Origin of the sequence: Burkholderia pseudomultivorans, assembly GCF_902499075.1 — a bacterium.
GTDB classification, from domain to species: Bacteria; Pseudomonadota; Gammaproteobacteria; order Burkholderiales; family Burkholderiaceae; genus Burkholderia; species Burkholderia pseudomultivorans.
On the sequence record NZ_CABVPP010000016.1, the window covers coordinates 1 to 55,121 of the forward strand.

Consider the following 55,121-nt stretch of genomic DNA (forward strand, 5'->3'; position numbering starts at 1 on the left):
TCGGAGAGCGATTTACGCAGGCGCGTGGATAACGCGTTGTTCAACCGCCTCGCCCACAAAAATGCGGACAGGTTCTGACAACCCCGAATGCGCGGCGGAAAGCGGCGACGGAATCCGTGAGGTATCGTTTCCCGCACACCGACCCCGCGAATACCCGACGCATTCGATGCACGACACCTCTGCCGAACGGCCAACGTTGCTACAAACGCACATAACGGCAACCAAAGGCCCGCGTCATGCCGCTAAAGTGGTAACGCGTTTGCACGCGAATGCAGGACATCGCAATGTTCGACCGTGACGATGCCTCGCTCGACATTCGCCGCGTAAACGGCGCGACCCGCAGGTGCACCACCACCTGCGGGTCGCTGACCACCACCAACTCAACACAGGAGTTCGTCATGGCTGACGCGCATCATAACGTACCGACGCTGTTCCCCGATCGCTTCGTAACCATTCAGGAGTCTTTTCGATATCGCCGACACATCCCTCGCGTCAGGTTCCAGGACAGGAAGCCGCCCGTCAAGTATCCGTGGATGAAACTGTCCGGCCGATGGATCGAGGACGCGGGTTTCGAACCCGCCCAACGTGTGCGGATCGAGGTGACAATCGGACGGCTGGTCATCACGCCGATCGACGAAAGAGACTGTGACCATTTCGGACGTGACGGCTTTCCTGTCGTCGATGCCGCGACGGGCTTGACGCGCCGTCGACGGCCGGCGACGAAGGCAGCGGATCGCACCCGTTCCTGCTGATCACATGCCCCGACGGCGCGCAGTCGTGTTGTCGGGGTTCGATGTATCGGGTCAGCGAGTACCCGATCTCCCCGTCAGACTGCGCGCTGACATATCCCGAGCGACAGCAACAATCACGACGCACACAACCCATACCCGAACGGATATAATCGATGGAGCAAAAACGGAAATTGCTGTACTGGGAAGGCTCCTCGAAAAAGGATTTCAAGGCGTTTCCAATCGACGTACAGAAGGATATAGGTGTGGCGCTGTTCATCGTCCAGTTGGGCCGGACGCCGGACTCGGCCAAGCCATGGAAAGGATTGGTTTCCGGCGTATACGAGCTGGTGGATGACCACCGGGGCGATGCGTTCCGGGTCGTCTATATCGTGCAAGTAGGCGATGCGGTACACGTCCTTCACGCGTTCCAGAAGAAGTCGCGGTCCGGCATCGCCACGCCGCAGCCGGACGTGGAACTGATCAAGAAACGGTTGAAAGCAGTCCTTGCCCGCCATGGGCGGGCCGGAGATAACGAATGAATCGCAAGGACCATCCGCAGGGCACCGACAACGTACTGCTGGATCTGGGCTTCGACGACGGGCCTGAACTATCGGCCAAGGCCGCCCTCGCGCTCAAGCTCAACGAGCTGATCGATCAGCGCGGCCTGAGCCAGACCGAAACGGCGGCGATCACCGGCATGACGCAGCCGAAGGTGTCCCAGGTGCGCCGCTACAAGCTGCAAAACATTTCGCTGGAGCGACTGATGCATGCGCTGGTATCGCTGGGCCAACATGTGGAAATCGTCGTGCAACCCGCGCGACGCACACGAACGGCAGGCATCACGGTCGCGGCATGACGCCCGCGACCGGTCCGCTCGAAGCCCGCCGAATCGCTCCGACGCGCGGCGCGCGGCTTACGGACGCGACAGCACCAGCACGCGCCCGCCGACGCGATAAAGCTTGAGCCAGCCCGTATCGGCCGTGAACCGCAGCTGCTGCAACGGGAAATCGAAGCCGGCCTGCCCGGCCGCGCTGACCACCGCGTCGGCGATCCAGCGAATCAGCGCCTTCCCCTCCTCGGTCGTCTGGTGGCCGTTCTGCACGCCGTAGAAATAACGATTGCCGGCGTTGACCTCGTTCTGCAGCTGCATCCAGTGTCCGGGCAGACCCGGCAAGGTCCGGAACAGATCGGCGACCCGCTGCGTCGTCAATCCGCGCGCCCACAGCGCGCCGTTGACAGCCGGTCGCGCGAGGTTGTGGCGATCCGCTTCCTGAGCCTGGCTTTTGATGTCGCCTTTCAAAACATCGGGTTTCGTCATCACGCATTCCTCATGGTTGACCCGGCGCGGGCCGGGTAAATGAAAGAAGCTGCCGGAAATCGACGCGGACGCGCACTTGCCTTCGCCACCGTCTGCGCCCATCGAACGATACGCTCAATCGGGCGATTCATCACATGAATATATGGTGTCGCACCACCGGGTTTTCGGGACGCGGCCATGCCGTCGCGTACTATTCCGAAAGCCGCAACGCACATCGATATAGTTTCCAGAATACATCGTAAATAACCAGATTAAGTTTGATTCATTGAATCAAGCCACATTGATTTTCAATTTACTGAACAATAACCATTCTTCATAGAATATTTTTCCATTTATTTTTTGACATGCTTTTCAAACCGCGTTTCAAACAGCAAATGTTTGCGCAACGCGGCGAGACGCCTCAACCACTGTTCTTCAGGAGGAAAGCATGGCCGACTCTCAAACGTCCTCGAATCGCGCCGGCGAATTTTCGATTCCGCCGAATACCGATTTCCGCGCGATTTTCTTCGCGAATGCCGCCGAGCAGCAGCACATCAAGCTGTTTATCGGCGACAGCACCGAACCCGCCGCATATCACAAGCTGACCACGCGCGACGGCCCGCGCGAAGCCACGCTGAATTCCGGCAACGGCAAGATCCGCTTCGAGATCACGGTGAACGGCAAGCCGTCCGCCACCGACGCGCGACTCGCGCCGATCAACGGCAAGAAATCGGACGGTTCGCCGTTCACGGTGAACTTCGGAATCGTCGTGTCGGAAGACGGCCACGACAGCGACTACAACGACGGCATCGTCGTGCTCCAGTGGCCGATCGGCTGATCGAACGATTCATCGACAGCCGCCGCCCCGCTGCCGGTATCGCGGGTCGGCGGCTTCGTCATCCGACGAGGCCATCCATCGACGGCAGACCGGGTGCGGCACGTCCCGCGCCACGACCGATATCGCAACGGCGACGGGGCCAACCATACGTTGCGAATTCGCGGCATGCCCGCTGCAGTCCCACGCTGTGCTCCCCGCGCGACAGCGGCGAGAACCGCTCGCCGGCCGCGCGATGGGAGACATTCCATCATGACGAGGACGACATGTCACAACCGTTTACCCATGACGATCTGTACGCACTACTGCAACTCGCCGGCAACGACGCTACCGCCGTGCAGTCGAACGGCGACCAGGCGGTACTCGACCGGATGCGCCAGTTCATGACCGCGCAGCTCGTCGAAAAACTGCCGCAGTACGATGTCTTCGTCGACATCGCGACCGTCCCGTACAGCTTCGACGTCGGCAGCTGGCAAAACAAGGTGAAAACCGATGCAGCGGGACAGGTCGTCGCCTGCACGGTCACGTGGGCCGGCGCGCCCGGCGTGCTGCCCGGCGCTGCGGCAAAGTTCGGCGTCGGTGCGGTCGTCAATTACTTTTCGAAAGCGACGCCCCAGCCCACGCCGACGAATCCCGCGACGACCGGCGGCGGCGAACGCGACGGCGTCTTCAACCTGCCGCCCAACATCGCGTTCGGCGTGACGGCGCTCGTCAATTCGTCGGCACAGCAGACGATCGAGGTCTTTGTCGACGACAACCCGAAGCCGGCCGCGACGTTTCAGGGCGCCGGCACGCAGGATGCGAACCTGAACACGCAGATCGTGAACTCCGGCAAGGGGAAGGTGCGTGTGGTCGTGACGGCAAACGGCAAGCCGTCGAAGATCGGCTCGCGTCAGGTCGACATCTTCAAGAAGACGTACTTTGGGCTGGTCGGCTCGGAGGACGGTGCGGACGGCGACTATAACGACGGCATCGCGATCCTGAACTGGCCGCTCGGCTGACGGCGTCGCCGTCGCCGCGAGGGCAATCGCCGGACGCCGTTTCGCCCGGCGCTTGCCGTCGTCGTCCCCGACGCCGGTCGAGGGCACCGCAAACCCGCTCGAGAAGCACCGGATGGACAGTCTGAAACAACACGTCGTCGCACACGCACCCGGCACGCCGGGCGAGCACAGCGACATCGCCGCGCGTCTGCTGACCTCGACGGGCGCGGCATGCGCCGCCGTCGTGACGATCGATCCGCATGGCAACGGCGGATACGGCGTCGCCGGGTCGCTCGAAGTTCAGCTGCTCATGCCGGACCTGCTCGAACAGGTCGCGCGGGCGTTGCGCTCGCAATTGACCGGATCGGTTCAGTGATCGATCGTTTGTGCATGTCGCTGCGGCCGATCGAACGACGCCTCGCCGCCGTCGACGTCACCACGCCCAGCGCACGCCCGCATTCCCGGTAATCGTGCGCTGGTGCTCGCCGCCGAGGTTCGTCAGGTAGCTGACCGTCGCATACACGCTGCCGCGCTTCGTCAGCTGCGCGACGAGCCCCGCGCCGATCTGTCCGGCCGTCTGGCCGACCTGCGTGCCGATCGCGGTCGTGCCGCCGAACGTCGTCTTGTCGTCCGAGCCGAACGAGCGCAGCACGTTCAGCCGCAGGTACGGCTTCCAGCTCACGCCGTTCGCATCGAACGCATATTGCAGCCGTGCGCCGACCCGCCCGAGGAACGTGTTGCCGTTGTTCCAGGTGACGTCCGACACGCCGTCGTTGAACCTGCCCAGCGACAGCCACTGCCACACCAGTTGCGCCTGCGGCTCCAGCGTCAGCCCGGCGCCCAGCGCGACCGGGAAGCCGGCTTCCACGGAACCCGTGAACGCATTGCCGTCCGTCGAACCGTTCACGTTGTCGTTCGAACGGGTGCGCACCGTGAGCGCGCTGCCCATCACCACCGCATCCGTGTACCAGCCGCCCGGACCGATGTGCGTCCAATAGCCGCCGAGGTTGTACGCGTTGACCTGCAGCGAACCCACACCCAGGTCCTGCTGTGCGAGTGCGAAGCCGTTCACGTCGCCCACCGCGCGCGAGAAGCCGACGAAGAAGCCGTAGTGATTGCGGTGACCGCCGGCGGTGGTGTCCGCATACAGATCCTGCCCGACCTGCATCCCCCACACCGTACCGTCGAACGACGGCGTCACATCGCCCTTCTGCTTGATGTCGCCATGGCCGTCCCACATCCGTGCCCAGGACGCGGGCACCGAACCGTTCTCCGCCAGCAGCCCCTGTTCGCCCTGGCGATCGTGGAAGGTATCGATCTGCAGCAATCCGAGCTGCCGTGCGACGGCCGGCGCTTCTGCATACAACGGCACTTCGGGGCGGTACACAGGTTCGGACGTGCCGCCCGTGCCCGCATTATCCACGGCCTCGACGATCGATTCGGGCGTACCTTCGGCCGGCGTGATCGGCGGTTCGGCCGGCGGCGTCGGCTGACCCGGCTGCACGACCGGCGGCACCGGCTTCGGCGGCACCGTATTGCGCAGATACCAGCTTTCGCCGGTACCGTTCGATGCGCCGCCCTTCGCGAGGAAATACGTATAGGCGCCCGCGCTGACCGATCCGCCCGACAGCGAAAACGCGCTCGCCCCCGTCGTCGCACCATTCGTCGCCTGCACGACCTGGATGCCGTCGGCCACCGTCTGCGCGCCCGTGCCGCCGACGTTCGTCACCTTCAGCGTGCTCGCCCCGCTCGCCGTCCCGCCGCTGACGATCAGCTTGTCCGACGGTGCGCCGTCGCCGGCGAGCGTCGTGTTCAAGGCGATCGTCGCGTTTTGACCGACGTAGTTGCCGGCGACCGTCAGCGTGTTGCCCACGCCGCTGCCGCCCAGTTGCACGAGACCCGCATTGGTCAGGTTGCCGTCGATCCGGAAATTGCCGGTCGCGCCGCTCGCGAGGCTCGCGAGCGCATTCGCGACCGAGATCGTGCCGTTGTTCGTCACGTTGCCCGTCACGCTGCCGTAGCCGCCGAGCGTCGCGCCCGCGGCGATCGCCACCGGCCCGCCGCCGCCCAGCGCCGCCGAGGCGCTCGTGCCGTCGCCGACGATCACGGTGCCCGCGTTCACGTTCGTCCCGCCCGCGTAGCTGTTCGAGCCGTTCAACGTCAGCGTGCCGCTGCCGAGCTTCGTCAGCGAACCGGCGCCCGAGATGTTCTGCGCGATCGTCGAGTCGAACCCCTGCGTATCGATCGTGCCGTTGTTCGCCGTGATCGACACTGCACGGCTCGCCGCGAGGTCGAACGCGCTGCCGAGCTGCAGCGTGCCGCCGTTGAAAGTCAGTGTTCCAGACGAAGCGCCGAGCGCATTGTCCGCTGCCACCGACAGCGCGCCTTGCGTGATCGTCGTCCCGCCCGCATACGTGTTTCCGCCTGCAGCGGACGGCGCGAGCGTCAGCGTGCCCGCGCCCGTCTTCTCCACGGCGGCCGCCCCGCCGATCGTGCCCGTGTAAGTGCCGGCACTGTCCTGCTGAAAGCGCACGAGTCCATTGTCGGTCACCGACAACGGCAGATTCGACGCATTCGCCTGCAGCGTCGCGCCCGCATTGACCGTGGCCACGACCGACGCCGTCGTCGTGCCGAGCGTGCCGGTCAGGTTCAGCGTGCCGCTCTGCACGAGCGCGGTCGAGAACGTGCCGGTGCCGGCCCACGTCCAGTCGGTGCCGGCCATCGTCAGGCTCTGGAAGTTCGTGAATGCGTTCGACGCCGTGCCCGTGCCCTGCAGCGTCACGGTATTCGTCCCCGCGCCACCGTTGGCTGCACCGACGATCTGTGAACCGGTCTGCAGGATCAGCGTCACGTTGCCGTTGCCGCCCTGGATCGCGGTGCCGCCACCGCCCTGGATCAGCCCTGCGTTGGTGATCGTCGTCGCACCGTTGGTCGAGCGCACGCCGATCCCGTTGTTGCTGACGATCCGGCCGCCGGCCTGGTTCGTGATCGTCGCGGTAAACGAGCTGCCGAGCGTGTTCGACACGACCGCGTCGACGCTGCCGCCGCTCGTCGCGGTGCCGGTGGTCTGGATCGTGCCGCCGTTGACCAGCGTGTCGTTGTTGCCCTGCATGTAGACGGCCGGCGCGTCCCTGCCGTTCGACGTCAGCGTGCCGCTGTTGGCGATCGTGCCGTTGCCGCCGAGCAGCGACGCCGCACGCGCGTTGTTGCCGGACGTCGTCACGGTGCCGGTGTTGACGATCTGGTTGCCCGACGCGCCCGGATTGCTCTGCCCCCACGCGGCCGTCATCCCGTACGAATTGTTGCCGGTGGTCGTGATCGTGCCGTTGTTGACGAGCGTATTGTTGTTGCCGTTCGCGGCCATCCCGTCGTTGTACGCGCCCGTCGTCGAGATCGTGCCGGTTGCGCCGTTGGTGAGCGTGTTGCCGTTGTTCACGCCGAGCAGCGCCGCGCCGCGGTTCGCTACACCCGTGCCGTTGCCGGACATCGACACGCTGCCGTTGTTGGTGATCGCACTCGACGTGTCGACGGAGAACGGCGTCGGCGTGGCGGTCAGCACATAGCTGCCCGTCATGGTCGAATCGAGATTGATCGTCACGTTGGTGCTGCCGGTCGCGGCCACGACCGACGGTGCGTTCGCGCCGGAACACGTGACCGTCGTTCCGCTGCCCGGCGCGGTGGCCGAACATCCCGCATGGGCGCCCACCGGCATCGCGCCGGTCAGGATCGCCACCCCACCCCAACCCAGGTTCCACGCATTGCTTTTCATTTTCCGCTCGCAATATTGGTGACGTTATTGCAGCAAATCAGTGCGTGGTTCGGGTTATATCACCCATCCCGAAATAATCGCAAGCATCGATACCGTAATCTCGGCAACTGGCGCAGTTTTCATATCCGACCGGAAAATAATCGGGAAACCGAACGGCTCCGATATCAAACGCACGTTTAAGGCGTAACCCCCGGGACACGGAGAAGTCAAATCGGTCCAATTTGCCGATTTATCCGGGAGATTTTCAGGCTGTAACGATCACACGCCGAACATTCCGGAAAATCTGACGGCTTCGGTCAACGAGAACGACGCGCCACGAACCGCCACCCGTTTCGAGATCGACGCTCCCGCACGCCGTGTACAGTCGAGAGCTCGCGGCGCACACGCACCGCCTGCTTCGTCACATAACCGGAACCCCGTCATGTTTCTCGATCACATTCATTCGGAGCGCTGGACCTTCCTGTGGAATGCGCTCTCCACCTTCTCGCTGCGGCTCGGCGCCGGCCTCGGGCTGCTCGTCGCCGGCTGGTGGCTGTCGAAGCGCGTCGGCAACTGGCTGAGCCGCCTGCTCGCGAACAAGGAACGCGTCGACGACACGCTGCGGCCGATCCTCTGCGACGTGGCCGTGTGGGGCATCCGCATCGTCGCGATCGTCGGCGCGCTGTCGCAGCTCGGCATCGAAACCGCGAGCATCGTCGCGGTACTCGGCGCGGCCGGCCTCGCGATCGGGCTCGCGCTGCAAGGCACGATGCAGAACATCGCGGCCGGCATCATGCTGCTCCTGCTGCGGCCGTTCAAGGTCGGCGACTATATCGACGGCGGCACGGGTGTCGCGGGTACGGTCGATGAAGTCGGACTGTTCATGACGCGCCTGACGAAGCCCGACGGCATCTGCGAGTACGTGCCGAACAGCGCGCTGTGGGGCAGCGCGATCCGCAACTACACGCGCAATCCGACGCGCCGCCTCGATCTCGAAGTCGAGATCTCCGTGCACGACGACATCGATCGCGCGCTCGACGCGCTGCGCCAGCTGGCGCTCGCCGATCCCGACGTGCTGCGCGAACCGGAGCCGGACGCGATGGTGATGCGCTTCGACGACAGCACCGCGATCGCGAACGTGCGCGTGTGGACGCACACCGACAAGTTCTGGGCGATGCGCTGGCGCCTCGCGCGACAAGCACGCAAGGCGCTCGCGGACGCCGACTGCACGCTGCCGATCCGCACGCGCGAGCTGCACATCGTGCACGACGCGGAGCATCCGCGCAGCCGCGCGCTGTAGGCGGCGGCGCCCCGCGAGACGAGCGTCGTGTCGCGGCGCGCCTGCCGCGTCACATCCTCACGATATCGAGCAGCGACTTCTTGCCGCCCTTGTACGTGAACACCGAGATCACGCCGTGCTTCAGGTCGCCCTGCGGCGTGAAGCTCGTCTCGCCGATCACGCCGCGATAGTCGGTGGCCGGCATCGCGGCCAGCACCTTCGCCGGATTCGTCGAATTCGCGCGCTTCATCGCGTCGACGATGATGTAGACGGCGTCGTACGAGAACGGCGCATACACCTGCATCGGCTGGTGGTAGCGCGCTTCGTAGCGCTTCACGAACGCCGCGCCGCCCGGCATCTTCTCGAGCGCCATGCCGGCCTCCGAGCACACGACGTTGTCGCCGGCCGGGCCCGCAAGCTTCGGCAGGTCGGTCGAGCACACGCCGTCGCCGGCGAGGATCTTCGCGCGCACGCCGAGCTGCCGCGCCTGCTTCGCGAGCGGGCCGCCGGTCGCGTCCATGCCGCCGTACATGATCGCGTCCGGGTTCTCGCCCTTGATCTTCGTGAGGATCGCGCGGAAGTCGATCGCCTTGTCGTTGGTCGCGTCGCGCGACACGATCCGGATGCCGGCGGCCTTCGCAGCCTTTTCGAACTCGGTCGCGAGGCCCTGCCCGTATGCGGTCGAATCGTCCACCACGGCCACCGTCCGGATGCCCATGCTCTTTGCCGCATAGCTGGCGAGCGCGGGACCCTGCTGCGCGTCGGTCGCGACGACGCGGTACGTCGTCTTGAAGCCCTGCTGCGTATACATCGGGTTGGTCGCCGCCTGCGAGATCTGCACGATGCCGCCGTCGCTGTACACGCGCGACGCGGGGATCGACGTGCCCGAGTTGTGATGGCCGACGACACCGACGACCTTGTCGTCGACGAGCCGCTGCGCGACCTGCGTCGCGGTGCGCGGATCGCCCGCGTCGTCCTGTGCGTCGAGCTGGAGCGTGACCTTTTTGCCGCCGATCACGAGCCCCTTTGCATTGATTTCCTCGACCGCGAGCCGCGCGCCGTTCTCGCTGTCCTTGCCCAGGTGCGCGATCGAGCCGGTCAGCGGCGCGACGTGGCCGATGCGCACGACCTCGTCCGCGTGTGCGGACAGCGAGCCCGTCAGCGCGATTGCGGCGGCCAGCGCCGTCATCCGGTATCGATTCATGTTCGTCTCCTGATCAATCCTGTGCGTCCCGTGCAATGCGGGACAGGTTGCATGTCGTGGTTCGAAGGCACTACCCTGACGCTCAATGGCGCAGCGCCGCCAGTACCGCATCGGCGGTCGCGACCGGCACCGCGCGAACGTCGCCGCCCGTCGCGACGCCGTACAGGTCCTTCGGGTCGCGCGGTGCGGGAATCAGCTCGAGCTCGCGGCCGATGTCGCGCTCGCGCGCCGCCGCGTTCAGGTAGCGCAGCGCCGAAAAATCCTCGAGCGCGAAGCCGACCGAATCGAACACCGTCACCTGCTCATCCGATTCGCGGCCGGGCGCGGCGCCCGACACGATTCGCGCGAATTCGACGACCGGAAAATCCGCCGGCATCTGCTGGATATCGCCTTCGATGCGCGTCTGCGGCTCGTATTCGACGACGACGCGCGCACGCCGCAGCACGTCCGCATGCAGCTCGGTCTTGCCCGGACAGTCGCCGCCGACCGCGTTGACGTGCATGCCGTCCTCGATCATGTCCGGCGTCAGGATCGTCGCGTTGGTCTTGTCGGCGGTAACCGTCGTCACGATGTCCGCGCCGCGCACCGCGTCCGCCGCCGATGCGCTGCGGATCACGCGCAGCCCCGTGAACGGCGCGAGGTTGCGCACCAGCTTGTCGGTCGCGGCGGGATCGATGTCGAATACGCGCAGCTCGTCGATGCCGAGCATCCGGTGAAACGCGATCGCCTGGAATTCGCTCTGCGCGCCGTTGCCGATCAGCGCCATCGAACGCGCATCGGCGCGCGCGAGAAAGCGCGCGACCAGCGCGGACGTCGCCGCCGTGCGGATCGCCGTCGTCAGCGTCATCTCGCTGAGCAGCAGCGGATAGCCGGTGTCGACGTCGGCCAGCACGCCGAACGCCATCACGGTCAGCAGGTCGGCCTTCGTGTTCTTCGGATGGCCGTTCACGTACTTGAACGCATACAGCCGCGCGTCCGACGCCGGCATCAGCTCGATCACGCCGTCGGTCGAATGACTGGCGACGCGCGCGGTCTTCTCGAACGTATCCCAGCGCCGGTAGTCCTGCTCGATATACGAGGCCATCGTCGTCAGGATCTGCGTCATCCCGACTTCGGCCACGAGCGTCGACACGCTCGTCACATCCAGGTATCGCGTCATGCCCTTGCTCCACGATTGCGGCGGCCCCCGGGCCGCGGTTGAAACGGTCGGCGCCGCGCGTTACGCGCGCCCCTCGAATCCCAGCAGCACATTGACCGCATTGATGCCGATCTCATCGACCATGTAGCCGCCTTCCATCACGAACAGCGTCGGCAGCTTCAGGCGCGCGAGCGCCTCGCCGATGCGCAGGTAATCGGGCGAGCGCAGCCGGAAGTGGCTGATCGGGTCGTGCTCGAACGTGTCCACGCCGAGCGACACGACGAGCAGCTCGGGTGCATGGGCGGCGATCGCGGCCGTCGCGCGGCCGAGCGCTTCGTCGTACTCGGCCCACTGCGTACCCTTCGGCAGCGGCAGGTTCAGGTTGAAGCCTTCGCCCGCGCCCGCGCCACGTTCGTCCGCATAGCCGGAGAAGTACGGATACGACACCGGCGGCTCGCCGTGGATCGATGCGAACAGCACGTCGGAACGGTCGTAGAAGATGTCCTGCGTGCCGTTGCCGTGATGGAAATCGACGTCGAGCACGGCGACGCGCGCCGCGCCTCGCGCGATCGCGTACTGCGCCGCGATCGCCGCATTGTTCAGGTAGCAGTAGCCGCCCATGTACTCGCGGCCCGCGTGGTGGCCGGGCGGACGGCACAGCGCGAAGGCCGCGCGCGCGCCGCCGTTCGACAGCAGGTCGGCACCCGTCAGCGCCGAGTTCGCGCTCGCGCTGACCGCGTCCCAGGTGCCGGCGTTGATCGGTGCGCCGGCGTCCATCGCGTAGAAGCCGAGCTTGCCGTCGATGAACGCGGGCGGCGTCGCGGCGGCCGGCATCGCGCGCACCGGCCATACGAGCGGCAGCGCCTGGCAGCTGCGGCCGGTCGCGCTCCATTCGTCCCACGCGCCGGCGAGGAAATCGACATAGCGCGTACTGTGCGCGGCCGCGTAGCACGCGCGGTCGAACGACTTCGGCGCGATCACGTCGCCGAGGCCGGCGGCGCGCACCTGCGCGAGCACCGTTTCGGCGCGAAGCGGATTTTCGAACGATTCGGTGATCGCGCCGTCCTTCAGTTCGACGCCGCGATGCAGTCGGTGATCGCTGCTGTAGACCGTGAGCATGGTTGACCGTTGCGATGAGAGGTGGCAACAGTTTATTGACGGCGCCCGGCAATAGCTTTGCTTTTCGCTTGCGCGTTTCGTACACTTTTGAGAAAACCGCCTACGGAATCTCGAAAATGAGCAAAAATCGCGCTTCGGTGGAACTGGACGGCGTCGACCGGGCGATGCTGCGGCTGTTGCAGGACGACGGCGCGCTGTCGAACGCGACGCTCGGCGAGAAGCTGTCGCTGAGCGTCACGCCGTGCTGGCGGCGGCGCAAGCGGCTCGAGGACGAGCACGTGATCACCGGCTACCAGGCGAATCTCGACCGGCGCGCGCTCGGGATGAACGTGTTCGCATTCGTGCAGGTCACGTTCAACATGCATTCGGGCCAGGATTCCGATCACTTCGAGGACGTGATCCGGCGTCACGACGAAGTGCTGTCGTGCCACAAGATCACCGGCGCGGCCGATTACATCCTGCAGGTCGTCGCGTCCGATCTCGATGCGTATGCGGAATTCGTCGAGCGCGTGTTGCGCAAGCAGGCGGGCGTGTCGTCGATCCAGTCGAGCCTCGCGCTGCGCGAAGTGAAGTTCTCGTCGCGCGTGCCGGTGCCGGAAGCGTGAAGCCGGCATTAAGGCGAACACGCAGGCGCATCGTCCGACTCCCCGCACTCATCCCATGGAGCACTACCCTATGAAACGTTTCACCCGTTCCATGCCGCTGGCCGCCGCGATCGCATGCGTGTCGGCATTGAGCGCCTGCGCGACGCAGCCGGCTGCGCCGGATCCATCGTCCGCGCAAGTCGCGCCGCCGCGTGCAGGCGGCGATCGCGACGCGCACGGCTGTATCGGCTCGGCCGGCTATGCATGGTGCGAAGCGACCGGGCAATGCGAGCGTCCGTGGGAACTCGCGAAGCAGAAGGGTTTTGCGAATTCCGCGCAGGCCTACGAGCAGTTCTGCCGGAACGGCGCCACGCAGTAACGCGACCTCACGCGATCGCGTCGCGGTGCAACGCCGCGGCACGGCATGACGCCCGAGCCGACCGCAGTTATCCACAATTCCGCCGGTTCCGGCGAGCCGCATTCCGGAAACCCGGACACGCAAAAAACCCTACAAAAACAAGGGCGAAATTCGTTTGCGACACAGCAATCGAGTTCGGTTATATTACGCGCCCCTTGCCACCCGGGCCCCCGCAAACGCGGCGCGCGCGGCGCTTTCCGGCACGGCCTGAAGCGTCGTCCTGTCGGGCTTTCCACGCGGGCCTGCGCGGATTGCGCGCGATCGCGGCGGCGGCGACCGCAGGCGTGCATCGAACCGATCCGAAGGTGTCCTTTACATCGATTCCGTGTGCGCAAATGCGACACCGGCCTGCGCCGATCCGGAATTCCGGATTCGCGTTCCGGATCGCCGGAAGCGCGGTCGGCCCGGCCGGTGCACGCACTGCCGGCATCGCGTCGGCCTTCGGGCGGCGTGGCAAATCGATGCATCCAAGTTGAAAAAGGTTCTGCTGTGATCAAAACGTTACGGGTAATCCTGTCGGGGCTCGCATTCTGCGTAGCCGCGTCGTCCGCGCATGCGGCCGACACGAAGAAGGTCGACGTCCTGCTGGTGGGCGGCGGCATCATGAGTTCGACGCTCGGCGTCTGGCTGCACGAGCTGCAGCCGGACTGGTCGATGACGATGGTCGAGCGGCTCGACGGCGTCGCGCTCGAAAGCTCGAACGGCTGGAACAACGCGGGCACCGGCCACTCGGCGCTCGCCGAGCTGAACTACACGCCGGAAAAGGCGGATGGCAGGATCGACATCTCGAAGGCGATCGAGATCAACGAGTCGTTCCAGATCTCGCGCCAGTTCTGGGCATGGCAGGTCCGCCAGGGCGTGCTGAAGAACCCGCACTCGTTCATCAACTCGACGCCGCACATGAGCTTCGTGTGGGGCGACGACAATGCGCGCTTCCTGAAGAAGCGCTACGAAGCGCTGCAGGCGAGCCCGCTGTTCCGCGGCATGCAGTATTCGGAAGACTACGACCAGATCAGGCAGTGGGTGCCGCTGATGATGGAAGGCCGCGACCGCAAGCAGAAGGTCGCCGCGACGTGGACCCCGATCGGCACCGACGTGAACTTCGGCGAGATCACGCGCCAGTTCGTCGGCTACCTGCAGCGCCAGCCGAACTTCACGCTGTCGCTGTCGAGCGAAGTGCGCGGCATCACGCGCAACGCGGACGGCACGTGGCACGTGTCGTGGGTCAAGCTGCATTCGAATGAAGCACCGCAGGCCGTCGACGCGAAGTTCGTGTTCATCGGCGCGGGCGGCGGCGCGCTGCGTCTGCTGCAGGCGTCGGGCATTCCCGAGGCGAAGGACTACGGCGCATTCCCGGTCGGCGGCTCGTTCCTCGTGACGGACAACCCCGAGGTCGTGAAGCGGCACCTCGCGAAGGCGTACGGCAAGGCGTCGGTCGGCTCGCCGCCGATGTCGGTGCCGCACCTCGACACGCGCATCATCGACGGCAAGAAGATCATCCTGTTCGGGCCGTTCGCGACGTTCTCGACCAAGTTCCTGAAGAACGGCTCGTATTTCGACCTCGCGAAGAGCACCAACACGCACAACGTGATGCCGATGATGCGCGTCGGCATCGACGAATTCCCGCTCGTCGAGTATCTCGCGGGCCAGCTGATGCTGTCCGACAACGACCGCTTCAACGCGCTGAAGGAATACTTCCCGAACGCAAAGCAGGAAGACTGGCGCCTGTGGCAGGCCGGCCAGCGCGTGCAGATCATCAAGCGCGACCCGGTGAAGGGCGGCGTGCTGAAGCTCGGCACCGAGATCGTCAGCTCGCAGGACGGCAGCATCGCGGGCCTGCTCGGCGCATCGCCGGGCGCATCGACGGCCGCGCCGATCATGCTGAACCTGATGCAGAAGGTGTTCAAGGACAAGGTCGCGACGCCCGACTGGCAGCAGAAGATCCGCCAGATCGTGCCGAGCTACGGCACGAAGCTGAACGACAGCCCGGCGAAAGTGTATGAGGAATGGGTGTACACGAGCGACGTGCTGCAGCTCGCGCCGCCGCCGAAGATCGACGTCGACGCGCCGTCGCAGGCGACCGGCGCGCAAGCCGTCCGGCCCGCGAAGGCATCGGCCGACATGGCGCTGTAACCCGGCGCAGGCCGCTGCGCCGCGCAATACGGCCGCTCTCCGGAGCGGCCGTTTTTCGTTGCGGGCGCGCGCGACGACGCCCGCACCGGCCGTCGCCTCCCGCTTCCGCTAGAATTGCGGCACGCGCGACCCCGTCGCCGCCCGATCCACCCTCCGTATCGGCGCCGCCGCACCACCACGCGGCCGCCGGCGCGGCCCGCGCCCGAACCGCGCGAGCGCCGCACGCCATGGCCGCGCCCGCCCGGGTGCGCCATCAACCGAATCAAGCTGGAGAACGACCGTGTTTACCTGCCGAAACCAGAGCTGCGGTACGCAGTGGGCGACGTCCGACGTCGTCATCAAGGACGAAGGCCAGGGCCTGCTGTTCCGCTGCCCGCTGTGCGGCGCGCGCAATTATCTCGAGCGCTTCGAAGACGACGAAGGCAATGTCGTCTACGAGCAGATGGCAGGCCGCCCCTACCTCGGAGACCTGTCCTGACATGAGCCAGCCGACGCCTACTCCCTTCAGCGCGCTGCCGCTGACGCCCGCCGCGCTCGCCAATCTCGCTCAGCTCGGCTACGTCGACATGACGCCGATCCAGGCCGCGAGCCTGCCGATCGCGCTCGCCGGCCACGACCTGATCGCGCAGGCGAAGACGGGTAGCGGCAAGACCGCCGCGTTCTCGCTCGCGCTGCTGGCGCGCCTCGACACGCGCCGCTTCGACGTGCAGGCGATGGTGCTGTGCCCGACGCGCGAACTCGCGGACCAGGTCGCGCAGGAAGTGCGCCGCCTTGCGCGCGCCGAGGAAAACGTGAAAGTGCTGACGCTGTGCGGCGGCACGCCGATGCGTCCGCAGGCGCAGAGCCTCGAGCACGGCGCGCACATCGTGGTCGGCACGCCGGGCCGCATCATGGATCACCTCGATCGCGGCAACCTCACGCTCGATGCGCTGAATACGCTGGTGCTCGACGAAGCCGACCGGATGCTCGACATGGGCTTCTTCGACGACATCGCGAAAGTCGCGCGCCTGTGCCCGCCGACGCGCCAGACGCTGCTGTTCTCGGCGACCTATCCGGACGGCATCGCGAAGCTGAGCCAGCAGTTCCTGCGCAACCCGAAGGAAGTGAAGCTCGAAGAGCGCCACGACGACAGCAAGATCCGCCAGCGCTTCTACGAAGTGACCGAGACCGAGCGGCTGCATGCGGTCGGCCAGTTGCTGAATCACTACCGGCCGGTCAGCACGATTGCGTTCTGCAACACGAAGCAGCAGTGCCGCGATCTGCTCGACGTGCTGCACGCGCAGGGCTTTCATGCGCTTGCGCTGCACGGCGAGCTCGACCAGCGCGAGCGCGACCAGGTGCTGATCCAGTTCGCGAACCGCAGCTGCTCGGTGCTCGTCGCGACCGACGTCGCCGCGCGCGGGCTCGACATCGCGCAGCTCGAAGCGGTGATCAACGTCGACGTGACGCCCGACCCCGAGGTGCACGTGCACCGCATCGGCCGCACCGGCCGCGCCGATCAGGAAGGCTGGGCGCTGAGCCTCGCGAGCATGGACGAGATGGGGCGCGTCGGCGCGATCGAGCAGGCGCAGAAGCGCGACGTCGAATGGCATCCGCTCGCCGAGCTGAAGCCGGCCAGCGACCAGACGCTGCTGCCGCCGATGGAAACGCTGCAGATCCTCGGCGGTCGCAAGGACAAGATCCGCCCGGGCGACGTGCTCGGCGCGCTGACCGGCGATGCGGGCTTCAGCGGGTCGCAGATCGGCAAGATCAACGTGACCGAGTTCTCGACCTACGTCGCGGTCGAGCGCGGCATCGCGCACGATGCGCTGCGCAAGCTCAACGCGGGGAAGATCAAGGGCAAGCGCGTGAAGGTCCGGCTGATGGACGAATGACGCCGACGCGCGCCGTATGAGCGCCCGCTGCGGCGCTTACGCGGCGCGCTCGCCCAGCATCGCCAGATACCGCGCCACCGCCCCCCACTCCCCGCCGATCCGGCTCAGCGCGACGAGCTCCGATCGCGGCCCGCCCTTCCCGAGTTTCCGATAGACGACGTTCGGCGCCGCGATCCGGCTCAGCGGCGCCGGCGCGAGCGCCACGCCGAGGCCCGCGCCCGTCAGCGCCAGCACCGACAGCGTGCTGCTCACCTTGTGCGCGACGCGCGGCGCGCGGCCGAGCACCTGCCGCAGGACCGCCAGCTGCCCTTCGTCGTCGCCGTCGGCCGCATAGAGGATGAACGGCTCGTCCATCAGCGCTGCAATCGGCACCGTGCGCCGCTTCGCGAGCGGATGCCGGTCGCTCATCACCACCTGCCACGACCAGCTGCCGACCGTTCGCACCGACAGCTTCGCATCGAAGGCCGTGCCGAACGCCGGGCAATAGCCGATGTCGAGCCGGCCCGCGAGGATCGCGTCCTGCTGCGCGGCAGGCGCCATTTCGTGCAGTTCGAGCGCCACGCCCGGCCAGGCCGCATGAAACGCGATCAGGTCGTCGGACAGCCGTCCCGTCGCGACCGCGTTGCCGACGAAGCCGATCCGCACCAAGCCCGTCTCGCCGCGCGCGGCACGCTGGATCAGCGTCTTCGCGCGCTCGGCCTGCTCGAGCGTGCGCCGCGCCTCGATCACCAGCAGCCGGCCGGCATCCGTCAGCATCACCTTGCGCGTGCTGCGCACGAACAGCGCCGTGCCCAGCTCGTCTTCGAGCGCGCGGATCTGCACGCTGAGCGCGGGCTGCACGATATGCAGCCGCTCCGCCGCACGGCCGAAATGCCCTTCCTCGGCAACCGCGAGGAAGTAGCGCAAGTGTCGAAGATCCATACGCCCGATTGATCACGTAAAACAATCAATCCTGAAATTTAATCTATTGGATCGAAAAATCAACCGCGCGCATGCTGTCGATCGAGCGCTGCAACGCAGCCCGTTTTTCACAGGAGCCGAATCATGACCGACCGTCACCGCATCGATGTTCACCAGCATGTCGTGCCGCCGTTCTGGGCCGACGCACTGCCGGCGCACGGCGGCGATCCGTCCGGCTGGCGCAGCCCGGCCTGGCGCCCGGAAAGCGCGCTGGCCTTCATGGATTCGCTGGAGATCCAGACCGGCGTGCTGTCGCTGACGGCGCCCGGCGTGCAGGGCTGGGGCGGCAGCGCCAAGCGCGACATGGCCCGCCGCATCAACGAATACGCGGCCGGCCTCGTCGTGCAATGGCCGACCCGCTTCGGCAATTTCGCGATGCTGCCGCTGCCCGACGTCGACGGCACGCTGGCCGAGATCGACCACGCGTTCGACGCGCTGAACGCCGACGGCGTCGTGCTGCTCAGCAACTACGGCGGCACGTATCTCGGCGATCCGGCGTTCGAACCCGTGTGGGCCGCGCTCGACCGCCGCCGCGCGGTCGTGTTCATCCACCCGGCGAAGCCCGCGATCGACGTGCTGCCCGGCATGCCCGGCCCGCTGCTCGACTATCCGTTCGACACGACCCGCACGGCGCTGCAACTGGTGCTCAACGGCGTGGTCGCGCGCTACCCGAACGTGCGCATCATCCTGTCGCATGCCGGCGGCTTCCTGCCGTACGCCGCGTACCGTTTCGCCGAACTCGCGCCGGGCGTGCGCGACGACGTGCCGGACCGCGACGGGCTGCTCGACCTGCTGCGCCGGTTCTACTTCGATACCGCGCTGTCGGCGCCGTCCGCGCTGCCCAGCCTCGCCGCGTTCGCCCAGCCCGATCGCGTGCTGTACGGCAGCGATTTCCCGTATGCGCCGGCGTCCGTCGGCACGTCGTTCACCGCTGCGCTGGACGCGTATCCCGCGCCGGACGCCGACCGGCACGCCGCGATCGACCGCACGAACGCGCTGCGGCTGTTCCCGCGTCTCGCCGCACTCGCGCGCTGACGCAACGACGCGACAACGCGCAACGTGACGCCCGCCGCAACGGCGGCGTCACGCATGCCGCGTCAACCACCCGACACCGTCAGAACGGGATGACGGCCTTCGCCCACACCGCCTCGCCCGCCGGCCGGTTGCGCACGAAGAACTCCTTCACGACGCGCGCTTCCACGCTGATCTTGCTGAACTGGTAGCGAAACCCCGGCCCGATCGCGAACGTCTGCCCGCGAAAGCCGTCGCCGCCGACCGGCTGCCCGTTCTGCATGTCGTCCGTCGTCTGCTTGACGAAATAGCCCGACAGCCCGACGCGCGCCTTCGGCGTCACCGCATAGCTCGCCGAATAGTCGACATGGAACAGGTTCCCCGAGTGGTAGTGCGTGTCGTTGTTCGGCGAGTTGAAGCTGTAGGTGATCTTCGCGGACACCTCGACCTTGTCGTTCGGCAGCCACGACACGCCGAATACCGGCCGCGCGGTGTAGTAGTTCTTGCCGGTGTTCAGCGCCGCATGCATGTCGTACTGGCCGGTCGGAAACACGAATTCGATCGCGGCCACCGTGCGCAGCGCGCCCGAGCCCCACGCGATCAGCGCGGGGCTGACGATCAGGTCGCCGAGGTTGGTGCGGTCGAACGATGCGCCGCCCGCATCCAGCGCCAGATGCTCCATCGGCAGCACCGCATACGCGCCGTAGCGCCCGCCGAGCACCGACAGGTTCGACATCCAGACCACGCGCGGAATCAGTACGTCCGCGTCGAGCTTGAACCCCGGCACCGAGCCGTTGCCGTGCGAGTCGTTGAAGCGCGACGCATGGTAGTGCGTGTAGTACAGCAGCCCGTACAGCCCGGCCGGCGGCAGCGCGCCCGCGAAAAACGCCTCCGCGCCCTCGCCGATCGTATCGCCGCCGCCCTCCGTCGCCGATGCGCCGGTGCTCAACGCGATGCCCGCGCACGCGACGAGCGAGACCGCTCCGAATGCAGCCTTTCGTTTCATCGATGTCTCCAATATTCGTTGTACTGAGTGGATTTCTTATGTCGATTCAGACCAAACCTGCTGCGTTGCCGCCGCGCATCGTCGAGTCCGACGCATGGCGGCAACGCGTACTGCCGATGCGCTACTCGTTGAAATGATCGATGACGAGCCGGTTGAAGCGCGCTGCGTGTTCGATCTGCGTCCAGTGCCCGCACCGGCCGAACACATGCAGCTGCGCGTTCGGCAGCAGTTCGAGCAGCTTCTGCGAACTCGCGAGCGGAATCACGCGGTCCTCGCGTCCGTGCACGATCAGCGTGTCGTGCGTCAGCGCGCGCAGCTGCGCCTCGTCGCTCGCGAGTGCATCGACCCAGCGCTGGCGCGGCGCCGGAAACATGTTCGCGAACGCCTCCTGGTAGCCGGGCCGCACGCTCGCCTCGTAGCGCAGCTTCGCAAGCTCGTCGTTCACCAGCGTGCGGTCGAACGCGAACACGTCGAGCAGCGCGCGCATGTTCGCGATCGACGGCGTATAGCCCCACACCGCGTCGAGCCCTTCGGTCAGCGTAAAGCGCGTGCCGGCCGCGCCCATCAGCACCAGTCGGCCGACGCGCGCCGGCGCGCGAATCGCGAGCGCGAGCGCCAGCGCGCCGCCGAACGAATTGCCGATCACGTGCGCGCGCTCGACGCCGAGCGCGTCGAGCAGGCCGAGCGCGTGGTCGACCCAGTTGTCCATCGAATACCGGTAGCCGGCCGGACGTTCGGTCTCGCCGAATCCCGCCATGTCCGGCGCGATCACGCGAAACTGCCGCGCGAGCGCCGGCATCGTCAGCCGCCAGTTCGCATAGGCCGTCACGCCCGGCCCCGAGCCGTGGATCAGCAGCACGGGCGGCCCGTCGCCGACGTCGTGATAGTTCGTGTCGATGCCGCCGGCGACGATCCGGCGGCCGATTTCAGGGTTGATTGACATGACGCTCCCCAGTCGTTTGTCGCGCGGCGCGCATCAGCGCCCGCGCCGCTTCGCGCTCTGCCCGCCGATCCCGAAATGCCCTTTCGGCATCTCGGTGATGATCACGCGCACCGATTCGGCCGGTGCATCGAGCGAGCGATGAATGGCCTCGGTGACCTCGGCGATCAGGCGTTCCTTCCTGTCGTCGTCGCGGCCCTCGAGGATGTACAGATGAGCAATCGGCACGATGGCCTCCCGTTTCGTCGTGTGTCGTTCAGATGAAGCGCAGGCCGATCGAGCCGATGTCCTGCACGCGCAGCGTCACGCTGTCGCCGGCCTCGACCGCCACCGCCTCGGTAATGCCGCCCGACAGGATCAGGCTGCCGGCCGGAATCGACTCGCCGCGCGCGCCGAGATGGTTCGCGAGCATCGCGATCGCGGCGGCCGGATGCCCGAGCACCGCCGCGCCGGCGCCGAACGCGACGGGCAGGCCGTTCTTCTCGAGCACGATGCCGAGCGTGCGCAGGTCGACGCCGTCCACCGCAAGCGGGCGCCCGCCCGCGACGAAGCGCGCGGCCGACGTGTTGTCGGCCACCACGCTCTTCAGGTCGAACTTGAAGTCTCGGTAGCGGCTGTCGATCACCTCGATGCCGGCGACGACGAAGTCGGTCGCGGCCAGCACCGCACCGATATGACAGCCCGGCCCCTTCAGCTCGGCCTTCGTGACGAATGCGATCTCGGGCTCCACCTTCGGATGGATCAGGGCCGACGTGTCGCACTCGCCGCCTTCGGGCAGGTCGTAGACGTCGGTCAGGAAGCCGAACACCGGCGTGTCGACGCCCATCTGGCGCATCTTCGCGTGCGAGGTCAGCCCGGCCTTGTAGCCGACGATCCGCGCGCCGCGCGCGAGCTGCCGCCGGCGGATCGCATCCTGCACCGCATATGCGTCGTCCCAGTCCATCTCCGGATGACGGTCGGTGATCTTGGTCGTGTCGCGCGCGTCGCGCATGCAGTCGTCGAGATGCGCGGCGAGCGCTTCGACGATCTCGGTCGACAGGTTCATGCGGCCTCCTGCTTTGCGTGCGCCGCGCGCGCCTTCGCGAGCGTCAGCGCGGTGTCCTCGATCATGTCCTCCTGGCCGCCGACCATCCCGCGCCGGCCCAGCTCGACGAGGATGTCGCGCGCGGGGATCCCGTACTTGTCGCCCGCGCGCTTCGCGAACAGCAGGAACGAGCCGTATACGCCCGCATAGCCGAGCGTCAGCGCGTCGCGATCGATGCGGATCGGGAAGTCCATCATCGGCACGACGAGGTCCTCGGCGACATCCTGGATCTTCCACACGTCGACGCCGGTCTCGATGCCCATCCGCTCGCAGACCGCGACGAACACCTCGAGCGGCGTATTGCCCGCGCCCGCGCCGAGCCCGGCCGCCGCGCCGTCGATCCGGTTCGCGCCGGCCTCGATCGCGGCGATCGAGTTCGCGACACCCATCGCGAGGTTGTGGTGGCCGTGAAAGCCGAGCTCGGTCTCGGGCCGCAGCGCGTCGCGCACCGCGGCGAGGCGCGCCTTCACGTCGTCGGGCAGCATGTAGCCGGCCGAGTCGGTGATGTAGACGCAGTTCGCGCCGTACGACTCCATCAGCTTCGCCTGCTTCACGAGCCCTTCAGGGCTGTTCATGTGGCTCATCATCAGGAAGCCGACGGTATCCATGTCGAGCTGGCGCGCCATCGCGATGTGCTGCTCCGACACGTCGGCCTCGGTGCAGTGCGTCGCGACGCGGATCGTGTGCACGCCGAGTGCATGCGCCTCCTTCAGGTGATCGACGGTGCCGATGCCGGGCAGCAGCAGCGCCGACACCTTCGCGCGCTCGAGCAGCGGGATCACCGCGCCGAGATAGTCGGCGTCGGTGTGTGCGGGAAAGCCGTAGTTGACCGATGCGCCGCCGAGCCCGTCGCCGTGCGTGACCTCGATCAGCGGCACGCCGGCCGCGTCGAGCCCGGCCGCGATCGAGCGCATCTGGTCGAGCGTCATCTGGTGACGCTTCGGGTGCATGCCGTCACGCAGCGTCATGTCGTGGACGGTGATTCGCCTGCCTTTGAGATTCATTGCCGTTCCTTGTTCGTCCGTGGGTTCGAAATTCGCGGGCGCGCCGCGGCGCGCGTCACGCGGTGGCCGGCGCGGCCGGCGCGAGCACGAGGCGGCCGGCCAGCAGCTCGTCGGCGAACATCTCGGCGGTGCGCGCGGCGGCGGCCGTCATGATGTCGAGGTTGCCCGCGTATTTCGGCAGGTAGTCGCCGAGGCCTTCGACCTCGAGATACACCGACACGCGCCGGCCATCGAACACCGGGCCGTTGACGAGCCGGTAGCCGGGCACGTAGCGCTGTACGTCGGCGATCATCGCGTGCACCGATTCGACGATGCGCGTCTCGTCGGGCGCGTCCTCGGTCAGGCAGTGCACGGTGTCGCGCATGATCAGCGGCGGCTCGGCCGGGTTGATCACGATGATCGCCTTGCCCTGCTTCGCGCCGCCGACCTGCGCGACGGCCGCCGCCGTGGTGCGCGTGAATTCGTCGATGTTGCGGCGCGTGCCGGGGCCGACCGACCTCGACGACACGGTCGCGACGATCTCGCCGTACGCGACCGGCTGCACGCGCGAGATCGCGCGCACCATCGGAATCGTGGCCTGGCCGCCGCAGGTGACCATGTTCACGTTCATCTCGCCGGAGCCGATGTGGTCCTTCAGGTTCACGGGCGGCACGCAGTACGGGCCGATCGCGGCCGGCGTCAGGTCGATCATCAGCACGCCGAGCGCATTCAGCTTGCGGCTGTTCTCGGCATGCACGTACGCGCTCGTCGCGTCGAACGCGATCTGCACGCCGTCGGCCCGCACGTGCGGCAGCAGGCCGTCGACGCCGTCCGCGGTGGTTTTCAGGCCAAGCTCGCGGGCGCGCTTCAGGCCGTCGGAATCGGGATCGATGCCGACCATCCACACGGGTTCGAGCACGGGGCTGCGCATCAGTTTGGCGAGCAGGTCGGTGCCGATATTGCCGGGGCCGATCAGCGCGCAACGGATTTTCCGGGTCATGGGGAAGTCCTTGTTTGCCAGTGAATGAGAACGGCGCCGCTCACGCGAACCGCACCGAGCACGCGCCGATCCCGCCGATCGACACGCGGAAGTTGTCGCCGGGGCCGACCGGCGCCATCGCGGCGAGCGCACCCGACAGGATCACTTCGCCGGCCCGCAGCGCGATGCCGTGGCGGCCGAGCGTGTTGGCGAGCCACGCGACGGCGTTCACCGGCGAGCCGAGCGCCGCCGCGCCCGCGCCCGTGCCGATCACGTCGCCGTTCTTCTCGAGCACCATCCCGCAGGTCGCGAGGTCGACGCTGCGCGTGCTCACCGCCTTGTCGCCGAGCACGAACACGCCGCACGACGCGTTGTCCGCGACGGTGTCGCCGATCCGGATCTTCCAGTCGCGGATCCGCGAATCGACGATCTCGAAGCACGGCATCACGCATTCGGTCGCGGCCAGCACCATCGCGTTCGTCACGCCGGGGCCGAGCAGGTCGCGCTTCAGCACGAACGCGATCTCGCCTTCCGCCTTCGGCTGGATCAGCGTGTCGAGCGCAATGCATTCGCCTTCGCCGTACACCATCCCCGACAGCAAGTAGCCGAAATCGGGCTGGTACACGCCGAGCATGTCCATCACGGCCTTCGACGTGACGCCGATCTTCTTGCCGATGACGGTCTCGCCCGCTTCCGTGCGGCGCTGCACGAAGCGCTGCTGGATCCGGTAGGCGTCGTCGACCGACAGGTCTTCGTGCTGCGACGTCAGCGGCGCGACGGGCGTACGCGACGTCATCGCGTCGTACAGCCGGTCGCCCAGCGTGGTGATCAACGTGGAGTCCATATGAATCTTCCGGTCAGGAGGAAAGGGATCAGAGCTTGATGCAGACGTTGCGCAGTTCCGTATAGAACTCCAGCGAATGCACGCCGCCTTCGCGGCCGATGCCCGATTGCTTCGCGCCGCCGAACGCGGTGCGCAGGTCGCGCAGGAACCAGGAATTGACCCACGCGATGCCGACCTCGATCGACGCGGCAACGCGATGCGCGCGCGACAGGTTCGCGGTCCAGATCGCGGTGGACAGCCCGTATGCATTCGCATTCGCGCGGCCGATCACCTCGGCTTCGGTGTCGAACGGCATCACGAGCGCGCACGGTCCGAAGATCTCGTCGCGCGCGATCGGCGAATCGTCGCCGAGGCCCGTCCAGATCGTCGGCTGCACCCACGCGCCGTCGCGCAGGTCGGCCGGCATGTCGGGCACGCCGCCGCCCGTCACGACGGTCGCGCCGAGCGCGACCGCCTTGCGGTAGTACGACAGCACCTTGTCGCGATGCTCGTGGCTGATCAGCGGCCCGATGCCGGTCGTGTCCGCTTCCGGCCGGCCCGGCCGCAGGCTTTCGGCGCCGGCCTTCAGCGCGGCGACGAAACGCTCGAACAGCGGGCGCTCGACATAGACGCGCTCGGTGCCGAGACAGACCTGCCCCGCGTTCGCGAAGCACGAGCGCAGCGTGCCTTCGACGGCCGCGTCGAAATCGCAGTCCGCAAACACGATCGCCGCGTTCTTGCCGCCCATCTCGAGGCTGACCGGCCGTGCGCCGTCGGCCGCCGCCTTCATGATCGCGGCGCCGGTGCGCGTCTCGCCGGTGAACGTGATCGCGTTCACGCCCGGATGGGTCGTCAGGAATTCGCCGGCCGACGCGGGCCCGAAGCCGTGCACGACGTTGTAGACGCCACGCGGCACGCCCGCCGCGTTCATCACCTCGCCGAGCAGCGCGGCCGTCTGCGGCGTCTCCTCGGACGGCTTCACGACGACCGTGTTGCCGCACGCGAGCGCCGGCCCGACTTTCCACGTCATCAGCAGCAGCGGCAGGTTCCACGGACAGATCACGCCGACCACGCCGACCGGCCGGCGGATCGCATAGTTGAGCGCGCCCGCGCCGTCCGGCGTCGCCATTTCGAAGGTTTCGCCGGGCACGTTCTTCACGACATCGGCGAACACCTTGAAGTTCGCCGCGCCACGCGGGATGTCGATATGGCTGGCGAGGCTCACCGGCTTGCCGGTGTCGGCCACCTCGGCGTCGAGGAAATCGTCGAAGCGGCGGGTGATGCCGTCGGCGACCGCGTACAGCATCTCGACGCGCTGCGCGACGCTCAGGCTGCCCCACGGGCCCGAGAGCGCCGAGCGCGCCGCCTGCACGGCCGCATCGACGTCGGCGCGGCTCGCCTCGGCGACGCGCGCGATCAGCGTGTTGTCGAGCGGCGAGCGCTTGTCGAACCAGCGTTCGCCCGCGCGATAGTCGCCGTCGATGAAATTGCGGACGAGCCGCGGTTCCGGCTGCCCGCCGGCGGGGCCGCGTGTCGCGGCGATCGATTCCGTGTCGTACATGATGTGTCTGCCGATAATCGTGAATCCGTGATCGGGTTCGTTCCCGAGAAAAATGCGTGCGGCGCCCCGTCGTCCGTCACGCGCCGCCGAGGCCCGCCGCGTCGAGGCCCGCGTGCGCGCAGCTTTCGTCCTGCGCCTCGCTGCCGCCCGACACGCCGATACCGCCGATCAGCACGCCGTCCTCGACGATCGGCAGCCCGCCGCCGAACGCGACGAAACGCGCGCGCAGCACGAGCCCCTGCCGCACGGCCTCCGAATGCGCGGCCAGCGCGTCGTGCCACGCACCGGTCGGCAAGCCGAAGCTCGCGGCCGTGTACGCCTTGTCGATCGCGATATCGATCGAATGCAGCGGCGCGCCGGGCATCCTGACGAAGGCGGCGAGCAGGCCGCCCGCGTCGACGACGGCGACGTTCACGTGCACGCCGAGGCGCTCGGCAGCCTGCGCCGCTGCCTGTGCGGCATGCGACGCGGCGGGCCAGTCGATCGCACGCGTGGCGACGCTGTGGGTCGAATCATTGCGAGCCATGACGCTGCGCTCCTGTGCCGGTGATCAGGTGTAGACGGTCGTGAACGCTTCGTTCAGCTCGCCGGAGTGGAAGAAGATGCCGCGCCCGAGTTGCTCCTCGGTCCACGTCGTGACCGGACGGTCGGGCTGCGCGAGATAGCCGAGCCCCGCGAAGGTCTCGTTGCGGTTGCCGCTCGGATCGAAGAAGTAGATCGTGGTGCCGCGCGTGATCCCGTGGCGCGTCGGCGCGACGTCGATCTTCACCTTGTTCTTCGCCATCACGTCGGCCGACTTCAGCACGTCGGCCCAGTCGTCGAGGAAGAACGCGATGTGATGCAGACCGTTGCGCGGGCCGCCGACGAACGCGATGTCGTGCGGCGTCGTGCTGCGGAACATCCAGGTCGCGGCCTGGATCGTGTTGCCCGGGCCGACCATCACCTGCTCGGCGAGGTGGAAGTCGAGGCATTCGGCCATGAAGCGCGTGTTCTCCTCGACGCGGTTCACGCCCGCGTCGGGATCGAGCTCGCACATCAGCAGGCAGTGGTCGAGCCAGTGCACGGCCGAGCCGGGAATGTCGTCGGGCCAGGGATCGGGATTCAGCGAGCCGACCGCGGTGCCGACCAGCTCCTTCTTCGCGAACAGGCGCAGCTCGTGCCCGCTCGGCAGCAGGAACCGCAGCTGGCGGCCCACGCCCGGCAGCGCGCCTTCCGGCAGCATCTCGGTCGCGATCCCGTACGCGTCGATGCGCTGCTGCAGCGCGTCGAGGTCCGCGTCGTGCTCGACCTTGTACGCGGCATGCCGGAGCCCCGCGTGGTCGGACGGCGACAGGATCAGCGAATACTTGTCCCACTCGTCCCAGCATTTCAGGTAGACGTTGCCGGCCGCGTCGCGCATCGTCTCCTGCATGCCGAGCACGCGTACGTAGTGCCGCAGCGCCGCCTCCATGTCCATCACCTTCAGATTGACATGACCAATACGCATCACACCCATGGTGAGTCTCCTCCAGATTACTTTTTGAAAACCGGCGCGCCGGCGCAGGCCGTGCCGCAGAAGAACGGCTTCTTCAGGCGGCCGGCCACCTCCAGTTCGACGTCGCCGTCCGGTGCCACGCGGCATGCAAGCGCATAGCCGTCGTGCTCCTCGTCGGCGCTCACATGCGCGCGGCTGATCGGCCCGAGTTTGCGCACCGCGCCGCGCAGCACGCGCACCTTGCACACGCCGCAGCCGCCGTTCAGACAGCCGACCGGAATGCCGCGCCGGCCGAGCTTCGCCATCCCGGCCAGCAGCGACTCGCCGCTTGCGCACGCATAGCGCTCGTCGGTCTGCGCGATCGTCACCGTCCCGCACAGGCGGCTCGTGTCCATGTCACACCCGACGGAACAGCGGGCTGCGCGTCTGCTGCGCATCGGCCGCCGAGATGAACTTCTCGTGATAGATGTCGCGCTCGAACAGGCGACCCTGCATCAGCGCGGTGATGCACGCGTCGATCATTGCGGGCGGCCCGCACAGGTACGCCTGGTGCCCCGAGAAGTCGCCGCCGAAGTGCGCCTTCGCGACGTCATGCACGAAGCCCTGCGCGATGCCGTCGCCGGCATCGGCCGCGCCTTCCGACAGCGCCGGCACGTACGTGAAGTTCGGATAGCGTTCGGCAAGCGCGCGGAATTCGTCGTGGTAATAAAGCTCCTTCGCGTTGCGCTGCCCGTAGACCAGCGTGATCGGCGCGGTGACGCCGCTCGCGAGCAGGTCCGCGATCATCGAGCGCGGGCTCGACAGGCCCGAGCCGCCCGCCATGAAGATCATCGGCAGCGCGGCCGAGCGGCGCACGAAGAAACGGCCGTACGGGCCCGACAGACGCACGCGGTCGCCGGTCGCGAGCCGCTCGTGCAGGTAGCCGGTGCCGAGGCCGCCCGGCACCTGCCGCACGTTCAGCTCGATCTCGCCGGTAGCCGCGACGTCGGCGGGCGCGTTCGCGATCGAGAACGCGCGGCTCTGCCCGAGACCGGGAATCTCGAGCTGCACGTACTGGCCCGCCTGGAAACGGATCGGCTGCGACAGCTTCAGCCGGATCGACTTGATGGTCGGCGTCAGCTGCTCGATGCGCGTGACGTCGGCCGCGAAATCCTTGACCGGGATGATCTCCGCGTCCGGATCCTCATCGACGTCGGCCTCGATCACGGTATCGGCCTGCAAGGTCGCGCAGCACGCGAGCGCCTTGCCTTCCTCGCGCTCGAAGTCCATCAGCGCGAACGGATTCGCGTCGCCGAGATCGGTCTCGCCGTCCAGCACCGCGACCTTGCAGGTGCCGCACAGCCCGTGACAGCACGCGTGCGGAATGTAGATGCCCTGGCGCAGCGCCGCGTCGAGCATCGTCTGCCCTTCGTCGACCTCGATCGTCACGCCCAGCGGCTCGATGGTAAGTTGGTGGCTCATGATGGTTCGCCCGTCCGTGCGGCGCTCAGAAGCTCGCGCCGCCGAGGCCGTCGAGACCCGGCGTGCGGAAGCTGATCAGGTCCTTGTGCCCGAGGCCGTTGTCGGCCAGGCTCTTCGACGCGTCCGGCGTCCACGGCTTGCCGGACCGGAACCACTCGACGCGATCCCAGTCGATCTTCGCGAAGTCCGGGTGATAGCCGTAGGCGGGCGGCAGCACGTCGCGCGCGAGCGCGCCGAACGGCATGTCCGGCGGCAGCGGCAGGCAGAACGGCGCCGGGAACATCAGGTGGTCTTCCCAGCACACGTACAGCAGCGGCGCGGGGAAATTCCCGACCGCGTCCTTGATCGGGAAGTCGTAGGGTTTGAGTGCGATGACGGCCATGCTTGTCTCCTGTCGGCCGGCGCTCGCGCGTCCGCGCGTGCGCCGGTCTCGTTCGAGGTTGCGTATCGATCAGTTGCGCGTGGCCTGGCCACGCCATGCGGCGAAGTTCTGCTGGTCTTCCGAGCCGTCGAAGTCGAGGTTGTCGCGGCCCATCCCCACCTCGTAGTAGTCGAGCACCGCGGCGAGCGGATCGAAGCCTTCGGCGCTCGGGTCCGTATCGGGCGGGAAGCAGTTGCCCTGGTGGATCTGGTGCACGGGCAGCCACGCCTGCACGTATTTCTGCGGCTCGTGGTCGAAGATTTCCTTGCAGTGGTCGCTGCAGAAATGGAACTTGTTGCCGAGATAGTCCGACTCGCGCGCGCCGATCTTCGTCGGGTTGCCGGGCTCGGTGAACAGCATCGGGATCTGGCAGGTCTGGCACAGCATCGGCAGCGTCTTGATGTAGAAGCGGTTGCCTGCCTTCGCCTGCTCGCCCCAGTAGTCGAAGCGCGGCCGGTAGTAGCGGTCGAACGAGTCCGGATACTTCGCGGACAGCCAGGTCATCTCTTCGTCGGTCGGCACCCACGTATGGAAGGCGGACGCCGCGTTGAACCCGTAGAACGTCGACCATGCCTGGTGGCTGATGTGGTCCTTGCCTTCGCACGCGTCCTGCCAGCCCTTCGGCTCGCGAATGCCGTAGCGCGCGAGATCCTTGAACAGCGCGCCGCCGTTCTGCTCCGCGTACATCTCCCACGATTCGCGCCAGCTCATCACGCGCTTGGGCTGCATGTAGTCCATCATCATCGCGACCAGCGTCAGCAGCCGGTAGCCGCGCCAGAACCACTTGTCGATCCAGCGCTGCACGATCGGCACGTTGTCCGGATCCTGTTCGAGCATGAACTTGATGCATTCGATGCCGAGCGTCATGTGGCGCGACTCGTCGGACTGCGCGGAGAAGCCGAACGTCACGGTCGACATGTCGCCGTTGTACGCAGCGCCCGACATGAACGGCACGAACAGCAGGTTGGTCAGCACGTATTCGAACGAGAAGCTGACCGCGGTCAGGAACTCGAACGGGCCGGCCGAGTACGCATCCTCGAAGAACGACTTCGGCACCGACAGGTACCACACGCGATCGAACCAGTGGTTCGAGTGATGGAAGCCATTGAAGAACTTGTTGTACGTCGACATCGCGTGCGTTTCGGTCTGGTAGTGCCGCAACTCGTCGATCGACTGCATCTGGCACGCAATGCGCGCGCCTTCGCCGGTGAAGTGCCGGCCGACGTGCGCGAAGCCGCGGTGCGCGAGATACTCGAGCGGCGTGACGCCCTGGACGAACAGCTTCAGCGCGTTGATGTAGCGCGCATCGGTCACGCCGAGGAACGCGTTGTTCTGCGTGAACGCGTCGATCACCGCGTACAGCTTCTTTTCCTTCTCGCCCTGGTATTTCCAGTACGCGTCCATCGTCAGGCGGAACGGGTCGACCCACTTGTCCCAGTCGTGAATCTTGATGCCCTCGTAGCGGTCGTACGGGAAGACCTTGTCCATCGGCTGGTAGGTCGTCTCCCAGCCGAGGCCGCGCGTCATCGCCGCGTAGCGGTCCTTCAAGCCGAGCTTTTTCTTGAGCGTTGGCGTGTTCATTCGTGTCTCCGGTATTGTCGGTGCGCGATGCGCGGCGTTCAGTGCGACCAGCTCAGCGTGAACTGGTCGTCGTCCTCGTCGATGTGGCCCGACAGCGTGATCAGGTTCACCTGGATCTGCTGCAGGTCGAAGCGCGCGCCGGTCAGTTCCTCGATCGTGTCGCGGCGGATCGTCAGCCGGTTCGGCGAATCGATCTTCACCATGCCGGGCGATTCGACGACCACCGCGTTCGGGTTGTCCGCGACGATCGCCTCGATGATCGGTCTGGATTCCTCATTGGCCTGAAAGGCGATGAATACGTTGGACATGCGTGTTTCCCCTGTTGAAGGATGGTCGTCGGGTCAGAGCGCGAGGCCGAGCTTGTCGATGCGGGTGCGGAACTGCTCGCCCGCTTCGTCGAGCGCCGCGCCGCCGGCATCGTGCAGCGCGCGTGCCGCCACCGGCGCCAGCGCGTCGGTCGCCCGCGCAGCCCAGTCGCGCGTCCAGCGCGCGAGCAATGCGCGGTTGTCGTCGGATTCGGCGGCCATCGTCTTGACGACCGCATCGACCCAGCGGTTCGACTCCGTGTGCCATTCCGGCATGAACGCGGTCAGCATCGCGACCGCCGAGCCGCCGGCGAGCGCGATCCGTTCGTCGACGAAACGGTCGTAGACGAGCGGATACAGCAGGCCGTCGAGCGCGAGGTTCTGCGCGACGAACAGTTCGATCGGATCGCCGACGACGAACGTATCCTCGACATAGCGGCGCAGCGGCTGCCACGCGGGATCCGTCTGCCACGCGGCTTTCGCCGCGTCGAGCGCGTCGGGCCCGGCCATCGACAGCGCAAGACGCGTCAAATACTGCGCAACGCCGAGGTTGTCCATCGCATGGAACATCGCGGCGCCGGTCAGTGCGGTGCCGTAGCCCAGCGCGCAGATCTGCGCGTTGTTCATGTTCGCGCCCCATGCCGCGTGGCGCAGCGGCACCAGGATGTCGAGCGCGTGCGCGGCGACGTCGTCGGGCATCAAGTCGATCATCCGGCGCGACTCGACGAACTCGAAGTTCGATTCCATCGTGTCCTGCTGGCGCGCGCGGGCGGTCGCCCACGATGCGTAGTAGAACTGGCGCGGGTCCTTCAGCGCATACCAGTTCGCCATCCGGATCGCGGTGCGCGACGCGTCGAAGATCTCGTGATCGGGATCCCAGGTCGGGCGGTAGTGGAAGTTCACCTCGGGCTGCGCGCCCATCATCCCTTCCTGGTAGCGTGTCGCCGTCTTGTCGCCGCCGATCTGCCGCGCCACGTGCGCGAAGGTGTGCCGCAGCGGCTTGATGTCGACTGTCTTCAGCTCGATGGTCACTTCATGCTCCTCAAGGTCATGGGTTCGCTTCGTCGTCCAGCCGCGTCACGCGCTGCTCCCGGCAGAACGCGTCGAACGCGGCAGGAGGCAACGTCAGCTCGACGAACAGCTCCGGTGCGCCGCCGATCGAAAGCTCGAATTCGACGAAGCCGCGGGGGTTGTTGCCCGTTACCCGGACGTACTTGCAACCCGGGTCGAACGGGGAGTGATCGGTTGTCGTTTGATCCATGATCGGTGTCGCCTCCATGCCGCACTTCAATGCAGCATCCGTGCCACGTTCATCGGCCACCGCAAAAAATCTCGATAATTCAGGGAAAGCCCTGACACAAAATTCGGATTCGCGAAGCACAATGCCGGTTAGCCAGAATGGCAACCGGCTCCCGATCGCCGCACCAAACCCTTGATCCATCGGCCTTCTTCATCATTTGAGCAACCCGGCCGCACGCATTTGCTCAAATGATCAAATCGCCGTCCGGGTCGCGCGACCGGCAGCAGGATTCCGAAAAATCACGAGATATCTCGACGGAGACGACATGACGCGGTCCAGCCTGCCCCCTTTGCCGCCGGACGCCGACCTGCGCAAGCTGATCCATTTCTCGGCGAGCGACGGCCGCATCTGGCTCGCCGGTCAGCGGATGGTGCTGCTACACGCCGGCGCGCTGGCCACGCTGCGTCAGGAACTGATGGAGAGCGTCGGGCCGGCGCAGACGCGGCGCTTCTTCACGCGCGTCGGCTTCGCGGCCGGCGAGCGCGACGCGGCGCTCGCGCGCGAGATCCGCAGCGGCGCGTCGCTGTTCGACATGTTCCATGTCGGCCCGCAGCTGCACATGCTCGAAGGCGCGGTGCAGGTCACGCCGCTGCGCTTCGACGCCGATCCGGCGACGGGCGCGTTCCATTGCGAATACCGGTGGGAACATTCGTGGGAAGCCGACGTGCACCTGCGCACCTTCGGCCCGCAGCCCGAGCCGGTGTGCTGGATGCTGATCGGCTATGCGACCGGCTACACGAGCGCGTTCATCGGCCGCCAGATCCTGTTCAAGGAAACGACCTGCGTCGGCATGCACGATCCGCACTGCACGATCGTCGGCAAGCCGGCCGAGGAATGGCCGGATGCCGACGAAATCTCGTCGTGGTTCAAGGCCGACTCGCTGATCAACACGATCCGCGACCTGCAGACCGAGGTCGAATCGCTGCGCCTCGAGATCGCGCCAGACGACGACCGGACCCGGCTCGTCGGCCGCTCCGATGCATTTCGCGCGGCCTATGCGCTGCTGGAGACGGCCGCGCCGACCAAGGTCGCGGTGCTGCTGACGGGCGAAACGGGCGTCGGCAAGGAGCGCTTCGCGCGGGCGCTGCACTGCCTCAGCCCGCGCGCCGCGAAGCCGTTCGTCGCGATCAACTGCGCGGCGATTCCGCATGCGCTGATCGAATCCGAGCTGTTCGGCGCGGAGAAAGGCGCGTTTACCGGCTCGCAGGCCGCGCGCGCCGGGCGTTTCGAACGCGCGGACGGCGGCACGCTGTTCCTCGACGAAATCGGCGAGCTGCCGCTCGACGTGCAGGCGAAGCTGCTGCGCGTCCTGCAGGAAGGCGAGGTCGAGCGGCTCGGCGCGACCGACAGCCGCAAGGTCGACGTGCGCATCGTCGCGGCGACCAACCGCGATCTCGAACAGGCGGTGCGCGACGGCAGCTTCCGCGCCGATCTCTATTACCGGATCAACGTCTACCCGGTGCCGATTCCGCCGCTGCGCGACCGGCAGGACGACATCGCACTGCTCGCCGACGCGATGCTCGCGCGCTTCGCGTCGCTGCACGGCAAGCCCGCGCCGACGCTGACCGACTATGCGTACGACGCGCTGCGCGGCTACCGCTGGCCCGGCAACGTGCGCGAACTGGAGAACCTGATCGAGCGCGCGGTGATCCTGTCGCGGCCCAATCTCGCGGTCGACGCGAAGGACCTGTTCCCCGGCGTCGGGCTGCCGGGCGGCGCCACGGTCGACCGCGCGGGGCAGATTCGCCCGGCGCCCGCGATGACGATCGATTGCGGCAGCCTGCTCGACCAGCTGCAGGGCGGCGGCGGCCTCGACGGGCTCGAACGGGCGCTGCTGCATGAAGCGGTCGACCGCGCGAACGGCAACCTGTCGGCCGCCGCGCGCCTGCTCGGACTGACGCGCGCGCAGCTCAGCTATCGCCTGAACCGCAAGCAGGACCAGGAGGACGCGTGACATGAACACCATCCTGCCCGACCATGCGCCGGCCGATCCGCTGGCCGACGGCACCGCGAGCGCGACCATCCCCGCCGACGACGACGCGAGCGAACCGCATGCGCGCACGCTCAGCGAGCATGCGTACCACCAGCTTCGGCAGCATATCGTCGAAGGACACTACCCGCCGGGCGCGAAACTGCGCGTCGAACATCTGAAGAATGTATACGGCGTCGGCGCGGGCACGCTGCGCGAGGCGCTGACGCGGCTCGTCAGCGATGCGCTGGTGGTCGCCGAAGGGCAGCGCGGATTCCGCGTGACGCCGATGTCGGTCGCCGATCTGGAGGCGATCACGCGGCTGCGCATCCATATCGAGGTCGACGCGCTGCGCGAATCGGTGCGCTGCGGGGATGCCGCGTGGGAGCAGCGCGTGCGGCAAAGCTTCGAGATGCTGTCGGCGTGGGAGCAGCCGGTGTCGATCGCGCACCGGACCGCGTGGGAAGCATGCAACCGGCGCTTTCACGAAGCGCTGATCTCCGCGGCCGCGACGCCGTGGACCTACCTGATCCTGCGCATGCTGTCGCAGCAGAGCGAACGCTACCGGCGCGTGTGCATCGGCCTCGGCGATTCGAAACGCGACGTGCATGCGGAGCACACGTGCCTGTTCGAAGCGGCGATGCGGCGCGCGGACGCGCGCGCGGCGCTCGCGCTCGAAGACCATATCGGCACGACGCTCGCGGTCGTGCGAAACGCGCCGCCCGGTGCGCTGCCGTTTTAGACGGCACACCGCGGCGCCCGACGCTCAGGCCAGTTCCGGATAGCCGTGCGCGGCGGCTGCGTGCGCGAACTGCGCGATCGCGTCGTAGTCGCCCGGCGCAAGCCGTTCGAAGCCGCGCAGCCGCAGCGCCCGGGCGCGCGCCGCATCGGCCTCGACCGCGCGGTCGAGCGCGTCGCGCAGCGCGGCCGCCTGCGCATCGTCGAGCGCGCGCGAAGCGATCAACGGCAGCCCCGGCGCGGGCGCCGTCGTGTCGATCACGCGAATCCCGTCCAGCAGCGCCGGCAGCGCATCGCGCACGTACGCGAACGTCACGCAGTCGATCGCCGCGCAGTCGGCGTCGCCGGCGCCGATCGCGCGCAGCACGTTCAGATGCGAGCCGAACGGCGTGACCGAGCCGAAGAACCGACCGTCGTGCGCATGCGGCGCGACCGCATGCCGAAGCGCATTCATGCCGCTGTGCGAATCGTCGCCGTTGTAGCCGGCGCGCAGCCCGCGACACGCGGCCAGCGTCGTCGCGCCGCCCGCATGCACGCGCGCCGACACGACCAGCATGCTGCGATAGCGCGCGCCGTCGCAGCCTTGCGCGTCGAACGCCGGCGTCGCGATCAGGTGCACGTCGTCGCGCAGGCCGAGCATCCGGTACGGAAAACCGCAGGTCTGCGACAGCAGCAGGTCGCGGCGCCGCCACAACGCGGGCAGGTCGCCGAACGGCTCGTCGAGCAGCGTGAAGTCGGCCGGCCCGCCCGCGCGCGCGAACGCATCGAGCGCGTCGCGCAGCAGCGCCCGCCACAGCGCGGCGTGGCGCGGCGTCACGTTGTACATCGGCAGTCCGGCGATCCATGAGCTCATGCGCGCATTCTACGCATCCGCCCGTGCGCGGTGGAAGCCCGTGCGATCCCGCATCCGGCCGCCCCGCGGCACGGTCGCCACGACGGCCCGGAAGCTTATCCAAGCCGCACCGATAAGCAAATGCGAATCGATTGGTTGGCCCCGCAACGCAATCCGGTTACGTTCGAGTGCCGGTTTCGTCGTCGCGGCAGACCCGGACGAACCGATCGACCGCCATCGGCGATGGGCGCGGTTCGCCGGCGCCGCCCACGCCGGACAGCTCAACCGCGTGTGTCCCCGCCTCGAAGGGGGGACGCCGCCCGCTCCACTTCGCATCAGCACCATGGCCGAATACTTCGACGTCGACCACGCGCGCGCGATCGCCACGCTCGACGCCCGCTTCACCGCCCGCACCGAATGGCCGACCTGGCTGCTGATCGTCGCGATCTACGGCGGCTGGCTCGCGGTGCTGCTGCTCGTGCGCGCGGAACGCCTGTCGCTCGCGGCCGCGACGCCGCCGCTGATCCTGCTCGGCGCGTGGCATCTGTCGCTGCAGCACGAACTGCTGCACGGCCACCCGACGCGTTCAGCGCGCATCAACAAGCTGCTCGGCTATCCGCCGCTGACGGTCTGGTATCCGTACACGCTGTATCGCGACACGCATCTCGACCACCACCGCGACGAAGACTTGACCGTGCCGGGCGTCGATCCCGAAACGAACTACGTGTCGCGCGCCCGCTGGGCGCAACTGCCGCGCTGGCGCCGCGCGCTGTCGGCCGCGCGCAAGACCTTCGTCGGGCGGCTGGTCGTCGGGCCGCCGACGAGCATCGCCGCGATGTTCGCCGCGGCGTTCGTCGAATTCCGGCGCGGCGAGCTGCGCTACCTGCCGATGTGGGCGGCGCATGCCGCATGCGTCGTCGCGCTGCTCGCGGCGCTGCAAACGGCAATCGGCTTGCCGTGGTGGTACTACCTGCTCGTGGTCACGTGGCCCGCGCATTCGATCGCGATGATCCGCTCGCTGTACGAGCATCGCGCCGCGCCGCATCCGAAGGCGCGCATCGCAATCAACGAGGCCGGCTTCGCGATGCGGCTGCTGTACCTGAACAACAACTACCACCTCGTCCATCACGATCTGCCGAAGCTGCCGTGGTACGACCTGCCGCGCGCCTACCGGATGCGGCGCGACGCGTATGCGCGCAAATGCGGCGGCTTCGTGATCCGCGGCTATCGCGAACTGCTCGCGCGTCATGCGTGGACGCCGACCGACACGCCCGTGCATCCGTTCGATCGCGGCACCGCATCGCTGTCGACAGGCAGCGGCGTGCAGGTTGCCGTCGTCGACGGGTATCCGCAGATCAGTACGTAGGCAGGGCAAGCGCGGCGCCGAGCGCACGCGTGCGCTATGCAAGCCCGGCTACCCAGTCGATGAACACCCTGAGCCGCGGCGACAGATGCCCGCGATGCGGATACAGCACCGACAACGGCAGCGGCGGCGGGCGCACGCGCGTGAGAATTTCCGTCAGCGTGCCACGCTGCAGCTGTCCGACGACGTGATAGCGCGGCACCTGCACGATGCCGAGCCCCGCCTCGCACGCGGCGACATACGCGTCGCCGTTGTTGACCGACACCGACGCCGGCAATTCCCGCGTTTCCACGCGCCCGTCGACGCCGAATGCGAGCGGCACGCGCTTGCCGCTCGACGCCGACACGTAAGCGACTTCCCGATGCTTCGCGAGCGCCGCGAGATTGCGCGGCCGGCCGTGCGCGGCCAGATAGCCGGGACTCGCGCAGGTGACCTGTTCGAGCAGGCCGACGCGGCGTGCCACGAGCGACGAATCGGTCAGCTCGCCGATCCGCACGACGCAGTCGACGCTCTCGCGCGCCAGGTCGACGCGGCGATCGCCGATGCTGATGTCGAGCGTGACCTGCGGATAGCGCGCGAAGAAGTCGGGCAGCGCCGGAATCACGACCAGGCGTGCGAACGAACTGGCGAGATCGATCTTCAGCGCGCCCTGCGGATGCCGCGCCGCATGCGAGAACGACGCCTCGGCCTCGTCGATGCCGTCGAGGATGTCGACGCAGCGCTGGTAGTACGCGGCGCCGTCGAGCGTCGGGCTCACGTGCCGCGTCGTGCGCACCAGCAGCCGCGCGCCGAGATGCGCTTCGAGCTGCTTCATGATCTGCGTCGCAGACGCGCGCTGCATGCCGAGCTGCTGCGCGGCGCGCGTGAAGCTGCCTGAATCGACGATGCAGGTAAAGAGCCGCATGGCCGTCAATCTGTCCATCTCGCCGCCCGAACTGTTTACGAAAAATAAACAGTGTTGATATTCGGCGAAGAATTGTCAATTCCGCCCGCTATGCCCAGAATGACGGCACCCCCGGGCATGTGCCAAGCTCCCCCGGATCCGACCCCGGGCCGCGCGCCCCCAACTCCCGACGACGATGCATCCGAATACTCCGACCGGCGCCGCGCGCGCGATCGGCACCGACTGGTCCGTTTCCGCGATTACCGCCGGCTTTCTCGCGGTACTGATTTCATATGCGGGCCCGCTCGCGATCTTCTTCCAGGCCGCGCAGGCCGCCCACGCGTCCGACGCGATGGTCGCGTCGTGGGTCTGGGCGATCTCGATCGGCGCGGGCGTGTCGGGGCTGTTCGCGAGCTGGAAACTGAAGGTGCCGGTCGTGACCGCGTGGTCGGCGCCCGGCACCGCGCTGCTGGTCGGCCTGTTTCCGCAGCTGACGCTGAACCAGGCCGTCGGCGCATACATCACGGCCGCGCTGATCATCCTGGTGATCGGCGTCACCGGCTATTTCGACCGGCTGGTGCGCCATATTCCGCGCGGCATCGCGTGCGGGATGATGGCCGGCATCCTGCTGCCGTTCGGCACGCGTGCGTTTTCGGCGGCGTCGGAACAGCCGGTGCTCGCGTTCGGGATGATCGCCGCCTATGTGATCTTCAAGCGCCTGCTGCCGCGCTACAGCATCGTGCTCGTGCTGCTGACGGGCGCCGCGCTCGCGACGCTGCTCGGGATGACGCATCTCGACAACGTATCGGCACGCATCGCGCGGCCGATCTTCATCGCGCCCGAATGGACGCTCGGCACGACGCTCAGCCTCGCGCTGCCGCTCGTCGTCGTCAGCCTCACGGGCCAGTTCCTGCCGGGCATGACGATCCTGCGCGTGTCCGGCTATCACACGCCGGCGCGCCCGATCATCACCGCGACCAGCGTGATGTCGCTCGTCGTCGCCTGCTTCGGCGGAATCACGATCGTCGTCGCGGCGATCACCGCCGCGCTCTGCACCGGCAAGGACGCGCACGAGGATCCGGCGCGCCGGTACATCGCAGGCATCGCGAACGGCGTGATCTACCTGATCGGCGGGCTGTTCGCGGGCACCATCGTCGCGGTGTTCTTCGCGCTGCCTAAGGCGTTCGTCGCGATCCTCGCCGGGCTGGCGCTGATCGGCGCGATCGGCGCGAACGTGCACGGGATCTTCGAGGACGAGAACCATCGAGAAGCCTCGGTAATCACGTTCCTCGCGACCGCGTCGGGGATGACGTGGCTCGGTCTCGGCTCCGCGTTCTGGGGGATCGTGATCGGTTCGCTGTCGTATGCGGTGTTGAACAAGGTAAGGCGCTAGGTTCGACGCGCGGCGCGTGCGTGATCGTGTGCACCGCGCATCGCGCCGTTTCGCTTATCGCGTGTGCTCGCGCATCAGTTGCGCCAGTGCATCCGCCAGTGTCGTCGTGCCGTAAAGCCGCTCCGACACACCGTCCTCGACGTCGATCTGCCCCGCGTTGTGCACGTCGTACAGATCGACGACCAGTTGCGCATGGCGCGCGCTCAGCCCCGCGCGCAGCAGCGTCGCCGTCCAGGCGTCGCGCGGCAGTGCGTGCGCGGCGATGTCCCGGCCGGCCACCGCGCCGAGCGTCAGCGCGATCTCGCTCGCGCTGACGCGCCGCGGGCCTTCGATACTGACGATGCGCGGCCCGCGGCTGCCCTCCGGACGGTCCAGCAGCAGCCGCGCCGCGACGACGCCCACATCGGGCGCCCAGACTGCGGGAAAAGCCTTGTCGACCGGATGATGGAGACTCGGCAGCATGCCGGTCGCCAGCGCTACCGGCGCGACTCTCGCCCAGTTCTGCAGATGCTCGGCCGAGCGCAGCAGCGTCAAATGCGTCGGAATGGCCTTCAGGCGTTCCTCGAGCAGATGGAACAGGCTCGTGATGCCGGTATTGCCGTCGCGCTCCGCGCCGTAGTCCGACAGGCCGAGCAGCACGGCGGGCGGATGCGCGGCGAGCGCCGCGGTCGCGACGTCGATCATGCGCGACATCGTCGCGGCAGGATCGTCGTCGGCGACCGGAACCGGGCACAGCATCTGTACCGCGTGCGCGCCGTCGAGCGCCGAGGCGACCGACCGCTGGTCCGTCAGGTCTGCGATCGCCACTTCGCAGCCCAGTTGCGCGAAGCGCTCGCGATGACGCGCGTCGCGCAGCACCGCGCGCACCGGATGGCCTGCGCGACGCAGGGTCGTTACCGTCGACAGGCCGGCGTTGCCGGATGCACCGAAGATCACGAACACGATCCACTCCTGTTGGATGGGGGTGACGTGATTGTCGGCAGGCGCGGCGCGGATGGCGCGCACGAACGGATGAACCGGACAGGAAAGGATCAGCGGTTTGCGGGCGCGCCCGACATGCAGCGCGCCGATTCCGGCTGGTGAAGAAGGCGAGGTCGCGAAGCGCAACGCCTATGCGTCGCCGTCCCTGTCAACGACCAGCCGCAGCCCCGCCCGCACGCCCGAGCGCGCGATCTCGGCCGGCGTCGCGCCGAGCAGGCGATTCATCCAGTTCGCCATATGGCTCTGATGCGCGAACCCTGCTTCGAGCGCGACCTGGCTGATGCTGAGCCGCCCTTCGAGCAACAGCGTCTTCGCGCGTTCGACGCGGCGCTGCACGACATACTGGTGCACCGGCACGCCGAGCGTTTCGCGAAACAGCACCTTGAAATGCGGGACGCTGATCGACACGAGCGCCGCGAGTTCCGCGAGCGTGAGCCGCCGGTCGAGGTTCGACTCGACATAATCGAGCACGCGCGCGGCCGTCTTCGGCGCGAGCGAACGCCGCCGCTCGCGGAACGCCGGTGCGCTGTCGGCCAGCCGCGCGACCAGCGCCGTGCACAGGCTCTCCGCATACAGCGGGTCCGACGCATCGTCCGCTTCGAGCTCGGCGGCGATCGCCCACGCGATGTGCTGCAGGCGCGGATCGCGCACCTGCAGCCGGCGCCGGATCTGCGCCTGCGACGGCTTCAGTTCGAGGTGCTCGAAGGTCCGGCGCACGAACGCATCGCTGAGCATGATGTGCAGGATCCGGCAGTCGGCGCTGTCGGTCCAGCGGCCCGGCAGGCCGGCCGGAATCACGTCGACGTCGCCGTGCGCCTGGATGCGCGACACGCGCTCGCCGTCGCACACGCAATCCGCACGGACGGGCCCGCCGACATGCACGCCGATGCGGTGATGCTCGGCCGCCGGAATCCGGTAGGTGCCGGCGCGGATGTCGAGCAGCGCCGCGCCGAAGCCGTGCCAGCCGAGCCCGCGGCTGGAGCGCAGGCTGACCGGGACGCCGTTGTCCGGCGGCGCGGCGAGAATCGCATCGCTCATCGCACGTTCTCCTCGAGCAGATCGGATGTCGAACGGGCATTGTGACGCGTTTTCCGGCGGCGTGCCGGCCATGGGCGGCCCGGACAGAAAAAGATCATCCGTTTCTGCTCTGGCCGATCCTTGCATGAGCGCCGGCGGCCGTCGCGACGCCTACGATCGCCTCATCCGACACCGACGGAGACCGTCATGCCCCATTACTGCCCGTCGCGCGCGGCGTTCGCCGTCCCGCGTTCTTCCGGCGCGGCCGCGCCCCGGCCAGCCTCCCGCATTCGCGGCATCCGGTCCGCCGTCGCCGAATGGTGCCTCCGCGCGGTCGGCTGGCATCGGCTCGAACGGCTGCTCGCGTCGATTCCGGACAGCAACGACGATTTCGGGATCGGCTGAGCGGGCGCATCCCGCTGCGCCTACTTGCGCCGCCGCTCGTGCGGCGCCGACGTCGCGCCGTCGATCACCGGCGCGCCCTGCTTGATCAGGAAATCGCGAAACAACCCGGTCACCTGCGAGATCCGCCGATCGGCGAGCGTGACCACATACCATTCGCGCTCGATCGGGTTGCCCGGAAACGGCAACTGCCCGAGCAGCCCCGTCCGCAATTCGAGCGCACACGCGTGCAGCGACAGGAACGCGACGCCGAGCCCCGCTTCGGCCATCTGCTTGATTGCCTCGTTGCTCGACAGTTCGGAACCCACATGAAACCGGTAGCCGGCCGACTTGAACAGGCTCTCGACCGTCGAGCGCGTGCCTGCGCCGCGTTCGCGCACGAGCAGGTGCGCGGATTCGAGATCCCTCAGCGCGACGCGCTTGCGCTGCATCAGCGGATGACCGGGCGCCGCGACGAACACCATCGGGTGCTTTGCGAACTCGACCGCATGCGTGCGCAGTTCCTTCGGCGGGCTGCCCATCACCGCGAGATCGATTTCATGCGTCGCGAGCATGCGGATGATGTCGTCGCGATTGCCGACCTTGAAGTACGTCTTCACGTGCGGACGCGTCGCGGTGAATTTCACGAGCAGCGGCGGGATCAGGTATTCGGCCGTCGTGATCGCGCCGATCCGCAGCGTGCCGCCGAGATCGCCGGTCAGCGCCGCGACCTCGTCGCCGGCCTCGCTCCACAGATGCAGGATCTCGCGCGCATAGCGCGCGACGATCTCGCCGGCCGCGGTCAGCTGCACGCCGCGCCCCACCCGCTGCAATAACGCGGCGCCGACCGCCTGCTCCAGCAGGCGCACCTGCAGCGACACCGCGGGCTGCGTCAGGTTCAGCTCCTCGGCCGCCCGCGATACGCTGCCGACGCGCGCGATCATGTCCAGCGCCTTCAGCTGCCGGAATGTCGCGGTCTTTCCTATAAGTGAATACATATGAGTCGCTTATAAACATTAAATTGTTCGCGTGGGTTCGAAACTATATCGTCGGTCCTTGAGCAATGTCATCCGAATCGTCATCAGCGGGAGCCTCAACATGGACAACACCACGACTCATCTCGGCGCACACCCTGCGCCCCGCATCGTGATCGTCGGCGGCGGCGCCGGCGGCCTGCAGCTCGCCACGCGCCTCGCCGACACGGTCGGCCGTCGCGGACAAGCCGAAGTCGTGCTCGTCGACCGCTATCCGACGCACTTCTGGAAGCCGCTGCTGCACGAAGCCGCATCGGGTCATCGCGACCCGGCGTCCCATACGATCGAATACGCGGCGCAGGCGAAGCGGCACGGCTTCCGCTTCGTGCAGGGCGCGCTGCAACGGGTCGACCGCGCGGCCCGCGTCGCGACGATCGGCGCCGTGCACGACGCCGACGGCACCGAGATCCTGCCGCAGCGCGAACTGCGCTACGACGATCTCGTGCTCGCGGTCGGCAGCGTGACGAACTTCTTCAACGTGCCCGGCGCGGCGCGTCACGCGCTGCCGCTCGAAAACGTCGACCAGGCCGAGGATTTCCGCCGCAAGTTCCTGGCCGCGTGCACGAAGGCGAACCACCTCGCCGAGCAGCAGCCCGCGCAGCGCGCGGCGCCGGTCTGCATCAGCGTGATCGGCGCGGGCGCGACCGGCGTCGAGCTGGCGGCCGCGTTGCGTCACGCGATCCAGCAGCTGACGACGTATCGCTTCAAGGCGCTGGTGTCCGCACGCGACGTCCATATCCGGCTGATCGAAAGCGGGCCGCGCATCCTGCCCGCGCTCGACGCGCGGCTCTCCGACAAGATGCATGCGCAGTTGCGCACGCTGAACGTCGACGTGCTGACGGACACGCGCGTGGCCGAAGTCGGCGCGGACGCGATCACGACCGCGAGCGGCGAACGTCTTCCGAGCGACATCACGATCTGGGCGGCCGGCGTCGCGGGGCCGGCGATCCTGCGCGAACTCGACGGCCTCGCGCTCAACCGGTCGAACCAGGCGATCGTGACCGACACGCTGCAGACGCCCGACGATCCGCACGTGTACGCGTTCGGCGACTGCGCCGCGTGCCCGTCGTCCGGCGCGAGCGGGTTCCTGCCGCCGCGCGCGCAGGTCGCGCACCAGCAGGCCGTGTACCTCGGCAATGCGTTCGCGCGCCGTCTCGCCGGCAAGCCGGTCGACGGCTTCACGTTCCGCGACGCGGGCACCGTCGTGTCGCTCGGCGACGCAGGCGCCGTGTACCAGGCCGAGCTCGGCATGCGCTCGCGCTCGCTGATCGTCGACGGGCTTGCCGCGATCGGCCTGTACAAGTTCCTGTACCGCAAGCACCTGTTCAGCGTGTACGGACTCAAGCGCGCGCTGTTCCAGTCGCTGAGCCACTGGCTGCAGCGTCGCAACCAGCCGTCGATCAAGCTGCACTGAACGACGGCCGCCAACCGGCACGGCATCGTGAAACGGCGTATCGGGCGTGGGTCGCCCGATACGCCGTTTTCACATCGTGGGTTCGTCGCATTCGATTCATGCACGATCGCGGTGCGTCGCATCGACGCCGATCGATACGGCAGATTTCTCGCTGAAACGCTTGCGTTGCGCGCATCCCGCGCCGGTTCTGCGTCGCGAGCGATTCATTAGTCAAACCGTATGAGTTGGCTAAAAAGATTAATTGGTACTGTTTTTCGGTTCGACGCTAAGGTATCTGCCATTCCCGTCAGCGAACGGATCGTCACGTCTCTGGAGAGGAATCACCGTGGTCATCGAAGCCATCGTCACCCGACTCGACGCCGCATTCGAACAGATCGAAGCGACACCGGATTCGCACGAATCGCGCCATCAGCGCGATGCAATCCTCCAGTGGCTCGACAGCGCATCGGAGCAAGGGTATCGCCTCGGTCTCGTCACGACGCTGCCCGCCGCACGGCTCAGCGACATGTTCGAAGGCCAGTTCGGCCGCGCCAGCCTCGACCGCTTCTCGGTCGTCGTGACTGACGCGAATCAGCAGGAATCCGTAGTAAACCAGCATCCGTTCGACGTTGCGCTGCAAGCGCTCGGCGTGCCGCCGGAACGCGCGGTCGGCGTGGCGAGCAGCGAGCCGGAACGACGCGAAGCCGAGCGCTTCGGGCTGTCGCGCTGTGTGCGGATCACCGATACGATGCGCTCGATCGCGTCGGCAGGGCTGCACTGATCGCGAGCGACGAACGGTTTTCGCCGGGGATGCGTTGCCGGGACGCTCGGTGTTGAAGCAAGGCTCGGTTTCCCGTCCCCACATGGTTGCGCAGGTCCCGTCGTCCCGGCATATCGCCCGCATCGCCTGTCTTCCGCCCTGTTCGGACCGAACTCCGGTTTGCCCGCATGGTCGAACGAGCATCGCCGGAGACACGAATGAAACACCTTGTCCCTATTGCGGCATCGATCATGCTGGTGTTCGCCGCCGCCAGCCTGCCGACCGTCGCCGCCGCCAGTCCGGGCGGCGCGTCCTCCATGCCGGCAGGCGGCAGGAACTGCGTGCCGGCAGGCTCGTCCGACGCGGCCCGCCCTTCCGGAGCGCCGGCCAAGCCGCCATCGATCCGCGTCTGCGTGAGCGATTCCAACACGCAACTGAACCTGCCCTGGTTTCTGACCGACGTCATCGACGCGGTGAACACGCGCCAATCGCCCGGCGCTCTGCTTCACCGCATGCGGCAGGATTTCTGAATCGCAACGCGTCCGGCACGAACATGCCACGAGAACGGGTTTCCGACCCGACTTTCGCTGCACGCGTAAACAACCCCTCGCTTGCCTGCCCCGGGAGTCCCGGCCGATGCCCACCGCCATCCTGCTGCGCGCCAGCCATTCGCACCTGTATCCCGGCAGCCTCGTCGCGATTGATGATGCGCACCGCATCACGACACCCCACGCCGCGGTGATCGAATTCGCCGACGGCTCGGGCGCGACCGCGACGCTCGAACGCCGCGACGACGATGCGCTCGAACTCGCGGTGGACGCGTACGTCACGCAGAAGCGGCGTGCGATCGTCGCGAAGCGCTGGCTGCTGCGTGCCGCAGACGCGGCGGACGCGACATGGCGCGTCGCCGCGCGCATCGACGGCGCGCGGGCATGACAGGGACGGTCGCTATGCGGCGCACCGGTCGGCGAACGCCGTCACCGCATCGCGCGACCGGAGCATGATCCTGTCGCCGTCAAAGCGCTCGAAAATCGCCCGATGGCCGTCGTACGAACTGGAGCCGCGCCTCGACCGATAGGATCCTGCCCAGCGAAGCAGCAGCTCGAACGAATCCGCGGTGCCGCCGCGACGCACGCCGCGCTGCCGGATGTTCGCGACGCACTCGGCTTCGTCGACACAGAGCCAGACGAGCGCGGTCGCGTCCGACTGCACTGCGTCGACAAGCCAGCCGTAGATGCCCTCCATCACCCAGCGCTCGCCGCGCGCCGCCGCCCGGGTCAGGCGGATCGCTTCGTCCCGGTCGCGCGCGACGTCGTAGCCGCCGGGAAGCCAGTGAAACAAGTCGAGATCGATGCAGTCCGCGCCAAGACGGGCGGCAAGACGGCCGGCCAGCCAGCTTTTCCCCGAACCCGAGTTGCCGATCACCAGCGTTTTACGCAAATCCATGTCGAATCCGGTCGTGGAAATCTTCGGCCTGAACGTCGAAGCACCGGCGCTCGGAAATGGACGAGGTCACGCGATCGTTTCGCTTCATCTTGTCGTCAGGCGTCAGCATTGTAGGAACGCGCTATTTCACCCAAGTGGGCGACCGGCCGCAAGTGCCCGCGAGTCCATCCCCATTTCACGCTTCCCCGGCATAAACACGCCCCAGGCGCTAAAATCCGCCGCCTGGACATCCACGACGGGCAGGCGTTTTGACGGCGTTCGAGCAGGGCTTCATCCTCACCCGCCACTGGCGGGACACCGCGACCGGCATCGAGGTCGAGTTCTGGCTGGCAACCGAACTCGGTCCGCGCCGCGTGCGGCTGCGCCCGCAGGAAGCCGTCGCGTTCGTGCCGGCCGACCAGCTGGCGCTCGCCGAGCAGACGCTGGCCGGCGAACGCGATGCCGAGCTGCGTCCGCTCGCGCTGCGCGATTTCCGGCGGCGCCCGGTCGTCGGTCTCTACTGCCGGCGCTATCGCCATCTCGCCGGGCTCCAGAAGCGCCTCATCGCGGCCGGCGTCGACGTGTACGAAGCCGACGTGCAGCCGCCCGATCGCTACACGATGGAGCGCTTCATCACCGCGCCCGTGCAGTTTCTCGGCACGCCCGGCCGCGACGGCACGCTGCTCGACGCCGAGCTGAAGGCCGCGACCGGCTACCGCCCCGCGCTGCGCTGCGTCTCGCTCGACATCGAAACCAGCGTCCACGGCGAGCTGTATTCGATCGCACTCGAAGGGTGCGGGCAACGGGACGTATTCATGCTCGGGCCGCCGAACGGCGATGCGAGCGCCGTCGATTTCCGCCTCGACTACTGCGACAGCCGGCCCGCGATGCTCGCACGGTTGAACGACTGGTTCGGCGAGCACGATCCCGACGCGATCATCGGCTGGAACCTCGTGCAGTTCGACCTGCGCATCCTGCACGCGCATGCGGAACAGTACGGCGTGCCGCTGAAGCTCGGGCGCGGCGGCAGCGTGCTCGACTGGCGCGCGCACGGCCAGCAACCCGATCATTTCTTCGCGGGCGCGGCCGGACGCCTGATCCTCGACGGCATCGACATGCTGAAGTCGGCGACCTGGACCTTCCCGTCGTTCAGCCTCGAATACGTGTCGCAGCAGCTGCTCGGCGAAGGCAAGTCGATCGACAATCCGTATCAGCGGATGGACGAGATCCAGCGCCGCTTCGATCACGACAAACCTGCGCTCGCGCGCTACAACCTGAAGGACTGCGAGCTCGTCACGCGCATCTTCGCGAAGGCCGACCTGCTGTCGTTCGCGCTCGAACGCGCGACCGTGACCGGGCTCGCCGCCGATCGCACCGGCGGCTCGGTCGCCGCGTTCACGCACCTGTACCTGCCGCGCATGCATCGGCTCGGCTACGTCGCGCCGAACCTCGGCGACGTGACCGGGCAGAACAGCCCCGGCGGCTTTGTGATGGATTCGCGCCCCGGCCTGTACGACTCGGTGCTCGTGTTCGACTACAAGAGCCTGTATCCGTCGATCATCCGCACGTTCCTGATCGATCCGGTCGGGCTGATCGAAGGGCTCGCGCAGCCGGACGACGCCGCGTCGGTGCCGGGCTTTCTCGGCGCGCGCTTCTCGCGCACCGCGCACTGCCTGCCCGGCATCGTGCAGCGCGTGTGGGAAGGCCGCGACGACGCGAAGCGCCAGCGCAACGCGCCGCTGTCGCAGGCGCTGAAGATCATCATGAATTCGTTCTACGGCGTGCTCGGCTCGACGGGCTGCCGGTTCTTCGATCCGCGCCTCGCGTCGTCGATCACGATGCGCGGCCACGAGATCATGCATCGCACGCGCGAGCTGATCGAGGCGCAGGGCTTCGAGGTGATCTACGGCGATACCGATTCGACCTTCGTGTGGCTCGGCCGCGCGCATGACGACGACGAGGCCGCCCGCAAGGGCCGCGCGCTCGTCGAACACGTGAACCGGTGGTGGCAGACGCATCTGCGCGAGCGCTTCGGGCTGGAGAGCGCGCTCGAACTGCAATACGAGCGGCACTACCGCCGGTTCCTGATGCCGACCGTGCGCGGCGCGGAGGAAGGCAGCAAGAAGCGCTATGCGGGCCTCGCGATGAAGACCGACGGTGGCGAGGACATCGTCTTCAAGGGACTCGAGACGGTGCGCACCGACTGGACGCCGCTCGCGCAGCAGTTCCAGCGCGAGCTGTATCGTCGCGTGTTCAGGCGCGAGCCGTACCAGGACTTCATTCGCGACTACGTGCGGCGCACGCTGGCCGGCGAATTCGACGACCAGCTCGTCTATCGCAAGCGCGTGCGCCGGCCGCTGCGCGAATATCAGCGCAACGTGCCGCCGCACGTGCGCGCGGCGCGCATCGCCGACGAATTCAATCAGGCCAGCGGCCGGCCGCTTCAATATCAGCGCGGCGGCTGGATCAGCTACGTGATGACGACGGCCGGCCCCGAGCCGCTCGAGACGATGCGCTCGCCGATCGATTACGCGTTCTACGTGAGCCGTCAGCTGCAGCCGGTCGCGGACGCGATCCTGCCGTTCCTGCGCGACGATTTCGAACGGGTCGTGTCGGGACAGGGGCAGCTGTTTCTCGAATGAACGCGCGGCAGGCCAGCTAGAATAGCGGCCTGCCGCGCGTTCCGCCGCGGCCGGAGGACACCCATCATGACCGCACGTCGCGGCACCGCGGTCGCCATCGCGCCCGGTTACGAAACCACCCGCCTGTCGAAAGCCCGGAAAACCTTCAACGCGCTCGTCGAGCAAATCGACAAGCGGCGCGAACGCCTCGGTGCGTGGGAAGCCGCGATGCCGGCGTTCCAGAAGAAATTCGTCGACGGGCTGCTGCCGCTCGAACAGGCGTCGAGCGCGTTGCGGATCAGACTCGTCCATCTGCTCGACGACGCCTTTCTGAAGAAAGGACTCAGCAAGGCCGAGCAACGCATCCTGTCCGGCCTGATCGCCGACATGGCGCGCGACTTGCTCGACGTCAGCGACGACGCGCAGTTGAAAGTCGTCTACAACCGGCACGGCGCGTCCGATCTCGACAGCGATGCAGCGACGGATCGCCGGACGACGAAAGCGAAGCCAAGGCCGGAGCCCGAACCGACACCCGGCGCCGAACCGGCCGACGATCTCGACACGCTGTCGCCCGACGAACTCGCCGCGCGCATACAGGCCGAACTCGACGCCCAGTTCGAGCGGGACATGGCCAGCCACGCGGCACGCGAAGCGCAGCGCGCCAAGCGCAGGAAAGCGCCGCGGCAATCCGCCGCGCAGGCGAAACGCGAAGCCGAGCAGGCGGCATCGAGCCGGTCGATCCGCGAGATCTATCGCAAGCTGGCCAGCGCGCTGCATCCCGATCGCGAATCCGATCCGCGCGAACAGCAACGCAAGACCGTGCTGATGCAGCGGGTCAACCACGCTTATGCGAAAGGCAATCTGCTGCAACTGCTGGAGCTACAGCTGGAGATCGAGCAGATCGACCAGCACGCGATCGACAGCTTCGGCGAAGAGCGGCTGGCGCGCTACAACGGCATCCTCGAGGAACAGCTGCGCGAACTGGATCAGGAAATCGCGCACGTCGAAGCCGATTTCCGGCGCACTTACGGGATCGCGTCATCGGTCAAGCTCGCGCCCGATACGATCATGCGCATGCTCGCGCGCGACATGGCCAGCGTGCAGCGCGGCATTCACGAGTTGAACGTGGCGCTGCGCGAATTCGAGGATCTCGATCAGATCAAGGACTGGCTGAAAGATGTGAAGCGCGGGCCACGCTTCGACGATTAGGCGGGGCGAGCGCACACGCGCTCGCCGCCCACGGGATCCGGCGTGTTGCAAAGCCGCCGCCATGCCGCTTCGACCGCGCACACGATGCCGTTCCACAAACGCTTCCTCGACTACATGAGACAGAACCTCACCGAATCGATGTCGGTTCTGTAAGCACGCCCGTCACCCCATATCGCGCATCAGCTCCACGAGCCGCTCGCGCAGCCACCGATTGGCCTGGTCCTGATCGGCGCTGCGATGCCAGTAGCAGAAATATTCGAGGCCCGGCATCTCGAACGGCAGTTCGAGAATGCGCGCCGGATAGCGCTGCAGCAGCCGCAGCGGCGCGGTCAGCGCGAGATCGCCGCGCATCGCGATCAGCGGCGCGACCATGTAGTGCTGCACGCGCATCTGGATGTTCCGGCGCAGCCCGAGCCGCGTCAGTTCCGCATCGACGTGGCCGCTGCCCTTGCGGCGGCTCGACACGTGGATGTGCCCCATCGCGAGATAGTCGTCCATCGACAACCTATCGCCATTGAACGGATGACCGTCGCGGATCATGCACGCGTAGCGGTCGCGCACAAGCGGCGCCTGATGCAGGTGCGGGTCGCCGATCAGCGGCGCATCGATCGCGATGTCGACGGAGCCGTTCGCCAGCGCGGTCGCCACCTCGCGACGATCCAGCGTATAGCTGCGCACGTGCATGCCGGGCGCATGCCGCTGCAGCAGTTCGCCGAGCGCGGGCAGCAGCAGCGCTTCGGTCAGGTCGCTCATGCTCAGGCGGAACACGCGCGTCGACGACGCCGGATCGAACACGTCGCCTTCGTGCGCGCTCGAATCGAGCAGTTGCAGCGCCTCGCGCACGCGGCCGACGATGTTCTCCGCCATCGGCGTCGGCATCATCCCGGCCGGCGTGCTGACGAACAGCGGGTCGTTCAGCGACTTGCGCAGCCGCGCCAGCGCGTTGCTGACGGCTGGCTGCGTGAGGTTCAGCACTTCGGCCGCGCGCGTCAGGTTGCGCTTGTTGTAGATCGCGTCGAATACGACGAACAGGTTCAGGTCAATCTTCGATAGGCGCATCGCCGGGCCTCCTTGCCGGCATGTTACGGCGTGCGCCGCCGGTTCGTCCATGTCGGTGCCGCGGGGCCCGGCGCGTGCGCGGCCCGCGCTCAGCCGCGCGGCGGCGGCGTCAGGTACGGCGCCGTCGCGCCGCGCTCGCCGCCCTTGATTTCCATCCGCGCGATCGACTGCAGGTGCACCTCGTCCGGACCGTCGGCGAAGCGCAGCGCGCGGCCCCAGGTCCAGTGATCGGCGAGCGGCGTGTCGGGGCTCAGCCCCATCGCGCCGAATAGCTGCATCGCGCGGTCGCACACGGTCGTATGCACGTTCGGCACCAGCGCCTTGATCATCGAGATCTCCTTGCGCGCGGCCTTCGCGCCGACCTTGTCGATCATCCACGCGGCCTTCAGCACGAGCAGGCGCGCCTGGTCGATCTCGATGCGCGAGCGCGCGATCCATTCGCCGACCGTGCCGTGGCGGTTCAGCGGCTTGCCGAACGCCTCGCGCGATTGCGCGCGGTCGATCATCAGTTCGAGCGCAAGCTCGGCCGCGCCGATCGAGCGCATGCAGTGATGGATGCGGCCCGGCCCGAGGCGCGCCTGCGCGAGCGCGAAGCCGCTGCCTTCTTCGCCGAGCAGGTTGCTCGCCGGCACGCGCACGTTGTCGAACGTGATCTCGCAATGCCCTTCCGGTGCGACGTGATTGACGACCGTGATGTTGCGCACAACCGTCACGCCCGGCGTGTCGCGCGGCACGAGGATCATGCTCTGCTGCCGGTGCGATTCCGCATCGGGATCGGTCTTGCCCATCACGATGAAGATCCGGCAGTTCGGATGCGCGGCGTTCGTGATGAACCACTTGCGGCCGTTGATCACGTAGTCGCCGCCGTCGCGCGTGATCCGCGTCGTGATATTGGTCGCGTCCGACGACGCGACGTCGGGCTCGGTCATCGCGAACGCCGAACGGATCTCACCGCGCAACAGCGGCATCAGCCATTGCTCGCGCTGTGCGGGCGTCGCGAACATGTGCAGCAGCTCCATGTTGCCCGTGTCCGGCGCATTGCAGTTGAACACCTCCGAGGCCCAGCCGACGCGCCCCATGATCTCCGCGAGCGGCGCGTATTCGAGGTTGGTCAGGCGCGTGCCGGGCTCGTCGTCCTTCAGGTGCGGCAGGAACAGGTTCCACAGCCCTTCGGCCTGCGCGCGCGCCTTCAGCTCTTCCATGAACGACACCGGATACTGCCCGGCATGCACTTCGTCGTTCCATTGACGAATGCGCGGCACGATGTGCGCATCCATGAACGCGCGCACGCGGCTGCGCAGTTCTTCCACTTTCGGGGTATAGCCAAAGTCCATGATCGACTCCTCGATTCGGTTCCGTCAGTAAGCCGAGACGCCGCCGTCGACGGCGACGGCCTGCCCGGTCAGATAGGTGTTTTCCTTCGCGCACAGCATCAGCATCGTCGCGACGACTTCGTCGGGCCGGCCGAGCCGCTTCATCGGCGAACCCTGCGCGAGAAAGTCCTGCCGGTCGCTCATGTCGCTGTCGGTGACCATCGGCGTCGTGCTGTAGAACGGACACACCGCGTTCACGCGAATGCCGTGACGCGCGTATTCGAGCGCCGCCGTCTTCGTCAGCCCGACCACCGCATGCTTCGCCGCCGCATACGCGGCCAGCTTCGGCGCGCCGCCGAGCCCCGCCATCGACGCGACGTTCAGGATCACGCCTTCGCGCTGCGCGAGCATGCAACGGATCTGATGCTTCATCCCGAAGAACACGCCCTTCGCGTTGACCGCGAAGCTGAGGTCGAGATCGGCTTCGTCGGTATCGATCAGCGCCTTCATCGGCGGCGCAATGCCCGCGTTGTTGATGCCGACGTCGAGGCGCCCGAAGCGCTGCGCGGCGGCCTGCACGAGCGCGGCGACGTCCGCTTCGCTGCTCACGTCGCAGCGCTGCGCGATCACGTCGGCACCCGCCGCGCGCAGCGGCGCGGCGACGCGCTCGAGCCCGTCCGCGTTCAGGTCGCCGAGCGCGAGCCGCGCGCCCATCGCGGCCAGTTCGCTCGCGAGCAGCGCGCCGAAGCCGCTCGCGGCGCCGGTGATCATCACGGCCTGTCCGCTGTAGCTGTCGAGTTTCATCGCGCGCTCAGATCGTCAGGCCGCCGTCGACGACGATGCATTCGCCGTTCGTGTAGCTCGCCGCGTCGGACACGAGATACAGCACCGTGCCGGCCATCTCGCGCGGCTCCGCATGGCGGCGCAGCGGGATCTTCGCCATCCACGCCTCGTAGATGGCCTTGTCCGCGAACAGCGCGCCGGCGAACTTCGTCTTCGTGAGGCCCGGCAGCAGCGCGTTCACGCGGATGCCGAACGGCCCGCACTCCTTCGCGAACGCCTTCGTCATGTTGACGACCGCGGCCTTCGTGATCGAATAGATGCCCTGCCGGTCGCCCGGCTGCAGCGCATTGACCGACGCCGTGTTGACGATCGCGCCGCCGCCCTGCGCCTTCATCAGCTTGCCGGCCTCGACCGACATGAAGAAATAGCCGCGGATGTTCACGTCGACGGTCTTCTCGTACGCGGCGAGATCGGTATCGAGGATGTGGCCGAAATACGGATTCGCGGCCGCGTTGTTGACGAGGATGTCGAGACGCCCGTGCCTGCCGCGCACGGTTTCGAACGTCGCGGCGATATCCTCGAGCCGACCGACGTGGCAGGCCAGCGCCTCGGCGCGGCCGCCCGCCGCGACGATCTCGTCGGCGACGGCCTGGCAGTCGTCGAGCTTGCGGCTCGACACGATCACATGCGCGCCCTGCTGCGCGAGCAGCTTCGCGATTTCCTCGCCGATGCCGCGGC

The 55,121-nt window shown here is 67.4% G+C and carries 56 protein-coding genes and 1 pseudogene (1 of these 57 running past the window's edge); 24 read left to right on the plus strand and 33 right to left on the minus strand.

What is annotated here, in order from left to right; genetic code table 11:
* The first annotated feature begins 284 nt into the window (after positions 1–284).
* The 3 genes from BST28156_RS13305 to BST28156_RS13315 all read left to right on the plus strand — a co-directional run bounded on the left by BST28156_RS13305 (position 285) and on the right by BST28156_RS13315 (position 1,587).
* Positions 285–752 (plus strand): SymE family type I addiction module toxin, encoded by a 468-nt coding sequence (locus BST28156_RS13305; RefSeq protein WP_244131475.1) that lies wholly within the window; start codon positions 285–287, stop codon positions 750–752.
* Positions 753–904: 152 nt separating this feature from the next.
* A complete protein-coding gene (locus BST28156_RS13310) occupies positions 905–1,270 on the plus strand; it encodes a type II toxin-antitoxin system RelE/ParE family toxin (protein WP_174902401.1) in 366 nt (121 codons plus the stop codon).
* The gene (locus BST28156_RS13315) at positions 1,267–1,587 is read left to right on the plus strand and encodes a helix-turn-helix domain-containing protein (protein ID WP_174902402.1); all 321 of its coding nucleotides are present in this window, start codon (positions 1,267–1,269) and stop codon (positions 1,585–1,587) included. The genes BST28156_RS13310 and BST28156_RS13315 overlap by 4 nt, the downstream gene beginning before the upstream one ends.
* A gap of 57 nt (positions 1,588–1,644) precedes the next feature.
* Here the strand turns inward: BST28156_RS13315 and BST28156_RS13320 are convergent, their stop codons facing one another.
* Complete coding sequence (locus tag BST28156_RS13320; RefSeq protein WP_174902403.1) at positions 1,645–2,049, minus strand: peptide ABC transporter ATPase; 405 nt, start codon at positions 2,047–2,049, stop codon at positions 1,645–1,647.
* 427 nt (positions 2,050–2,476) lie between these two features.
* Here BST28156_RS13320 and BST28156_RS13325 point away from each other — a divergent pair, with 427 nt between their 5' ends.
* From BST28156_RS13325 to BST28156_RS13335, 3 genes are all read left to right on the plus strand, one after another.
* On the plus strand, positions 2,477–2,866 hold the full coding sequence (locus tag BST28156_RS13325) for a fucose-binding lectin II (protein WP_060247309.1): 390 nt from the start codon (positions 2,477–2,479) through the stop codon (positions 2,864–2,866).
* Between the two features lie 263 nt (positions 2,867–3,129).
* Positions 3,130–3,864, plus strand: coding sequence for a fucose-binding lectin II (locus tag BST28156_RS13330; RefSeq protein ID WP_174902477.1), 735 nt, complete (start codon positions 3,130–3,132; stop codon positions 3,862–3,864).
* A 112-nt stretch (positions 3,865–3,976) separates the two neighbouring features.
* Positions 3,977–4,219, plus strand: a complete 243-nt coding sequence (locus BST28156_RS13335; RefSeq protein WP_174902404.1) for a hypothetical protein — start codon at positions 3,977–3,979, stop codon at positions 4,217–4,219.
* A 57-nt stretch (positions 4,220–4,276) separates the two neighbouring features.
* Here BST28156_RS13335 and BST28156_RS13340 read toward each other — a convergent pair whose 3' ends face one another.
* Positions 4,277–7,612, minus strand: coding sequence for an autotransporter outer membrane beta-barrel domain-containing protein (locus BST28156_RS13340; protein ID WP_254596375.1), 3,336 nt, complete (start codon positions 7,610–7,612; stop codon positions 4,277–4,279).
* A gap of 421 nt (positions 7,613–8,033) precedes the next feature.
* Between BST28156_RS13340 and BST28156_RS13345 the strand changes: the two genes are divergently transcribed.
* On the plus strand, positions 8,034–8,891 hold the full coding sequence (locus BST28156_RS13345; RefSeq protein ID WP_174902405.1) for a mechanosensitive ion channel family protein: 858 nt from the start codon (positions 8,034–8,036) through the stop codon (positions 8,889–8,891).
* A gap of 49 nt (positions 8,892–8,940) precedes the next feature.
* Here BST28156_RS13345 and BST28156_RS13350 read toward each other — a convergent pair whose 3' ends face one another.
* The 3 genes from BST28156_RS13350 to BST28156_RS13360 all read right to left on the minus strand — a co-directional run bounded on the left by BST28156_RS13350 (position 8,941) and on the right by BST28156_RS13360 (position 12,331).
* Entirely contained in the window at positions 8,941–10,074 is a 1,134-nt protein-coding gene (locus tag BST28156_RS13350; protein ID WP_174902406.1) for a branched-chain amino acid ABC transporter substrate-binding protein, read from the minus strand.
* Positions 10,075–10,156: 82 nt separating this feature from the next.
* A complete protein-coding gene (gene ocd, locus BST28156_RS13355) occupies positions 10,157–11,233 on the minus strand; it encodes an ornithine cyclodeaminase (RefSeq protein WP_174902407.1) in 1,077 nt (358 codons plus the stop codon).
* 60 nt (positions 11,234–11,293) lie between these two features.
* On the minus strand, positions 11,294–12,331 hold the full coding sequence (locus tag BST28156_RS13360; RefSeq protein ID WP_174902408.1) for a histone deacetylase family protein: 1,038 nt from the start codon (positions 12,329–12,331) through the stop codon (positions 11,294–11,296).
* Between the two features lie 116 nt (positions 12,332–12,447).
* Between BST28156_RS13360 and BST28156_RS13365 the strand changes: the two genes are divergently transcribed.
* From BST28156_RS13365 to dbpA, 5 genes are all read left to right on the plus strand, one after another.
* Positions 12,448–12,936, plus strand: a complete 489-nt coding sequence (locus BST28156_RS13365; protein ID WP_174902409.1) for an Lrp/AsnC family transcriptional regulator — start codon at positions 12,448–12,450, stop codon at positions 12,934–12,936.
* A gap of 70 nt (positions 12,937–13,006) precedes the next feature.
* Entirely contained in the window at positions 13,007–13,294 is a 288-nt protein-coding gene (locus tag BST28156_RS13370; protein ID WP_174902410.1) for a hypothetical protein, read from the plus strand.
* Between the two features lie 528 nt (positions 13,295–13,822).
* Positions 13,823–15,466 carry a malate dehydrogenase (quinone) gene (gene mqo / locus BST28156_RS13375; protein WP_174902411.1) on the plus strand — a complete coding sequence of 548 codons (1,644 nt, stop codon included), beginning with the start codon at positions 13,823–13,825 and terminating at the stop codon, positions 15,464–15,466.
* Positions 15,467–15,746: 280 nt separating this feature from the next.
* Positions 15,747–15,944, plus strand: coding sequence for a hypothetical protein (locus BST28156_RS13380; RefSeq protein WP_009693032.1), 198 nt, complete (start codon positions 15,747–15,749; stop codon positions 15,942–15,944).
* Between the two features lies 1 nt (position 15,945).
* Positions 15,946–17,340 carry an ATP-dependent RNA helicase DbpA gene (gene dbpA, locus BST28156_RS13385; RefSeq protein WP_060246480.1) on the plus strand — a complete coding sequence of 465 codons (1,395 nt, stop codon included), beginning with the start codon at positions 15,946–15,948 and terminating at the stop codon, positions 17,338–17,340.
* 36 nt (positions 17,341–17,376) lie between these two features.
* Here dbpA and BST28156_RS13390 read toward each other — a convergent pair whose 3' ends face one another.
* Entirely contained in the window at positions 17,377–18,261 is an 885-nt protein-coding gene (locus tag BST28156_RS13390; protein ID WP_060246479.1) for a LysR substrate-binding domain-containing protein, read from the minus strand.
* 123 nt (positions 18,262–18,384) lie between these two features.
* Between BST28156_RS13390 and hndA the strand changes: the two genes are divergently transcribed.
* Entirely contained in the window at positions 18,385–19,335 is a 951-nt protein-coding gene (gene hndA / locus BST28156_RS13395; protein ID WP_174902412.1) for a 2-hydroxy-1-naphthoic acid nonoxidative decarboxylase, read from the plus strand.
* A gap of 79 nt (positions 19,336–19,414) precedes the next feature.
* Here hndA and BST28156_RS13400 read toward each other — a convergent pair whose 3' ends face one another.
* The 17 genes and pseudogenes from BST28156_RS13400 to BST28156_RS34745 all read right to left on the minus strand — a co-directional run bounded on the left by BST28156_RS13400 (position 19,415) and on the right by BST28156_RS34745 (position 33,370).
* Complete coding sequence (locus tag BST28156_RS13400; RefSeq protein ID WP_174902413.1) at positions 19,415–20,317, minus strand: SphA family protein; 903 nt, start codon at positions 20,315–20,317, stop codon at positions 19,415–19,417.
* A 121-nt stretch (positions 20,318–20,438) separates the two neighbouring features.
* Positions 20,439–21,260, minus strand: coding sequence for an alpha/beta fold hydrolase (locus tag BST28156_RS13405; RefSeq protein WP_174902414.1), 822 nt, complete (start codon positions 21,258–21,260; stop codon positions 20,439–20,441).
* A 33-nt stretch (positions 21,261–21,293) separates the two neighbouring features.
* Positions 21,294–21,491, minus strand: a pseudogene (gene thmT / locus BST28156_RS13410) (2-hydroxymuconate tautomerase); the annotation flags it as partial.
* Between the two features lie 22 nt (positions 21,492–21,513).
* A complete protein-coding gene (dmpH, locus tag BST28156_RS13415; protein WP_060246474.1) occupies positions 21,514–22,302 on the minus strand; it encodes a 2-oxo-3-hexenedioate decarboxylase in 789 nt (262 codons plus the stop codon).
* Positions 22,299–23,345, minus strand: a complete 1,047-nt coding sequence (dmpG, locus tag BST28156_RS13420; protein WP_174902415.1) for a 4-hydroxy-2-oxovalerate aldolase — start codon at positions 23,343–23,345, stop codon at positions 22,299–22,301. The genes dmpH and dmpG overlap by 4 nt, the downstream gene beginning before the upstream one ends.
* A gap of 55 nt (positions 23,346–23,400) precedes the next feature.
* The gene (locus BST28156_RS13425; protein WP_174902416.1) at positions 23,401–24,324 is read right to left on the minus strand and encodes an acetaldehyde dehydrogenase (acetylating); all 924 of its coding nucleotides are present in this window, start codon (positions 24,322–24,324) and stop codon (positions 23,401–23,403) included.
* 40 nt (positions 24,325–24,364) lie between these two features.
* Positions 24,365–25,147 (minus strand): 2-oxopent-4-enoate hydratase, encoded by a 783-nt coding sequence (gene dmpE, locus BST28156_RS13430; protein ID WP_006413996.1) that lies wholly within the window; start codon positions 25,145–25,147, stop codon positions 24,365–24,367.
* A 28-nt stretch (positions 25,148–25,175) separates the two neighbouring features.
* Positions 25,176–26,687: a 2-hydroxymuconic semialdehyde dehydrogenase gene (locus BST28156_RS13435; RefSeq protein WP_174902417.1), complete on the minus strand. Its 1,512-nt coding sequence runs from the start codon at positions 26,685–26,687 to the stop codon at positions 25,176–25,178.
* 76 nt (positions 26,688–26,763) lie between these two features.
* Positions 26,764–27,213 carry a GlcG/HbpS family heme-binding protein gene (locus BST28156_RS13440; RefSeq protein ID WP_174902418.1) on the minus strand — a complete coding sequence of 150 codons (450 nt, stop codon included), beginning with the start codon at positions 27,211–27,213 and terminating at the stop codon, positions 26,764–26,766.
* Positions 27,214–27,237: 24 nt separating this feature from the next.
* Positions 27,238–28,182 carry a catechol 2,3-dioxygenase gene (locus tag BST28156_RS13445; RefSeq protein WP_060246469.1) on the minus strand — a complete coding sequence of 315 codons (945 nt, stop codon included), beginning with the start codon at positions 28,180–28,182 and terminating at the stop codon, positions 27,238–27,240.
* 17 nt (positions 28,183–28,199) lie between these two features.
* Positions 28,200–28,556 (minus strand): 2Fe-2S iron-sulfur cluster-binding protein, encoded by a 357-nt coding sequence (locus BST28156_RS13450; RefSeq protein ID WP_060246468.1) that lies wholly within the window; start codon positions 28,554–28,556, stop codon positions 28,200–28,202.
* Between the two features lies 1 nt (position 28,557).
* Positions 28,558–29,622, minus strand: a complete 1,065-nt coding sequence (locus BST28156_RS13455; RefSeq protein WP_060246467.1) for an NADH:ubiquinone reductase (Na(+)-transporting) subunit F — start codon at positions 29,620–29,622, stop codon at positions 28,558–28,560.
* A 25-nt stretch (positions 29,623–29,647) separates the two neighbouring features.
* Positions 29,648–30,004 (minus strand): phenol hydroxylase subunit P4, encoded by a 357-nt coding sequence (locus tag BST28156_RS13460; protein ID WP_060246466.1) that lies wholly within the window; start codon positions 30,002–30,004, stop codon positions 29,648–29,650.
* Positions 30,005–30,073: 69 nt separating this feature from the next.
* On the minus strand, positions 30,074–31,624 hold the full coding sequence (locus BST28156_RS13465; protein ID WP_174902419.1) for an aromatic/alkene/methane monooxygenase hydroxylase/oxygenase subunit alpha: 1,551 nt from the start codon (positions 31,622–31,624) through the stop codon (positions 30,074–30,076).
* Between the two features lie 38 nt (positions 31,625–31,662).
* On the minus strand, positions 31,663–31,932 hold the full coding sequence (locus tag BST28156_RS13470) for an MmoB/DmpM family protein (RefSeq protein WP_174902420.1): 270 nt from the start codon (positions 31,930–31,932) through the stop codon (positions 31,663–31,665).
* A gap of 33 nt (positions 31,933–31,965) precedes the next feature.
* Positions 31,966–32,961 (minus strand): ferritin family protein, encoded by a 996-nt coding sequence (locus BST28156_RS13475; RefSeq protein ID WP_060246464.1) that lies wholly within the window; start codon positions 32,959–32,961, stop codon positions 31,966–31,968.
* Between the two features lie 16 nt (positions 32,962–32,977).
* Positions 32,978–33,370: a phenol hydroxylase subunit gene (locus tag BST28156_RS34745; protein ID WP_230960599.1), complete on the minus strand. Its 393-nt coding sequence runs from the start codon at positions 33,368–33,370 to the stop codon at positions 32,978–32,980.
* A 124-nt stretch (positions 33,371–33,494) separates the two neighbouring features.
* Between BST28156_RS34745 and BST28156_RS13485 the strand changes: the two genes are divergently transcribed.
* Positions 33,495–35,183: a sigma-54-dependent Fis family transcriptional regulator gene (locus BST28156_RS13485; protein WP_060246462.1), complete on the plus strand. Its 1,689-nt coding sequence runs from the start codon at positions 33,495–33,497 to the stop codon at positions 35,181–35,183.
* Position 35,184: 1 nt separating this feature from the next.
* The gene (locus tag BST28156_RS13490; protein ID WP_174902421.1) at positions 35,185–35,940 is read left to right on the plus strand and encodes a GntR family transcriptional regulator; all 756 of its coding nucleotides are present in this window, start codon (positions 35,185–35,187) and stop codon (positions 35,938–35,940) included.
* 24 nt (positions 35,941–35,964) lie between these two features.
* On the opposite strand, the gene BST28156_RS13495 is transcribed toward BST28156_RS13490, so the two are convergent.
* Complete coding sequence (locus BST28156_RS13495) at positions 35,965–36,789, minus strand: phosphate/phosphite/phosphonate ABC transporter substrate-binding protein (protein WP_174902422.1); 825 nt, start codon at positions 36,787–36,789, stop codon at positions 35,965–35,967.
* Positions 36,790–37,111: 322 nt separating this feature from the next.
* On the opposite strand from BST28156_RS13495, the gene BST28156_RS13500 reads away from it, so the two are divergent.
* Positions 37,112–38,134, plus strand: a complete 1,023-nt coding sequence (locus BST28156_RS13500; RefSeq protein WP_174902423.1) for a fatty acid desaturase — start codon at positions 37,112–37,114, stop codon at positions 38,132–38,134.
* Positions 38,135–38,168: 34 nt separating this feature from the next.
* On the opposite strand, the gene BST28156_RS13505 is transcribed toward BST28156_RS13500, so the two are convergent.
* Positions 38,169–39,035 (minus strand): LysR family transcriptional regulator, encoded by an 867-nt coding sequence (locus tag BST28156_RS13505; RefSeq protein WP_367651228.1) that lies wholly within the window; start codon positions 39,033–39,035, stop codon positions 38,169–38,171.
* Between the two features lie 175 nt (positions 39,036–39,210).
* On the opposite strand from BST28156_RS13505, the gene BST28156_RS13510 reads away from it, so the two are divergent.
* Complete coding sequence (locus BST28156_RS13510; protein ID WP_174902425.1) at positions 39,211–40,407, plus strand: benzoate/H(+) symporter BenE family transporter; 1,197 nt, start codon at positions 39,211–39,213, stop codon at positions 40,405–40,407.
* A gap of 54 nt (positions 40,408–40,461) precedes the next feature.
* Here the strand turns inward: BST28156_RS13510 and BST28156_RS13515 are convergent, their stop codons facing one another.
* Together BST28156_RS13515 and BST28156_RS13520 are read right to left on the minus strand one after the other, a co-directional pair.
* Positions 40,462–41,349 carry an NmrA family NAD(P)-binding protein gene (locus BST28156_RS13515; RefSeq protein WP_174902426.1) on the minus strand — a complete coding sequence of 296 codons (888 nt, stop codon included), beginning with the start codon at positions 41,347–41,349 and terminating at the stop codon, positions 40,462–40,464.
* 168 nt (positions 41,350–41,517) lie between these two features.
* Entirely contained in the window at positions 41,518–42,426 is a 909-nt protein-coding gene (locus tag BST28156_RS13520) for an AraC family transcriptional regulator (RefSeq protein WP_174902427.1), read from the minus strand.
* A 186-nt stretch (positions 42,427–42,612) separates the two neighbouring features.
* On the opposite strand from BST28156_RS13520, the gene BST28156_RS13525 reads away from it, so the two are divergent.
* Positions 42,613–42,810, plus strand: coding sequence for a hypothetical protein (locus BST28156_RS13525; protein WP_060246454.1), 198 nt, complete (start codon positions 42,613–42,615; stop codon positions 42,808–42,810).
* Between the two features lie 20 nt (positions 42,811–42,830).
* Here the strand turns inward: BST28156_RS13525 and BST28156_RS13530 are convergent, their stop codons facing one another.
* Positions 42,831–43,784: a LysR family transcriptional regulator gene (locus BST28156_RS13530; protein WP_174902428.1), complete on the minus strand. Its 954-nt coding sequence runs from the start codon at positions 43,782–43,784 to the stop codon at positions 42,831–42,833.
* A gap of 100 nt (positions 43,785–43,884) precedes the next feature.
* Between BST28156_RS13530 and BST28156_RS13535 the strand changes: the two genes are divergently transcribed.
* From BST28156_RS13535 to BST28156_RS13550, 4 genes are all read left to right on the plus strand, one after another.
* The gene (locus BST28156_RS13535; protein WP_174902429.1) at positions 43,885–45,234 is read left to right on the plus strand and encodes an NAD(P)/FAD-dependent oxidoreductase; all 1,350 of its coding nucleotides are present in this window, start codon (positions 43,885–43,887) and stop codon (positions 45,232–45,234) included.
* Between the two features lie 325 nt (positions 45,235–45,559).
* Positions 45,560–45,994, plus strand: coding sequence for an HAD family hydrolase (locus BST28156_RS13540; RefSeq protein ID WP_060246451.1), 435 nt, complete (start codon positions 45,560–45,562; stop codon positions 45,992–45,994).
* A gap of 197 nt (positions 45,995–46,191) precedes the next feature.
* Entirely contained in the window at positions 46,192–46,503 is a 312-nt protein-coding gene (locus BST28156_RS13545) for a hypothetical protein (protein ID WP_174902430.1), read from the plus strand.
* Between the two features lie 106 nt (positions 46,504–46,609).
* Positions 46,610–46,909, plus strand: a complete 300-nt coding sequence (locus tag BST28156_RS13550) for a hypothetical protein (protein ID WP_174902431.1) — start codon at positions 46,610–46,612, stop codon at positions 46,907–46,909.
* 12 nt (positions 46,910–46,921) lie between these two features.
* On the opposite strand, the gene BST28156_RS13555 is transcribed toward BST28156_RS13550, so the two are convergent.
* On the minus strand, positions 46,922–47,398 hold the full coding sequence (locus BST28156_RS13555; protein ID WP_244131405.1) for a P-loop NTPase family protein: 477 nt from the start codon (positions 47,396–47,398) through the stop codon (positions 46,922–46,924).
* A gap of 269 nt (positions 47,399–47,667) precedes the next feature.
* Here BST28156_RS13555 and BST28156_RS13560 point away from each other — a divergent pair, with 269 nt between their 5' ends.
* Both BST28156_RS13560 and BST28156_RS13565 read left to right on the plus strand, forming a co-directional pair.
* Entirely contained in the window at positions 47,668–50,040 is a 2,373-nt protein-coding gene (locus tag BST28156_RS13560) for a DNA polymerase II (protein ID WP_174902433.1), read from the plus strand.
* Between the two features lie 66 nt (positions 50,041–50,106).
* A complete protein-coding gene (locus tag BST28156_RS13565; protein ID WP_174902434.1) occupies positions 50,107–51,228 on the plus strand; it encodes a J domain-containing protein in 1,122 nt (373 codons plus the stop codon).
* A gap of 162 nt (positions 51,229–51,390) precedes the next feature.
* Here BST28156_RS13565 and BST28156_RS13570 read toward each other — a convergent pair whose 3' ends face one another.
* The 4 genes from BST28156_RS13570 to BST28156_RS13585 form a co-directional block, all read right to left on the minus strand.
* Positions 51,391–52,287: a LysR family transcriptional regulator gene (locus BST28156_RS13570; RefSeq protein WP_060246438.1), complete on the minus strand. Its 897-nt coding sequence runs from the start codon at positions 52,285–52,287 to the stop codon at positions 51,391–51,393.
* A gap of 89 nt (positions 52,288–52,376) precedes the next feature.
* Positions 52,377–53,621 carry an acyl-CoA dehydrogenase family protein gene (locus BST28156_RS13575; protein ID WP_174902435.1) on the minus strand — a complete coding sequence of 415 codons (1,245 nt, stop codon included), beginning with the start codon at positions 53,619–53,621 and terminating at the stop codon, positions 52,377–52,379.
* Between the two features lie 24 nt (positions 53,622–53,645).
* On the minus strand, positions 53,646–54,404 hold the full coding sequence (locus BST28156_RS13580; protein ID WP_174902436.1) for an SDR family NAD(P)-dependent oxidoreductase: 759 nt from the start codon (positions 54,402–54,404) through the stop codon (positions 53,646–53,648).
* A gap of 7 nt (positions 54,405–54,411) precedes the next feature.
* Positions 54,412–55,121, minus strand: partial view of an SDR family oxidoreductase gene (locus BST28156_RS13585; RefSeq protein ID WP_040130663.1) — the 3' portion only. It continues 55 nt past the right edge of the window; the window shows 710 of its 765 coding nt (coding positions 56–765); its start codon lies off the right edge, out of view — the gene reads right to left on this strand; its stop codon occupies positions 54,412–54,414.

Bases quoted from the DNA above. Each gene is read 5' to 3' on its own strand.
- BST28156_RS13305 (WP_244131475.1), top strand. From the start codon at position 285: ATGTTCGACCGTGACGATGCCTCGCTCGACATTCGCCGCGTAAACGGC.
- BST28156_RS13310 (WP_174902401.1), top strand. From the start codon at position 905: ATGGAGCAAAAACGGAAATTGCTGTACTGGGAAGGCTCCTCGAAAAAG.
- BST28156_RS13315 (WP_174902402.1), top strand. From the start codon at position 1,267: ATGAATCGCAAGGACCATCCGCAGGGCACCGACAACGTACTGCTGGAT.
- BST28156_RS13320 (WP_174902403.1), bottom strand. From the start codon at position 2,049: ATGACGAAACCCGATGTTTTGAAAGGCGACATCAAAAGCCAGGCTCAG.
- BST28156_RS13325 (WP_060247309.1), top strand. From the start codon at position 2,477: ATGGCCGACTCTCAAACGTCCTCGAATCGCGCCGGCGAATTTTCGATT.
- BST28156_RS13330 (WP_174902477.1), top strand. From the start codon at position 3,130: ATGTCACAACCGTTTACCCATGACGATCTGTACGCACTACTGCAACTC.
- BST28156_RS13335 (WP_174902404.1), top strand. From the start codon at position 3,977: ATGGACAGTCTGAAACAACACGTCGTCGCACACGCACCCGGCACGCCG.
- BST28156_RS13340 (WP_254596375.1), bottom strand. From the start codon at position 7,612: ATGAAAAGCAATGCGTGGAACCTGGGTTGGGGTGGGGTGGCGATCCTG.
- BST28156_RS13345 (WP_174902405.1), top strand. From the start codon at position 8,034: ATGTTTCTCGATCACATTCATTCGGAGCGCTGGACCTTCCTGTGGAAT.
- BST28156_RS13350 (WP_174902406.1), bottom strand. From the start codon at position 10,074: ATGAATCGATACCGGATGACGGCGCTGGCCGCCGCAATCGCGCTGACG.
- ocd (WP_174902407.1), bottom strand. From the start codon at position 11,233: ATGACGCGATACCTGGATGTGACGAGCGTGTCGACGCTCGTGGCCGAA.
- BST28156_RS13360 (WP_174902408.1), bottom strand. From the start codon at position 12,331: ATGCTCACGGTCTACAGCAGCGATCACCGACTGCATCGCGGCGTCGAA.
- BST28156_RS13365 (WP_174902409.1), top strand. From the start codon at position 12,448: ATGAGCAAAAATCGCGCTTCGGTGGAACTGGACGGCGTCGACCGGGCG.
- BST28156_RS13370 (WP_174902410.1), top strand. From the start codon at position 13,007: ATGAAACGTTTCACCCGTTCCATGCCGCTGGCCGCCGCGATCGCATGC.
- dbpA (WP_060246480.1), top strand. From the start codon at position 15,946: ATGAGCCAGCCGACGCCTACTCCCTTCAGCGCGCTGCCGCTGACGCCC.
- BST28156_RS13390 (WP_060246479.1), bottom strand. From the start codon at position 18,261: ATGGATCTTCGACACTTGCGCTACTTCCTCGCGGTTGCCGAGGAAGGG.
- hndA (WP_174902412.1), top strand. From the start codon at position 18,385: ATGACCGACCGTCACCGCATCGATGTTCACCAGCATGTCGTGCCGCCG.
- BST28156_RS13400 (WP_174902413.1), bottom strand. From the start codon at position 20,317: ATGAAACGAAAGGCTGCATTCGGAGCGGTCTCGCTCGTCGCGTGCGCG.
- BST28156_RS13405 (WP_174902414.1), bottom strand. From the start codon at position 21,260: ATGTCAATCAACCCTGAAATCGGCCGCCGGATCGTCGCCGGCGGCATC.
- dmpH (WP_060246474.1), bottom strand. From the start codon at position 22,302: ATGAACCTGTCGACCGAGATCGTCGAAGCGCTCGCCGCGCATCTCGAC.
- dmpG (WP_174902415.1), bottom strand. From the start codon at position 23,345: ATGAATCTCAAAGGCAGGCGAATCACCGTCCACGACATGACGCTGCGT.
- BST28156_RS13425 (WP_174902416.1), bottom strand. From the start codon at position 24,324: ATGACCCGGAAAATCCGTTGCGCGCTGATCGGCCCCGGCAATATCGGC.
- dmpE (WP_006413996.1), bottom strand. From the start codon at position 25,147: ATGGACTCCACGTTGATCACCACGCTGGGCGACCGGCTGTACGACGCG.
- BST28156_RS13435 (WP_174902417.1), bottom strand. From the start codon at position 26,687: ATGTACGACACGGAATCGATCGCCGCGACACGCGGCCCCGCCGGCGGG.
- BST28156_RS13440 (WP_174902418.1), bottom strand. From the start codon at position 27,213: ATGGCTCGCAATGATTCGACCCACAGCGTCGCCACGCGTGCGATCGAC.
- BST28156_RS13445 (WP_060246469.1), bottom strand. From the start codon at position 28,182: ATGGGTGTGATGCGTATTGGTCATGTCAATCTGAAGGTGATGGACATG.
- BST28156_RS13450 (WP_060246468.1), bottom strand. From the start codon at position 28,556: ATGGACACGAGCCGCCTGTGCGGGACGGTGACGATCGCGCAGACCGAC.
- BST28156_RS13455 (WP_060246467.1), bottom strand. From the start codon at position 29,622: ATGAGCCACCAACTTACCATCGAGCCGCTGGGCGTGACGATCGAGGTC.
- BST28156_RS13460 (WP_060246466.1), bottom strand. From the start codon at position 30,004: ATGGCCGTCATCGCACTCAAACCCTACGACTTCCCGATCAAGGACGCG.
- BST28156_RS13465 (WP_174902419.1), bottom strand. From the start codon at position 31,624: ATGAACACGCCAACGCTCAAGAAAAAGCTCGGCTTGAAGGACCGCTAC.
- BST28156_RS13470 (WP_174902420.1), bottom strand. From the start codon at position 31,932: ATGTCCAACGTATTCATCGCCTTTCAGGCCAATGAGGAATCCAGACCG.
- BST28156_RS34745 (WP_230960599.1), bottom strand. From the start codon at position 33,370: ATGGATCAAGGGTTTGGTGCGGCGATCGGGAGCCGGTTGCCATTCTGG.
- BST28156_RS13485 (WP_060246462.1), top strand. From the start codon at position 33,495: ATGACGCGGTCCAGCCTGCCCCCTTTGCCGCCGGACGCCGACCTGCGC.
- BST28156_RS13490 (WP_174902421.1), top strand. From the start codon at position 35,185: ATGAACACCATCCTGCCCGACCATGCGCCGGCCGATCCGCTGGCCGAC.
- BST28156_RS13495 (WP_174902422.1), bottom strand. From the start codon at position 36,789: ATGAGCTCATGGATCGCCGGACTGCCGATGTACAACGTGACGCCGCGC.
- BST28156_RS13500 (WP_174902423.1), top strand. From the start codon at position 37,112: ATGGCCGAATACTTCGACGTCGACCACGCGCGCGCGATCGCCACGCTC.
- BST28156_RS13505 (WP_367651228.1), bottom strand. From the start codon at position 39,035: ATGCGGCTCTTTACCTGCATCGTCGATTCAGGCAGCTTCACGCGCGCC.
- BST28156_RS13510 (WP_174902425.1), top strand. From the start codon at position 39,211: ATGCATCCGAATACTCCGACCGGCGCCGCGCGCGCGATCGGCACCGAC.
- BST28156_RS13520 (WP_174902427.1), bottom strand. From the start codon at position 42,426: ATGAGCGATGCGATTCTCGCCGCGCCGCCGGACAACGGCGTCCCGGTC.
- BST28156_RS13525 (WP_060246454.1), top strand. From the start codon at position 42,613: ATGCCCCATTACTGCCCGTCGCGCGCGGCGTTCGCCGTCCCGCGTTCT.
- BST28156_RS13530 (WP_174902428.1), bottom strand. From the start codon at position 43,784: ATGTATTCACTTATAGGAAAGACCGCGACATTCCGGCAGCTGAAGGCG.
- BST28156_RS13535 (WP_174902429.1), top strand. From the start codon at position 43,885: ATGGACAACACCACGACTCATCTCGGCGCACACCCTGCGCCCCGCATC.
- BST28156_RS13545 (WP_174902430.1), top strand. From the start codon at position 46,192: ATGAAACACCTTGTCCCTATTGCGGCATCGATCATGCTGGTGTTCGCC.
- BST28156_RS13550 (WP_174902431.1), top strand. From the start codon at position 46,610: ATGCCCACCGCCATCCTGCTGCGCGCCAGCCATTCGCACCTGTATCCC.
- BST28156_RS13565 (WP_174902434.1), top strand. From the start codon at position 50,107: ATGACCGCACGTCGCGGCACCGCGGTCGCCATCGCGCCCGGTTACGAA.
- BST28156_RS13570 (WP_060246438.1), bottom strand. From the start codon at position 52,287: ATGCGCCTATCGAAGATTGACCTGAACCTGTTCGTCGTATTCGACGCG.
- BST28156_RS13575 (WP_174902435.1), bottom strand. From the start codon at position 53,621: ATGGACTTTGGCTATACCCCGAAAGTGGAAGAACTGCGCAGCCGCGTG.
- BST28156_RS13580 (WP_174902436.1), bottom strand. From the start codon at position 54,404: ATGAAACTCGACAGCTACAGCGGACAGGCCGTGATGATCACCGGCGCC.